37 protein-coding genes are annotated in these 41,165 nt (G+C 48.3%); 32 read left to right on the plus strand and 5 right to left on the minus strand.

The features are described 5' to 3' along the window. Nucleotides 1–88 precede the first annotated feature (88 nt). Nucleotides 89–628 carry a GrpB family protein gene (locus tag J7E85_RS29950; protein ID WP_215163635.1) on the plus strand — a complete coding sequence of 180 codons (540 nt, stop codon included), beginning with the start codon at nucleotides 89–91 and terminating at the stop codon, nucleotides 626–628. Nucleotides 629–732: 104 nt separating this feature from the next. On the opposite strand, the gene J7E85_RS29955 is transcribed toward J7E85_RS29950, so the two are convergent. Continuing rightward, nucleotides 733–1,539: a phytanoyl-CoA dioxygenase family protein gene (locus tag J7E85_RS29955; RefSeq protein ID WP_215163637.1), complete on the minus strand. Its 807-nt coding sequence runs from the start codon at nucleotides 1,537–1,539 to the stop codon at nucleotides 733–735. A gap of 134 nt (nucleotides 1,540–1,673) precedes the next feature. On the opposite strand from J7E85_RS29955, the gene J7E85_RS29960 reads away from it, so the two are divergent. The 23 genes from J7E85_RS29960 to J7E85_RS34375 all read left to right on the plus strand — a co-directional run bounded on the left by J7E85_RS29960 (nucleotide 1,674) and on the right by J7E85_RS34375 (nucleotide 28,607). Further along, nucleotides 1,674–2,480, plus strand: a complete 807-nt coding sequence (locus J7E85_RS29960; protein ID WP_215163638.1) for a helix-turn-helix domain-containing protein — start codon at nucleotides 1,674–1,676, stop codon at nucleotides 2,478–2,480. Nucleotides 2,481–2,627: 147 nt separating this feature from the next. Then, on the plus strand, nucleotides 2,628–3,533 hold the full coding sequence (locus tag J7E85_RS29965; RefSeq protein ID WP_215163640.1) for a DMT family transporter: 906 nt from the start codon (nucleotides 2,628–2,630) through the stop codon (nucleotides 3,531–3,533). A 550-nt stretch (nucleotides 3,534–4,083) separates the two neighbouring features. Further along, a complete protein-coding gene (locus J7E85_RS29970) occupies nucleotides 4,084–7,326 on the plus strand; it encodes a PQQ-binding-like beta-propeller repeat protein (protein ID WP_215163642.1) in 3,243 nt (1,080 codons plus the stop codon). Nucleotides 7,327–7,740: 414 nt separating this feature from the next. Continuing rightward, entirely contained in the window at nucleotides 7,741–8,700 is a 960-nt protein-coding gene (locus J7E85_RS29975; RefSeq protein WP_215163644.1) for an ABC transporter permease, read from the plus strand. 38 nt (nucleotides 8,701–8,738) lie between these two features. Beyond that, nucleotides 8,739–9,635 (plus strand): carbohydrate ABC transporter permease, encoded by an 897-nt coding sequence (locus J7E85_RS29980; RefSeq protein ID WP_215163646.1) that lies wholly within the window; start codon nucleotides 8,739–8,741, stop codon nucleotides 9,633–9,635. A gap of 65 nt (nucleotides 9,636–9,700) precedes the next feature. Further along, a complete protein-coding gene (locus tag J7E85_RS29985; RefSeq protein WP_215163648.1) occupies nucleotides 9,701–11,293 on the plus strand; it encodes an extracellular solute-binding protein in 1,593 nt (530 codons plus the stop codon). Between the two features lie 119 nt (nucleotides 11,294–11,412). Next, nucleotides 11,413–12,543 (plus strand): GntR family transcriptional regulator, encoded by a 1,131-nt coding sequence (locus tag J7E85_RS29990; RefSeq protein ID WP_215163650.1) that lies wholly within the window; start codon nucleotides 11,413–11,415, stop codon nucleotides 12,541–12,543. A gap of 153 nt (nucleotides 12,544–12,696) precedes the next feature. Further along, a complete protein-coding gene (locus tag J7E85_RS29995; RefSeq protein WP_215163652.1) occupies nucleotides 12,697–13,656 on the plus strand; it encodes an AAA family ATPase in 960 nt (319 codons plus the stop codon). A gap of 14 nt (nucleotides 13,657–13,670) precedes the next feature. Then, entirely contained in the window at nucleotides 13,671–14,318 is a 648-nt protein-coding gene (locus J7E85_RS30000) for an RNA ligase family protein (protein WP_215163654.1), read from the plus strand. Between the two features lie 283 nt (nucleotides 14,319–14,601). Next, nucleotides 14,602–15,012: a hypothetical protein gene (locus J7E85_RS30005; RefSeq protein WP_251036150.1), complete on the plus strand. Its 411-nt coding sequence runs from the start codon at nucleotides 14,602–14,604 to the stop codon at nucleotides 15,010–15,012. 157 nt (nucleotides 15,013–15,169) lie between these two features. Then, nucleotides 15,170–15,619, plus strand: a complete 450-nt coding sequence (locus J7E85_RS30010; RefSeq protein WP_215163658.1) for a DUF1569 domain-containing protein — start codon at nucleotides 15,170–15,172, stop codon at nucleotides 15,617–15,619. A gap of 198 nt (nucleotides 15,620–15,817) precedes the next feature. Then, the gene (locus J7E85_RS30015; protein ID WP_215163660.1) at nucleotides 15,818–17,581 is read left to right on the plus strand and encodes a sensor histidine kinase; all 1,764 of its coding nucleotides are present in this window, start codon (nucleotides 15,818–15,820) and stop codon (nucleotides 17,579–17,581) included. Further along, nucleotides 17,566–18,909 carry a response regulator gene (locus J7E85_RS30020; RefSeq protein WP_215163662.1) on the plus strand — a complete coding sequence of 448 codons (1,344 nt, stop codon included), beginning with the start codon at nucleotides 17,566–17,568 and terminating at the stop codon, nucleotides 18,907–18,909. Before J7E85_RS30015 ends, J7E85_RS30020 begins: the two co-directional genes overlap by 16 nt. A gap of 119 nt (nucleotides 18,910–19,028) precedes the next feature. After that, nucleotides 19,029–20,753 carry an extracellular solute-binding protein gene (locus J7E85_RS30025; protein WP_215163664.1) on the plus strand — a complete coding sequence of 575 codons (1,725 nt, stop codon included), beginning with the start codon at nucleotides 19,029–19,031 and terminating at the stop codon, nucleotides 20,751–20,753. An 82-nt stretch (nucleotides 20,754–20,835) separates the two neighbouring features. Beyond that, nucleotides 20,836–21,726 carry an ABC transporter permease gene (locus J7E85_RS30030; RefSeq protein WP_215163666.1) on the plus strand — a complete coding sequence of 297 codons (891 nt, stop codon included), beginning with the start codon at nucleotides 20,836–20,838 and terminating at the stop codon, nucleotides 21,724–21,726. Between the two features lie 20 nt (nucleotides 21,727–21,746). Next, nucleotides 21,747–22,634 carry a carbohydrate ABC transporter permease gene (locus tag J7E85_RS30035; protein WP_076323292.1) on the plus strand — a complete coding sequence of 296 codons (888 nt, stop codon included), beginning with the start codon at nucleotides 21,747–21,749 and terminating at the stop codon, nucleotides 22,632–22,634. Nucleotides 22,635–22,662: 28 nt separating this feature from the next. Continuing rightward, a complete protein-coding gene (locus tag J7E85_RS30040; protein ID WP_215163668.1) occupies nucleotides 22,663–23,949 on the plus strand; it encodes a Gfo/Idh/MocA family protein in 1,287 nt (428 codons plus the stop codon). A gap of 231 nt (nucleotides 23,950–24,180) precedes the next feature. Continuing rightward, nucleotides 24,181–24,714 (plus strand): hypothetical protein, encoded by a 534-nt coding sequence (locus J7E85_RS30045; protein ID WP_215163670.1) that lies wholly within the window; start codon nucleotides 24,181–24,183, stop codon nucleotides 24,712–24,714. 199 nt (nucleotides 24,715–24,913) lie between these two features. Continuing rightward, a complete protein-coding gene (locus J7E85_RS30050) occupies nucleotides 24,914–26,071 on the plus strand; it encodes a type III polyketide synthase (RefSeq protein ID WP_215163672.1) in 1,158 nt (385 codons plus the stop codon). Beyond that, a complete protein-coding gene (locus tag J7E85_RS30055; protein WP_215163674.1) occupies nucleotides 26,058–26,780 on the plus strand; it encodes a methyltransferase domain-containing protein in 723 nt (240 codons plus the stop codon). Before J7E85_RS30050 ends, J7E85_RS30055 begins: the two co-directional genes overlap by 14 nt. 58 nt (nucleotides 26,781–26,838) lie before the next feature. Further along, complete coding sequence (locus tag J7E85_RS30060) at nucleotides 26,839–27,990, plus strand: NAD(P)/FAD-dependent oxidoreductase (RefSeq protein WP_215163676.1); 1,152 nt, start codon at nucleotides 26,839–26,841, stop codon at nucleotides 27,988–27,990. Between the two features lie 138 nt (nucleotides 27,991–28,128). Further along, complete coding sequence (locus J7E85_RS34370) at nucleotides 28,129–28,413, plus strand: DinB family protein (RefSeq protein WP_251036151.1); 285 nt, start codon at nucleotides 28,129–28,131, stop codon at nucleotides 28,411–28,413. Between the two features lie 5 nt (nucleotides 28,414–28,418). Continuing rightward, complete coding sequence (locus J7E85_RS34375; RefSeq protein WP_251036152.1) at nucleotides 28,419–28,607, plus strand: hypothetical protein; 189 nt, start codon at nucleotides 28,419–28,421, stop codon at nucleotides 28,605–28,607. Nucleotides 28,608–28,723: 116 nt separating this feature from the next. Here J7E85_RS34375 and J7E85_RS30070 read toward each other — a convergent pair whose 3' ends face one another. After that, nucleotides 28,724–29,185 carry an OsmC family protein gene (locus J7E85_RS30070; RefSeq protein WP_215163678.1) on the minus strand — a complete coding sequence of 154 codons (462 nt, stop codon included), beginning with the start codon at nucleotides 29,183–29,185 and terminating at the stop codon, nucleotides 28,724–28,726. Between the two features lie 243 nt (nucleotides 29,186–29,428). Further along, nucleotides 29,429–29,827, minus strand: coding sequence for a large conductance mechanosensitive channel protein MscL (mscL, locus tag J7E85_RS30075; RefSeq protein WP_285228861.1), 399 nt, complete (start codon nucleotides 29,825–29,827; stop codon nucleotides 29,429–29,431). Nucleotides 29,828–30,054: 227 nt separating this feature from the next. Between mscL and J7E85_RS30080 the strand changes: the two genes are divergently transcribed. The 6 genes from J7E85_RS30080 (at nucleotide 30,055) to J7E85_RS30105 (ending at nucleotide 37,985) form a co-directional block, all read left to right on the plus strand. Continuing rightward, nucleotides 30,055–30,195: a hypothetical protein gene (locus J7E85_RS30080; protein WP_215163679.1), complete on the plus strand. Its 141-nt coding sequence runs from the start codon at nucleotides 30,055–30,057 to the stop codon at nucleotides 30,193–30,195. Nucleotides 30,196–30,310: 115 nt separating this feature from the next. Beyond that, nucleotides 30,311–31,807 (plus strand): Lsa family ABC-F type ribosomal protection protein, encoded by a 1,497-nt coding sequence (locus tag J7E85_RS30085; protein WP_215163680.1) that lies wholly within the window; start codon nucleotides 30,311–30,313, stop codon nucleotides 31,805–31,807. 293 nt (nucleotides 31,808–32,100) lie between these two features. Continuing rightward, nucleotides 32,101–32,475, plus strand: coding sequence for a VOC family protein (locus tag J7E85_RS30090; protein ID WP_215163681.1), 375 nt, complete (start codon nucleotides 32,101–32,103; stop codon nucleotides 32,473–32,475). Nucleotides 32,476–32,636: 161 nt separating this feature from the next. After that, a complete protein-coding gene (locus tag J7E85_RS30095; RefSeq protein ID WP_215163683.1) occupies nucleotides 32,637–33,764 on the plus strand; it encodes an NAD(P)/FAD-dependent oxidoreductase in 1,128 nt (375 codons plus the stop codon). 545 nt (nucleotides 33,765–34,309) lie between these two features. Further along, nucleotides 34,310–37,498 carry a bifunctional cytochrome P450/NADPH--P450 reductase gene (locus tag J7E85_RS30100; protein WP_215163685.1) on the plus strand — a complete coding sequence of 1,063 codons (3,189 nt, stop codon included), beginning with the start codon at nucleotides 34,310–34,312 and terminating at the stop codon, nucleotides 37,496–37,498. 115 nt (nucleotides 37,499–37,613) lie between these two features. Next, nucleotides 37,614–37,985, plus strand: coding sequence for a winged helix-turn-helix transcriptional regulator (locus J7E85_RS30105; protein ID WP_215163687.1), 372 nt, complete (start codon nucleotides 37,614–37,616; stop codon nucleotides 37,983–37,985). Nucleotides 37,986–38,061: 76 nt separating this feature from the next. Here the strand turns inward: J7E85_RS30105 and J7E85_RS30110 are convergent, their stop codons facing one another. Next, nucleotides 38,062–38,625 (minus strand): NAD(P)H-dependent oxidoreductase, encoded by a 564-nt coding sequence (locus tag J7E85_RS30110; RefSeq protein WP_215163688.1) that lies wholly within the window; start codon nucleotides 38,623–38,625, stop codon nucleotides 38,062–38,064. A gap of 328 nt (nucleotides 38,626–38,953) precedes the next feature. Here J7E85_RS30110 and J7E85_RS30115 point away from each other — a divergent pair, with 328 nt between their 5' ends. Together J7E85_RS30115 and J7E85_RS30120 are read left to right on the plus strand one after the other, a co-directional pair. Then, on the plus strand, nucleotides 38,954–39,769 hold the full coding sequence (locus J7E85_RS30115; protein ID WP_076323311.1) for a ZIP family metal transporter: 816 nt from the start codon (nucleotides 38,954–38,956) through the stop codon (nucleotides 39,767–39,769). A 202-nt stretch (nucleotides 39,770–39,971) separates the two neighbouring features. Then, the gene (locus J7E85_RS30120) at nucleotides 39,972–40,931 is read left to right on the plus strand and encodes a DUF4097 family beta strand repeat-containing protein (RefSeq protein WP_215163690.1); all 960 of its coding nucleotides are present in this window, start codon (nucleotides 39,972–39,974) and stop codon (nucleotides 40,929–40,931) included. Between the two features lie 17 nt (nucleotides 40,932–40,948). Here J7E85_RS30120 and J7E85_RS30125 read toward each other — a convergent pair. Then, nucleotides 40,949–41,165 (minus strand): hypothetical protein (locus J7E85_RS30125; protein WP_215163691.1); only part of this gene is annotated, 217 nt, incomplete at its 5' end.

Below are 41,165 nucleotides of genomic sequence, written 5' to 3' on the forward strand. Positions count from 1 at the left end.
CTTCATATTACAATCCGTCATATATAATTGAATCTCACATATTTTCATGAACTATTCAGATTATTAAAAGCAGAGTGAGGTGAGCGTGATGGAGGATACCATCACCATTGTAGAATATGACCAAAGCTGGCCTGGAGCTTTTCAAGCCGAAAAAGAAGCGCTGATATCGAGCCTTGGTACCGAAGCGGTAGCAATCGAGCATGTGGGGAGTACCGCGATTCCCGGACAGGCATCCAAGCCGGTGATCGATATCTTTGTCGGCCTGACGCTGCTACAGCCAGTCGCTTATTACGAATCACGGTTCGATCCCTTAAGCTATAAGCATATTTCAACTGGGATGCATGGAAGATATTTATTCGCCAAGCATACGGAAGGAAGTTGGACCCATAATGTCCACCTTATGAAGCATGATGAATTATTCCATACGAGAAATGAAATTTTATTGCGAGATTATTTGCGAAATCATCCGGAGCTTGTCGAGCAGCACGGCGAAATAAAAAGGAAGGTTGCCCAGGACGCAAACTCCATGGAAGCATACACAAGAGAGAAAACCGCTTTTATTCAGATGATTGTGGACATGGCCAGAACGGAGCTGGGCCTTCCGCTGCAAAATGTGTGGGAGGACTAGGATTTCATGTTCGTTTGACATTTCATCACGTGCCAGTCACGCTATTCTATTCATGGAAAATCAGGCGGCCAGCGTCTCTAAGATGTACGCTGGCCGCCTTTATCTCAATGGGGATAAGCCGTTTCGAATTCGATGCCGCACGGACCGCCATTTGGATTGATGTCCAGATTGACCTCCGTACCGTCTTCCCGGAAAAGCGGCCGGTAGAATGCACCGATCTTGGCTGCTGATGCGTTCGCGTAGTGGCAGATGAAGGCCCGACGAAAACGGTGGGATTTGTTGCGGTAAGAGCCGTGGATCAGGTTGCCGTTAAAGAACAGCACATCGCCTTTATCCATGATCGCGGGAAGGACCTTTCTATCCTTGGGAGGCTTCACAAAGTGAGTGGTAAATGACTCGTTCGAATCGGCTTCCTCCGGGCACACCAGGTCATAATCACTTGTTTTCGGAACAACGAGCAGACCGCCGTTCTGTTCATCAGCCGCGTCGATTGCGGTCCATGCCGCGATACAGTTGCCCGGCTCGACCTGCAGGTAGAAGTTGTCCTGGTGCAGCGCCTGACCGCGGGAACCCGGGGGTTTGTAATAGAACATACTTTGAGCCGCAAGTGCTGGTTCGCCATACAAATCGGCCAGTACCTCCATAACGGGCTTATGCAGCATGTATTTTTTGGCGGTTGCATTAAAGCGGTGAGGATGCATCACACGAGGATAACGTTTGAGCGGTTCGGCAGCTTCATCATCCAACACCGGTTCAAAGTGGCCGGGCACGGTTGTGTGGCTGATCTCCTCGAACGTCGCTTCGATTTCCGACAGCTCCTCCTGGTGGAAGAGCCCTTTTACAATTAAATATCCCTCCGTTTCGAACTTGTGCAGCTGCTCTACCGTCAGTACGTTTAACCTCTCTCGCATAGGAATTCCTCCCGTAAGATTATTGTTTCTTCCTGTTGACAATAGAATAAGGTCTGCTTATCTTGAGAGGAAGTATGATATCTGCTTATTACTACCGGAATTCTGCTATTCGAGGTACAGAGGAGGAGAGGCTTGTGCGGACGCCTGACGGACAGGAAGGCATATCCTTAGAAAGTACCGGAACCATATTCGGCGACCATTTCGATCAAGACGATGCTTATCGCCTGCGTCGTCCTCACGGGATGCAGGACTGGCTGCTTGTCTACACGCTGCATGGAGAGGGCTATGTCCGGACGCCTGCCGGGGAGAAACGATGTGGGCCCGGGCAGCTTGGCCTGCTGCGCGCCAACATCGCACATGAGTATGGGACAGTCCAAAGGAAGCGCTGGAACTTCCTATGGATTCACTACCCCGGACTTCCGGAAAACAGGATGCTGCGTCATGAGGAGTTCCTGGTCGAAACGCTGCCCGATGAACGCGTCCGAGGGCGTGTCGAGCTAGCGTTTCGGAATGTGCTGCAAGATTCGCTGGACCGGTTAGACCTATGGGAGGCACTGTGCGAGAACGCGCTGCGTGAGATTTTACTTCTGCTTGCACAGCGCACGAACAAAAAACTCGATCCCAGGGTCGAACAAACCCTCGGCCTGTTGTCCCGTTCGTTAAAAGAAGATATTCGAATTGACGCCATATCGCGAGAGATCGGAATATCGGGGTCAAGGCTGGCCCACTTGTTCAAGCAAGAAACGGGGTACACCATCGTGGAGCATCTGAATCAGATGAGGGTTCGCCATGCCGCCTTATTGATGATCCATTCCGGCCGTACAGCGAACGAAGCTGCGCAGGATGTCGGGTTTAACAGTTACAATCATTTTGCCGATCAATTTCGTAGACAGTACGGGGTTTCACCGAGGCAGTACCGCCAGGCGTGTAAGCCTACATGAATGCTGCCAGTCTTTTAAGTATTATGCATGAATCATTCTAAGGGAAGAAGCTGCCTGCAAGGGTGCCGTGAAGAATGGCTCTGTACAACTTCCCTGATGAGATGTTAACTTATAAGGATGTCCCACATATAGAAAGAAGGTATTAAGTTGGCACGATCCTTATATATTGCACTCATCCTCCTAAGCCTCATATGGGGAGGTTCGTTCTTTTTCATTAAAAATCTGCTGCACGATTTCGGCCCTTGGGGGATCGCCTTCCTGCGGTCGACCTTTGGATTTCTCTTCATTACGATTATCATGCTCATCATGCGGAAGCCGTTTGCCCTGCGTGAAATTCGTTGGCTGCCGACCGTCGTGATTGCGATGATCAATATGGCCCTGCCATGGACCTTAATCGGGTTTAGCGAAACCAGGCTGGCGAGCAGCATGGCTTCGGTATTAAATGCAACAACGCCGATTTGGACCATGCTCGTTGGTTTAGTGTTCTTCGGCTCCGTGTTTAGGCGGATTCAATGGATGGGCATGGGGGTCGCGCTTGTCGGTCTGATCATTCTGCTCGGCATTCGCCCCGGATCATTTATTACTGTCGATTTCATTGGCTTTGCAGCGATGATAGGTGCTACTTTGTGTTATGCCGTGGGTTCACAGTTATCCAAACGCTTATTGGGCGGACTGAGTATGTATCAGCTAACGTTCGGAACGCTGCTTGGGGCGATGGTAGGGAGCGGTATCATCGCTTTTACTACGGAAAAGATTGATCTTTCGAAGATCGCGGAGCCTACCAATATAGGTTCTCTTGTTGGCCTGGGCATCTTCGGTTCTGGCGTGGCGTATATTCTGTTCAATTATATGGTCTTGAAAGGGAGCCCCGAGTTCGCCACATCCGTCACTTATCTCGTCCCTGCAACGGCGATGATCTGGGGATATACACTGCTGGATGAACCGATTGGATGGAGCCTCATCATCGGCTTGATTCTTATTTTATCCGGGGTATTTATCACAAATCGTGGCGGACGAACACGAAATGAAAGAGTTGCTGCTGTACCTAAGTAACACTCATTAGTAACAAGATGGACTGCTGAGAGGCAGTCTTTTTTTTATCCCCTTGTTTTTCTTTATATGTAGCAATCAAGTTATTCAGAAATTTCGCTATAAATGAAATTGAAGAAATTTATAAAGAGTTTCCTAAAGAGGGAATAATACCGCGAGTGATACGATTCTTTATTTTACGCCGGGCCGCAAAAATTGCGGCTTTTTTGCCGTTATCCCTTTGCGTTTTGTTATTTTCCTCTTAGGTTTAAAAGCTTGAAAATACGATGAAGACTCTGCGATTATTCTACTTCTTTTGCAAAATCCACTTTGGCCCATAACGGGACAAATGTAATGAAGCATGATAAATATCGATTGACACCTTCTTGGCATTTGCCTAATATACGGGCCAGACGGCCCCCATCATGTTCTATATTTTACTTACAAGGGGCTCATCAATCCATCGGTAAAGGAGGTCCGTTTACAAAAACAGTGACTGAACGCCCGCTTGCGATCCGCCTGCATGTGGAACGATCCTTCGGGAAGACAACGATTGAATCTAAGGAGGCTATTTATGAGGTTTAGAAAGGGTGGTAAGTACCAAGTCTTGATGCTTGTAATTTGTTTTATATTGGCATGCTCAGGAGGCGGTGGTGTCGCAGCTGCTTCCGGGAAGAGCAGGCTGGCTCAAAAAACGTATGGGACACCGGAAGAAATTCTGGTCCCTAACAACTATACGGTGGCCGTGTTCAACGGTACCACCGGTAAGGAAGAGGGCCGGAACGTGCTTTACGCGACCAGTAAAGGAAAACCGGGGCATCTTAACGTCATTGATCTGGAGGACTATAAACTGCTGCGGAGCATTCCGATCGGACCTTCCGAAAGCTCCTGGGCACATACCACGGCACCGGACGGAACATTGTTCCTTGCGGCTGACGGCGGCGGAGCAAGGCTGTGGAGTTACTCTCCGGTTACTCATGTCCCTGTGCAGGTTGCACAGTTCGACGGACAGTCGGTCCCTAACAGCATCACCACGGATGAACAGGGCCGTGTGTATGTCGGAACCTATCCCGGCGGCAAAGTGTACCAGTACGACCCGGCTACAAAGCAGACAAAAGATTATGGCCGCGTCATCGGATTGCTTGATCAGGAATATGTGCGCTCCATCGCATACCAGGGCGGCAATATATATGCCGGTACCGCACATAAGCAGATCGTACGCGTGAATTTGGCGACCGGTGAGAAGACGAATATCGCTGCTTCCTTGCCGGTTAAGGAAGACACCGTGTATGACTTGAGCACGATTGATAACCGTTATTTGTTTGCCAGATATACGGACGGAAGCGGCATTCCTGGAGAGGCGTTTATCTACGATACGCAGACGGAAAGCTGGCTGGATGTTGTGCTGGAGAACGTAACGGGGCTGCATGCAACGGACTCGCTTGACGGAAAACTGTATTATATGTCCGACAAGAAGCTGAAAACGTTAGATCTTGCCACGCATGAAGTCGAGTTGACCGGAATGGAGTACAACAGCGGATTTCGTGGTGTAGATTGGGTGGAATTTCCGAACAATCCGGAATACCCGGGCAAAAATCTGGTTACCGTCCGTTATGACGGCGGTGTTACGATCATGAACATCGAAACCAAACAAGTACACCTGATGCCGCCGGTCATTCCCGGTCTGCCCGGCGTTGTAAACCGATTGAAAAGCGTATCCGATACAGAGTTGATCACCACCGGCTCGCAGGCGCGTTCTTCGCTCGTTGATCTGACGGATAAAACGACGACGCCGTTCAGCATCGGCCAGGCCGATAGCGTTCATGCCGTGGGCAATAAGGTGTATATGGGCGTGTATCCGGAGGGCGGACTGTACGAGTTCGATTTATCGACGGAGCCTGGAATGAACAATCCGAAGAGATTGGCCGTGCTGGGCAATGATCAGGAGAGGCTGGTGGATATCTCCAGTTCAAAAGGCAAATTGTACATTTCAACGATTTCCGGTTACGGAACTTTGGGCGGCTCACTGACCGTATATGACACCGCTACCGGTGAAATTAACGTTCACCGCAATGTCGTCCAGAATCAGAGCGTGCTTAGCACCACGGTTCATGACGGCAAGGTGTTCGGCTCCACGACGATTAGGGGCGGACTCGGCTCCGAGCCGACCGAGGCGGAAGCGAAAATCTTTGTATGGGATGAGGAGAAGCAGCAAAAAATCACCGAGTTCCCGCTCAGGGTTCCGGGATTGGATAAACCGATATTCATCGGCGATCTTTCCGCCGGTCCGGACGGTTTGATCTGGGGGGCATCCTATGAGTACATTTTTGCAATTGATCCCGATACCTATGAAATAGTAAAAAGCAAAAAGGTGTATCCAAGCTTGAACTTCAGCCAATGGGCGCATCACCCGCTGCGCTGGTCGGAGGATGGGCTGCTCTACGTACTGTTTAACAACAAACTGACGGTCATTGACCCAGAAACGCTGGAGCATCGGACATTGGCCGACACCTCCAGATTCGATTTACATGCGGATGGGAACCTCTATTTCACGGATATGCAGACCAATACGATCCTGTATCGGATGGAAATTGACGGAGAGGTTGTCGAAGAACCGCCGCATACGGCAGTTCCCGTCACCAATCCGGGCTTCGAAGAGGAATTAAAGGGATGGAGCCCGTTATTCGCTCCCGGTAACGGTTACCGCTATGATCTCAGCACAGAACGCAGTTTCACGGGAACGCACAGCCTGAAGATTACGGACACGCTGAGAACGGCATCCGTTGCCGTTCAGAGTGATCCGATTCCCGTTATCCCGGGAGAGGAATATACGGCGGGCATGAATCTTTATATTGAATCCGGCCAGCCGGGCTTTATGTTCCGATTCTTTGATAGCAATAACGCGACCATCTCCACCTTGGAAACCCATTTGGATGAATCGCGATTGGCCCAGTGGCAGAAAGTGACGCTCAGAGGCAAGGCTCCAGCCAATGCTGCCTACGCTAAACTGATTGCAGTAACTTCCAGATACAATGTGGCAACCGCATATTATGACGATTTCTTTGTTACGGTAAAAGACAGTGCGCCACCAGTCTCAACGGTAAGTCAATCGCCTTCTCCCAACGAGAACGGCTGGTTGAATTCCGATGTGTCGTTGTCTATCTCTGCGGACCGTGCCTATTCTATCGAATACTCCGCAGAAGGGGCACAGCCGATAGAAAAGAGCAAAGTAAAAGGGAATACGGCTCAGCTTGAAATCACGAAGGAGGGCGTAACGACGGTCACCTATTCCGCTACCAACTTCTCAGGCGTACCTGAGGTTCCCGGGACACTGAAGGTGCAAATCGACAAGACAGCACCGGTCGTTGAATTCACCGGTGAGCGTACGTACACGGTAACCGACTCCGTATACGTTTCGTGCAGCGTCGAAGACAGCCTATCCGGGCTAGCTGACAATCCTTGTCTTCGTCCATTGATTGAACGTCCTGCCTATTTCTTCGAGCCGGGATCCCATGATATTTCCGTAACGGCAATCGATCTGGCGGGAAATCAAACGGAAGCGGTCTTTCGTTTCGAGGTGGTCGTGACGTATGATAGCTTGTCCGCGCTTGCAGAGCATTTTGCCGCGAGCGATCCGGGGCTCGCACAATCGCTGTCAAGTAAACTCCTTAGTGCCCAAGAGGCCGAGAATAGGGGTAACACCTCTGCTAAGGAAGGCATGCTGAACGCCTTTTCCAATGAAGTCAGCGCACAATCCGGCAAAATGCTGACGGGTGAACAAGCAGAATTGCTTGTCAAACTGGCAGGTTATCTGTAAGCAGGCGAAAGCGTTAGTCAAAAACACGATACTTTGCTTCTAAATCATTGTCCATATTTTAGAAACAGACAGCCGCGTGAATCACGCGGCTGTTTTTGTTTTTCACAAAGGCAAGAAGCTTCATCTAACACGCATGGAGTGGATTATTTCGTAAATAAATGAGGTACCGTCGAAATTTGTCATAACAAATGTACGGTTTATACATCTAAAGTAGCAATTTTTCGATGTCATATTGACTGGAAAATAAAACCTAACTAGAATGTGTTATAACAAATAACTGAATACATCAAAAATGTTAATACAAGTAGTTGAGAAGGAGGTGGTGCGTTGCCAAAGCAAGCAGATATTAGTCGCCTAACATAGCTAATATTTGCTTACGCAATTTGATCGAGAAAAGGGAGGTCATGACAAAGTATGGACGCCCGATTAAACTCGGCATCCCCACAGCCCGCTCCAAAGTCCAACAAATGGACGCATATTAAAAGGCAGCTTAAGCGAAATATCGGGCTGTACATCATTATCTCGCCGGCGGTGCTTTATTTTTTGATCTGGCATTATTGGCCGATGTACGGCGTTCAGATCGCGTTCAAAGATTTTATGCCTGGCCTTGGCATTTGGAACAGTCCATGGGTCGGATTTGAGCACTTCGAGCGGTTTTTTGACGCTTATTATTTTTGGACGATTCTGAAGAATACCATCTGGATCAGTTTATACGGACTGCTGGTTGGCATTCCCGCTCCAGTCTTGCTTGCGCTTTTGTTCAACGAGATTCGAAATCGTAAATTCCGCTCATTCGCCCAAAGCATCTCCTACGCCCCGCACTTCATTTCGGTTGTGGTCGCGGTCGGTATTTTGTTCTTCTTCATCTCGCCAACGAATGGCGTTTTCAACTCCATCCTTGTTTCCCTGGGGAGAGAACCGGTCGATTATCTGGCAGAGCCATCGAAATTCTGGCACCTGTACGTCTGGTCGGGCGTATGGCAAGGAGTTGGCTGGTCTTCACTTATCTATAGCGCTGCCATCTCGGGCATCTCGCCTGACCTGTACGAGGCGGCTTATATGGACGGGGCCAGCAAATTTCGGCGAATTTGGCATATTACGATTCCCGGTATCGTTCCAACCATCGTGATCCTGTCCATTCTGAGCGCTGGCGGCATCATGAGTGTCGGCTTTGAGAAAATACTGTTGATGCAAAACCCGATGAACCTGGAAACATCCGAGGTGATCTCCACTTACATGTACAAGAGCGGGCTGCTTAACACCCAGTACAGCTTTTCCGCGGCCGTGGGCTTGTTCAATAATGTGATCAACTTTATCATCCTGATTATCGTCAATGCGGTTGCACGCAAGGCGGGGGAGACCAGCTTATGGTAAAGGCTCGTCCGTGCAGGATTAAGGAGGGAACGTAAGAAGTGCTGCTGAACATCAAACGAACGCCTGGAGAAAAGTTGGCCGATATCATCATTTTAGTGCTATCCGTCCTCGTGATCATCGCCATTTTGTACCCGCTTCTCTTTGTCTTGTTTGCTTCATTTTCCGATCCGCGCCAAATATGGGACAAGCCGCTGCTGCTGTTCCCGGCTGGCTTCAACCTGGACAGTTATGCCAAAGTGTTCGAGAACAGCGAGATCTGGAGAGGGTATGCCAATACGCTCCTGTACGCATTCATCGGGACGGCAATCAATATTATGATGACGGTATTTGGCGCTTATCCGCTCTCCAGAAAGCGCTTTTACGGCAAGGGACTGTTTACGCTGCTGTTTGCTTTTACAATGTTTTTCGGCGGTGGGCTGATCCCTCTTTATTTGGTAAACAAGGAGCTTAGTTTGCTGAATACGATGTGGGCCTTGGTTCTGCCTGGTGCGATCAGCGCCTACAACATGATTATCATGCGAACCTACTTCCAGACCCGGATTCCGGTGGAACTTGAAGAGAGCGCCTATGTCGATGGCTGCAACGATTTTCATATGCTGTACCGAATCGTCCTGCCTTTGTCCATGCCGATCATTGCCGTCATGATCCTGTTCTACGGGGTCGGCCACTGGAACTCTTATTTTGACGCCATGATTTATTTGACGGATCGGAATAAATTTCCGCTGCAGCTGATTTTAAGAGAAATACTGGTTCAGAACGACTTCAAGGAAATGGCCGGAATATCGGTCGGCGCCGAATATGCGGATCAGATGATGGTCAAGGAAGGCCTGAAATATGCGATCGTCGTATTATCCGCGATGCCGCTGCTGCTGTTGTATCCGCTGCTGTCGCGTTTCTTTGAGAAAGGCATCATGGTGGGAGCTATCAAAGGATAAAGCCGATATAGGAAGCGGTCATTACCGCTTGGAACTCATAACTCATGGAAAGAGGGGATATGGAAATGAGAAAAGGAATGAAGCTTCTGCTTGCCTTAACGATGACGTTCTCGCTTACGCTTTCCGCCTGCAGCGGTTCGGGAGGAAAGGCGGAGCCGGAACCAGCCGGAACGGACGGAGATCCCGGCAGTATCAAGTTAAGGATCGTTAAGCGCGGATATACCGATGTGCATCCTCCGGCCGATCAATTATGGATGTGGCAAAAATACGAAGAAATGTCCGGCATTCAAGTCGAATTTGAGGAGCTGGCGGGCTCCGCCGTGACCGAAAGGAAAAATGTCATGCTCGGCTCCAACGACCTGCCGGACGCATTCTATCGCATTGCTTTCGGCACCGATGAGCTGATGAAATACGGCAAACAGGGCTTGTTTGTTCCGCTCGAGGACCTGATTGAACAGCATGCGCCGAATTTGAACAAACTCCTGAAGGACAATCCGGATATTAAGGGAGCCATCACGATGTCGGACGGACATATTTATGCCCTGCCTTACGTCGATTTCTCGAAAGCGTTCAATTCCGTTCGCCTGTATATCCACAAGGGTTGGCTCGATGAAGCGGGGCTTGATGTTCCGAAGACGACCGAGGAGTTTCGCCAGGCGCTGAAAAAGGTGCGTGAGAAGGACAGCTCGCGTCTGGGCTGGGTGCTCGAATCTTCCTATTGGACCTTCCTGGAGAGCTTCCTGGCTGGCAGCTTCGGTATGGGAGAAGGCGGTGCCAAGGCATTCGGTCAATATCTATATAAAGACGCGGACGGACAGGTCAAGACGACGTTTAATGATCCGAAGTACAGAGAGCTGCTCCGCTACATGAGCGATCTGTATAAGGACGGGTCGCTGGCCCAGCAAAATTTCACGACAGGCTACGATTATGTGAAGTGGTCTACGGACGGTTCCAACAATCTGATTAGTTCGTTTGTATGGGAAGGTCCGGGATATATCGGGAAGGATGCAGCGGAGAACTATGTGGGCATTCATGCCCTGGAAGGGCCGAACGGGGATAAGGTCGCAGGGGTGTTGGGGCCGCCGGCTAAAGGAATCTTCGGTTTCGTGATAACTAACAAAAACAAATACCCGGTTGAAACCATCAAGTGGATCGATTACTTCTATGGGGAGGAAGGGATTAACTTTGCCACCTTTGGACTTGAGGGCGAAATCTACGACTTGGTCGACGGCAAACCGAAATACAAGGACGAGATTTTAAACTACAAGGGCGGTGTACAGCTGGGCGCTTTCCAGTATGTCGATAACGTGTATGGTGCTTATTATCCATATGTTGAGCCTGACGACGATTTGCGGATGGCGGCGCGCGGGACGACGGTGGCTGACGAAATCAAAGCGGATCCTGCAGAGCTTGATGAGCTTGCGCCCAAAGAGCTTTGGCCGGATTTTGTTCCCACGGATGACGAAGCCAATCAAACCAGCGCGATCCTGACCGACATTAATAAGTATATCGAGGAGATGCGGGTGAAATTCGTTACGGGGAAAGCGAACCTGGACACCGACTGGGATAACTACGTAAAGACCCTGGACAAAATGGGCGCCCAGCGCTATCTGGAAATCAAAAAAGCGCAGTATGAACGTTATTCAAATGTAAAGTAATCGAAATGGTGCAAAGAACGGATGAAAGGAGCGGTTTACATGCCAATGATGCAAACGCTATAATTTTAGTACGACAAGATTAACACTGGAAAATAGATAAAGATGGGATGAGAACCAAGTTGACCAAAGACAATAAACCTCCGCTGTACCGCGTGATTATGGATGAGCTGAAATCGCAAATTTCTTCGGGCCACTATCCTCCTGAAGCCCAGCTTCCTACGGAGGCCGAGCTGAGCTCCACCTTCGGCGTGAGCCGTATTACAACAAGAAGAGCACTCGAGGAGCTGGAGCGGGACGGGTTTATCTACCGCGTCAAGGGAAGCGGCAGCTTTGTCAAACCTCGGCAACGTGGACAGGAGCAGCGGTTGGTTGGAACAGAAAAAATGATATCGCTTATCCTGCCTTCCGAAGACGACCGCGGTACGATGGGATATATTCGCGGAGCTTCGGACTGGCTCAACGCGAACGGCTACTATTTGAGCATTCACCAAAGTGATTATGATTCCCAGAAAGAACGGGATTTGCTGGAAATGCTGACCCGAAAGGGCATCGCGGCCATCATATTGTATCCGCGGAACGATCAGACGAACTACGACATTCTGCATCGACTATGCCTTGAAGATTATCCGATCGTGACCATCGATAAATATTTTGATAGCCTGCCGCTAGGGGCGGTGGTTTCCGACAATTTGGGCGGTTCCTATCAAGCCGTATCCAGGCTGATTGAGCTCGGTCATCGAAAGATTGCGTTTCTGACAGCGGTCAGCATTGAATCGACCTCTTCGGTGCGTAATCGTTATTTCGGATACTGCCAAGCGCTGAAGGACCATAGGCTTCCCGTCGATAGCCGTTATATCAGGCTGAATATGAAGGACTATCGGGAGAAGGTTGGCTTTGAGCGATTTTATAATGAACTGCTGAACTCTTACCAGGCGGAGGGAGTAACGGCTGTTCAGACGGAAAATGATCTGATCGCTGCCAACTTGCTGAACCGGTGTTTGGAACGAGGGATCCGCATTCCGGAGGATATATCGATCATAGGCTTTGATAATAACCCTGTCACAGAGCATGTCATGATCCCGCTGACTACCGTTGAGCAGAATTTTTACGAGATTGGACGCCAAGCAGCCGAACATGTTGTAAACTGGCTGGAGAGAGGGAAACAGACACCGGACCGGACACTGATCCCGGTCAAGCTGGTGGAGCGTGATACAACCGCTCCTGCTCCAAAAGGGAAACTCACTGAGTAGATTTTGATATGAAGGCTGATTGCCGGGTAGGGCTCTTTACCTGCGCGCAATCAGCCTTTTTAGAGGCATGTAAAAGTTGAGTATAAAAATTCTCTACTTACTCAAATACTCCGCAAGAATGGTACATTATTTAGAGGAAAGGAGGTGATCAACATGTGTACGATTCATATGCTGGTCGGGATACCCGGCAGCGGAAAAAGCTATGATGCCAAACAATTATGCAAAAGCGAGCAGGCCGTCATCGTTGCGACGGACTCGATCCGTGAAAGATTGTTCGGCAGCGAATCCAAACAGAAAAATACGTATCTGGTATTTGACGAAGCTTTCGCCGAGATCGAACAGGTGCTTGCGTCCGGACGAAATGTCGTATTTGATGCCACCAATGTCAGCCGGGAGCGGAGACAGAAGTTCCTGAAGCGATTTGGCGATAGATCAGTGGAGTGCCATATCTGCACAACCCCATATGAAGTGGCTCTGAAAAGAGTCAAGGGACGAAAACGCCGGCTCGATGAGAAGATCATGATGAAATTTGCCAAGAATCTTGAATTTCCTGTCAGGGGCGAAGGATTCAGCGAACTGCATCTCGTTCATGAGCAGGGCGAAACTCAGTTTACAAGAGAAGAACTGGAAGTGCTGCTAACACGCAAACCGGGTCATGATGAGTTATTTGGCTACTTGTCCCAATCTCCCTATTTCAACGTGATGCTGGGATATGATCAGGAGAATCCGTTTCATTCCAAAACGTTGTCGGAGCACACGTTTGCCGTGCTGGAATATATCAATGCTTTCTATGAAGGCGAGCATTTGCTTGCTATGCAATTAGCAGCGTTGTTCCATGACGCGGGCAAGCCGTTTTGCAAAGTATGGAAGCAGGCAAGAGGGTACTATTCCTACTATGGGCACGAGCATGTATCGGCAAGCATAACCTGCCATACATTGAAGGACCTCGGTTATGATGATGCATTTATTCAGCACGTCGTTCAACTTGTGAGCTTTCATATGGAAATTTTGCATGGAGGAGATGGCGGGGCATCCAAAATCTATCATTTGTTAGGCGAAGATGTGCTGGCCGAGCTGTATTTCTTCGTGGAAGCCGATACCTTCGGCAAATAAGGAGGTGAACAACGATGAAAATGAAATATCCCAAAACGATGCATTTGCCATGGTCCAGAGGTTATACGGATGACGATAAGATTTTACGGAGTACTGACCATTTTACGGGGCAGGAAGTTGTTATTACCGAGAAAATGGACGGGGAGAACACCACGATGTACCCCAATTTCATCCATGCCAGATCTCTGGACAGCAAGGATCATCCTTCCCGTCATTATGTGAAGACGCTGCATGGTGGCATCCAGTTTTTGATTCCGGAAGGATATCGTCTCTGCGGGGAAAACGTATACGCCAAGCATTCACTTTCGTATTCGGCGCTGCCTGCCTATTACATGCTGTTTTCGGTGTGGAATGAGTATAATGTCTGCCTGTCATGGGACGAGACGGAGGCTTGGGCGGAACGTCTGGGGCTTGTAACGGTTCCTGTCTTGTACCGGGGAATCTGGAACGAGACTGCTGCCAAAGCATGTTACACGAAGCAGTCAAACTGTGGAGGGGAACAGGAAGGTTATGTGGTTCGGCTGGCTTCCTCATTCGCTTATGGCGATTTTAAGCGCAGCGTTGCCAAGTTTGTGCGCAAGAATCACGTACAGACCGACGAGCATTGGCTAAGCAAACCGATCGAACCGAATCGTTTGGCTTCTGGGGAGTCAAACAGTTAGAATGAATAATTCTTAATAATTTTTAGAAAGAAAATGAGGTGTTGATCATGTAATTCCAGATTGCTTTTTATATGAGATGATGTGAAACCTTAGACACGAGCTGCCGCTGAAATCGGGGCTTTTTTTATTGTTTTTGTACATATTGGTTACCATATTTTGTTAGTTCAAGTATAATGAACCTATACATAAGGATGAAAAATAGAACCATCATGATTCCAAGATAGGAGATAAGATGAATAAGAAGAGGATGTTTCGAGTTTCTGCTCCGTCAGGGGGCAGATTGATGATTTCGATGTTGATTTTAATCGCTATTCTTCTTGGGAACATAATAAGAGGCCATGAAGAAAAGGACATCTTTTATTATGTATGGATTGTATGGTTGGTTCTTTTCTCCGCCATATTCGTCATCACCGTATATAGAACCTACGTGAAGAAGCTAAGTGTGATGGAAATGCATCAAGATGGAATTGTTATAAACGGTACAGAAATAAACGCTGAAGCTGTAGCATGTTTATTGATCAATGATGACAAGAAGCGGGTAATCGGGATCAAGCCGAAAGGGCGTAAAATCGTACCCCTAAAGCTATGTTTTGCGTTCGCGGAGGAGCAGGCGGAAGGGATCAGGCAGCTGGAAACATGGGCACAAGAACGTCATGTGAAGATATCAAAGGGATTTTTTATGAGGTGGATGTAGCGGAACGCTGTATGAGAGGTTTATCTAATGATATTAATTCTTCTTTTAAAATATTAAATCAAGAAAGCAATCAAGAAGAAATGTCCCGAAGATGGGCCGGCTATAATGTAATCAGGTGTTTAGACATGGATTTTATTATAGGGAGAGGCAATCAATCATGAATAGTATGTTCAATCAATTGGATATGACCCAAATATTAAACCGAATCGACACATTAAACTCTCAATTACAACCGTTATGGGGAAAAATGGATGTTGCCCAAATGCTGGCTCACTGCTCTGCGTTCCAAGACATAGCCATGGGCATCACAAACCCGCCAAGAGGCTGGTTAGGTGTATTGGTAGGGAATTTCGCGAAGCCCGTTTTTTATAATGACAAACCGTTACCCCGCAATATGTCTACCATTCCGGATATTATGATTGCGGATCCAAGAGAATTTGAAACGGAAAGAGCACGATTGAAGGAAAAAATCATAGCGTTCCAAAAGAACGGACCTGAGAGATGTACCACGCATCCCCATTCATTCTTCGGTAAACTGACCCCGGAGCAATGGGGAAAAGGGTTATACAAGCATCTGGACCATCATTTGAAACAGTTCGGCGTGTAAGAAACCTATGCAGTAATGATGCAAAAATACCCCGTATTTCTCGACAATCTAAAGCCCCTCAGCGGGGCTTTTTTCTATGCCTGGAACTCATGCCTGTCATGTTCACACCTAAAAATGTAAAAATAATTCGTTGTAATGTCGGCTGGCCCCCCTATACTAGATGATGATAGATCGGTTGATACCAAATGGGGGGAAAGCATGAAACTTCAAGCTCCGGGCAAAGCATCGAAATGGTTTGTGTACCAGAAAATCGTCATTGTTTTTATTCTACTATTACTTCCTCTCATCTCGATGAATATTTGGTTGAATTATAAGGGGATGTCCGTTACGAAGGAGTCCCTCTTGAACTCCGCTACGGCCGGCGCATCCTTCTATTCCAAGCAGCTCGATAAAGAGATGTATTTTATTCGGAATTTGCAGCTGCAGCTGCTAAATGACAAGGATCTGCAGAAGCTGAGCTTTCGGGGCAGTATGCTTGAGGACTATGGCGAGGTGGAGCTGATTGATCAGGTCAGGGATCGGCTGGCAACCCTCATGGTATCCAGTGAGTACATCGTGAACGCGGGGGTTTACGTGAAGGATATAGGAAAAACGATCTCGACCACAACGGGCGTGACCAATACGCCGAATAAGGAAATGGAACTGATCTCCTCCATGATGACGGTTATGCCCAAGCCTTCTTTTTATAGAAGCGGCGACCGGATTTTTCTGATTGAAACCGAAAACAACGGCGGCATCTGGTCCTACATCGAAATTTCCCGATCCAAGCTGCTGGGGGCTTTAAGCGAAATCGCCAAGCTGTATCCGGAATCCGAAGTATTACTCGGGAGTAAAGAAGGGGGGACCATATTAACGACAGCTCTGCGGGCCGATGAGTCATCCGAGATTTTGAGCCATATTCTGGACAATCCCAGCCCGGAGCAAAGTGTGCCGGGGACGGGGGAGCTGAATGGTGTAGACTATTTTATCATCGAGAATGAAGTTAGCGCGCTGGATCTGTCCTTGGTCATGTATGTGAACCAGAATGAAATCACGCGGCCTTTAAGCCAATTCATTACATGGTTTTATACGTTGTTTATTCTGGCGGTGATCGTCATGGTGCTTTATTCGTTCTCGGTCAATCTGATGATCCACAGGCCACTGTCAAAGCTTGTTAAAGCCTTTCATATGATCGAAACCGATAATTTGAATATCATGATCGAGTCCAGAAGCAAAGATGAGTTTCATTACGTATTTAACGGGTTCAACAGGATGGCGTTTAAGCTCAAACATTCGATTGAGGAAAACTATGAGCAAAAAATAGCACTTCAGCACTCGCAGCTGAAGCAGCTGCAGTCTCAGATCAATCCGCATTTTCTATATAACAGCTTTTTTAATATTTATATGATGTGCAAGGTTGGAGACGCGGATAGCGCGGCGGAGCTCTCGCAAAAGCTGGGAAGCTACTATCAATACATCACGAGAAGCGGCTCCGACGAGGTGCCTTTCTATAAGGAATACAAGCATGCACTGGATTACTGCGACATTCAAGGTATCCGCTTCTCGAACCGGATTGCATATGAGCATAAGGAAATTTCGGACATCCCGCCGTCCATAACCGTTCCGAGACTCATCATACAGCCTATCGTGGAGAATGCGTTTGAGCACGCGTTCGAAGACGGTATGGAGGAGGGGAAATTATATATTAGCAGCGATTACCGGGAAGGCAAATTGCGTGTCACGGTGGAGGATAACGGGAAGCTGCTAACGAATGAGATGCTGCAGTGTTTGCAGGACAGGCTGGCTATGGATTCGAAGCATATTGAAAAAACAGGATTGATCAACGTGAACAACCGGCTTCAGCTTAAATATGGGCTTGGAAGCGGATTATTCATCTCACGCAGCGCCTATGGCGGATTAAAGGTGGATCTGATCATTATCATCGATGGGATAGAGGAGGCATCATCATGTACAGACTGTTGATCGTGGACGACGAACCTGTCATCGTTAACGGCTTGGTTCAGCTTTTTCAGGAGCAAACGCAATTGGAACTGGATGTATGCAAAGCTTATTCCGCCAAAGAAGCGCTAGAGATTGCCAGGAGAGTGAAGCTGGACATCCTGGTCAGCGATATACGAATGCCCCAAAAGAACGGGCTGCAGCTGATTGATGAAATTACATACTATTGGCCGCATTGCCGAATCATTTTCCTGACCGGCTATAGTGAATTTGATTATGTGTATGAAGCACTGCGCAAAAACGTGGATAACTACATCCTGAAGACCGAAGGGATCGATCCGATTTTCCAAGCTGTCCAAGTGGCGTCATCTAAACTTGATGAGGAAAACCGTCGCAGAATCCAGGCGGAAAAGGCAAAGGTGCATTTTCAAATCGCCGAACCTTTGCTGAAACGGGAGCTGATACGAAAGGTATTGAATGGAGAAGCCGCCCGTTCTCTGCTGTCCGAGTCCCGTTATGAAGAAGTGGAGTTCAGCATCGATGTAGACCAGCCGGCATTCTTTATCTTGGGAAGGATCGACGGTGCGTCGGAGACGAAAACAAAGGATGTGGCGCAAGCTGTTCAGATGACGTTTATCAACGATTTGCCCAATTCATTTGCATGTGAGCATGCTATTCTGGACGATGCCTTACAGGTATGGCTGCTGCAGCCGGACGTGGAGCTTCGGGATCGTTTTCGCGGTGATGCGCAGGAAAATGAGCTTCATTGGCATGGGGTTATGTCTTATATGAGAGGCATTCTGGAGCTGGTTCAGAATGAATGTGAAGAACTGCTTGGCGTTTATGTTTCTTTCGGGATCTCGGGCAATCTGCATGATAAGTGGTATACCTCGGGGCAGCAGCTTGATATTTTACGATCCATGCTGCAGAGCAGGGCTGCGCTTGGTCAAAATATGGTCATTGTGAACATCGAAAAGGCTAAAGAACTTGAGGAAACGAACCAAGATTATGACCGCTTCAGGCAGGATGACATGAAATTCGACGTGATCGATCGGATCCATAAATATATCATGGAGCATTTATCCGGGGATGTCTCCTTGACCGCCATTGCGGAGGAGGTCCATTTTAACCCTTCCTATCTTTCGCGCTACTACAAGCAGCTGACAGGACACAACCTGCTGGAGTATATCCAGGCGAAGAAGCTGGAGGGGGCGCTCCATCTGATGTTGCATACGAATATGAAATTGCAGGAGATTGCCACTCGGCTCGGATTCGAATCTCCTTCGTATTTCGCTACATTTTTCAAAAAAAAGATGGGGGTTTCCCCTCAGGAATACCGAAATACCCAATAAGTAAAAAAAGTAAAAGCGATGTAAAAAACTTAAAATTGATAGCGCTTTCGGGCGGCATCTATAATGAGACGTAAGCAGCACAGATATGAAGATTATGCCAGATAAAGGGGGACGCAATCATGAGATGGATCAAGCTAGCGAAGATGATGTTGATTAGCACGATGACGCTTTCGGTAATGGCTGCATGCTCGAATCAGGTAAAAGAATCTGAAGGGACGCCGGCTAAATCCTCTACCGAGGATGCAAAAAACAATACCGCACCACCTGAACCTCTCGGTAAATATCCTGAAACGGTAACGGTCACGCAAGTGCTCGGCTACAATCCGCCGGAAGACCCGCGGACGCCTCAGGGGATTACACCTGAACAGAATGCTTACTTTAAAGATCTCAAAGACATGCTGAACATTGAGGTTCAGTACAAATGGACGGTGCCTTCCAGCCAGTTCGAGCAAAAGTTTTCATTAGCCATGGCTTCGGCGGACCTGCCGGATATTATGGAACTGGATCAGAAGAACTTCGAGAAGCTGAAGAAGCAGGGTATGCTTGCCGATCTTACCCAAGCTTACAACGACTACGCTTCGCCAGCACTGAAAAAATACATGGAGTCTGACGGCGGCTTTGCGATGAAGACGTTTACGTCAGAAGGAAAACTGCTCGCGATTCCCGGATTTGAGGATCCGTTCCTGTCGACCCAACTGCTCTGGATCCGCAAGGACTGGCTCGACAACCTGAATTTGCAGCCGCCGCAAACCATGGATGAGCTGGAACAGGTTGCAAAGGCCTTTGTACAGCAGGATCCCGACCAAAACGGTGAAAATGACACATACGGTATCGCGATGCAGAAGAATCTGTTCTTCTGGGGCTTTGACCTGAGAGGTTTCTTCAATGGATTTGGCGCATACCCGTCCATCGGGGACAACCAATCGGCCTGGATTAAGAACGACAGCGGCAAGCTTATACCTGGACTCATTCAACCGGAAGTAAAGACCGCGCTTGGCAAGCTGCAGTCCTGGTACAAGGAGGGGATTCTGGATAAAGAATTTGCCTTGAAGGACGAGAACAAGTCCGTTGAAGATATTACCGCAGGCAAGGTCGGCATTTCCTACGGGGAATGGTGGTATCCGAACTGGCCATTGAATCTCAATGTCGATAAAGATCCTAAGGCAGAATGGATTGCCCTTCAGATTCCTGGACTGGATGGACCCGGCAAATCCATGGTTCCCAAGATCCGCAGCAACAAGCTCGTGGTCGTGAACAATAAAATGAAGAATCCGGAAGCCGCCATTAAGATGATCAACTTCTACATCGAGGTGGGCAACAAGAAGTACATGGATCAGAATAAAGCAGAAAAAGGATATGTATACAATTGGTTCGTTCCACGAATTTATAATCCGGCCCAAATCGATACGATCTATACGGAAGTTAACAAAGCGCTTGACGCGAACCAATCGGAAATTACGCTGGATGACGAGAACTACAAAAATGTGGCGGACGTCTTCAAAGCAACGAAGGATTACCTTGCAGGTAATACCGCAGATGCCTCGAAAGGCGTAAATTGGGGCCAGTATTTCAGTCGGGCGGCAAAAGACGGCGGCTGGGGAAAGACGCGGCAAATCAAAGAGAGTCAGGCTTATGTGATTAATGAATTCTACGGCCTTCCCACGGCAACGCAAGTGGAGAAGGGATCCCAACTCGATAAACTGATGCAGGAAACCTTCACCAAGATCGTCATGGGGGCTTCGCTGGATGAATTCGATAAATTCGTTCAGAGCTGGAAGTCGCTTGGCGGCGATCAGATTACGCAAGAGGTCAACGATTGGTACGGCCAGCAGAGTGCCAAATAATCTTTGAATGATGGAACGGGAGGATGTGCCTTTAGGAAGTTGGCAGATTCCTCCCGTTTTAAATGGACGGGGAGGTTCATCTGTGAGAACGCTAAAAAAAGAATACCTGCTGCATTTGATGCTGCTGCCTGGAGTTATCGTCACGTTGATTTATGCTTATGGACCTATGGCCGGCCTAGTGATGGCTTTTCAACAGTTTGAGCCGCTGGCCGGGTTCTTCCGCTCGGATTTTGTGGGCTTTGATAATTTCCGATATGTATTTGAGCTGCCCGATTTCAAGCAGGTACTGTGGAACACCATTGTCATTTCCGTATTTAAAATGATTTTATTTTTACTGGTGCCTCTGATTCTGGCACTGCTTCTCAACGAAGTCACCCGAAGATGGTTCTCGCGTTTTATCCAATCCGCCATCTTCCTGCCATTCTTTCTGTCCTGGACGGTGCTTGGCGGCGTCATCATCGAATTGTTTTCCTTGAATGGTCCGGTGAACGGGTTGCTGGGCTCACTGGATATGGAACCGATCATGTTCATGCTGGATAACCACTGGTTCCGTGGGATTATCATCGGTTCGGACGTATGGAAAGGCATGGGCTATAACATGATTGTTATGCTCGCAGCCATTACCGGAATCCATGCAACGCTGTATGAAGCTGCTGAAGTAGACGGAGCGGGAAGATGGAAGCAGATGATTCATATCACGCTCCCGGGCATGGCACCGATTCTCATCCTGCTGGGTGTATTAAGTCTTGGCGGCATTCTCAACGCCGGTTTCGAACAGATTCTGATTATGTACAACCCGACGGTTTATGAGGGGGCGGATATTATCGATACCTTCGTCTATAGGCTCGGAATGTTCAGTCAGCAATTCGGACCTGCCGCCGCGGTCGGCTTCTTTAAATCCGTCATCTCTCTGGCTCTCGTGGCTGTGACGTACTATGCGGCTTATAAATATAACAATTATCGGATCTTTTAGGCTGGAGTGGAGGTAGGAAAATGCACAAACCAACGATCAGCAGAAGGCTGTTTGTAATCGTGAATACGCTGGTTCTATCCGCAATCACCTTGCTCGGTATCATTCCGTTCATTCATTTGCTCTCGATTTCGTTAAGCTCGAATACAGCAGCGATGGCGGGGGAAGTGAGGCTCTGGCCGGTCGGCTTTAACCTGGATGCTTACCGTTACTTAGGCGAAAAGGTCGAGTTTTTTCGATCGTTCCGGGTTTCGCTAACGCGGGTGGTGTTAGGAACGGCAGTGAATATGTTTTTGGTATTTATCACCGCGTATCCCTTATCAAAATCAAATCATCAATTTAAGTTCCGAACACCGTACGTGTGGTTTTTTGCCATTACGATGTTTTTCGGCGGGGGCTTGATTCCCACTTACATGATCGTGAAGAATACCGGCTTGATTGACTCCGTATGGGCTCTGATTCTGCCTGGGGCACTCAATGTATGGAACATGGTGCTGATGTTGAACTTCTTCAGAACGATTCCGAAGGAGCTGGAGGAGGCGGCAACGATTGACGGCGCCGGACACTGGCGAATATTATGGCGTATCTACCTGCCGGTTTCGCTGCCGTCCATTGCAACGATCGGCCTGTTTACCATCGTGGGACACTGGAATGCTTGGTTCGACGGAATTCTATACTTGAATTCGCCGGATAAATATCCGCTGCAAACCTATTTGTCTACACTCATCATGTCAATCAACTCCCAAATGACTTCGATATCGATCGAGCAGATCAAGGCGATGGAAAATTTGAGTGAGAAAACGCTCCGGACTGCCCAAATATTCATGGGCGCGCTGCCGATCATGGTCGTGTATCCGTTCCTGCAGAAGTATTTTGTCAAAGGGATGACGGTCGGAAGCGTCAAAGAATAAGTGCTTACAAAAAAAGGAGAAGAGTCGGATGAATAAGGTTAAGGTTGCCCTTATCGGAGCAGGACTGCGAGGCATCAATTATATGGAATATGCCCTGCTGCACCCTCATGAGCTTGAGGTGGTTGCCGTCGCGGAACCGAATCAGCAGCGGAGGGAACAGTTTAAAACTAGGCATGGCATTGAAGATGCAGCGTGCTTCGAGAATTGGAATGATTTCTTTGCAGGGCCCAAGCTCGCGGACGCGGTACTGATATGCACCCAGGATAAGCAGCATTTCGAACCAACGATGCGGGCGCTTGAAGCCGGTTACCATGTGCTGCTGGAGAAGCCGATGTCACCGGATCCCGAAGAGTGCATCAAGATGGGTGAGATGGCTTCGCAGGCCGGACTGGTGTTTTCGATCTGTCACGTGCTGCGGTATACGCCGTTTTTCACGACTTTAAAGGAACTGCTGGAGCGTGAGACCATTGGCCAATTGATGTCCATCCAGCATAACGAGAACGTGGGCTATTGGCATCAGGCGCACAGCTTTGTGCGGGGGAATTGGCGTCGTAAGGAAGACTCTAGCGCGATGATTCTCGCCAAGTCCTGTCATGATCTCGATATTTTGCTCTGGCTTGCCGATTCCGAATGCCTTCGGGTATCCTCTTTCGGTTCGCTGAGCCATTTTACGGCTGCGCAAGCACCGGAAGGCGCACCCAAGCGCTGTCTGGACGGATGCCCGGTCTCGGACCAGTGCCTCTATTATGCGCCGGATCTATATTTGACAGAGGATACGAATTGGCCAACGTCGGCGATCAGTGATGATATGAGTTATGATGCCCGTTATAAGGCGTTGCTCGAGGGGCCGTATGGCCGCTGCGTATACCATTGCGATAATGACGTGGTGGACCATCAGGTCGTCAATCTGGAATTTGCCAATACCGTCACGGCCGCATTTACGATGAGTGCGTTTACGCGAGATGTCAGCCGCACGATTAAGCTGATGGGAACCCGCGGGGAGATCCGCGGAGCCATGGAGAAGAATGAAATTGAGATCATTCACTTTGGCAGCGGCAAGATCGAGCGAATATCTTTTGCGGATAGGGGCGGGCATGTCGGGCACGGCGGCGGTGATATGGGCCTGATCAAGGATTTTCTGAGGCTGGTGCGGACAGGGGGAAGCCATCAAGGGCTGACTTCGGCTAGCCGTTCCGTTCAAAGTCATCTGATGGCGTTTGCCGCTGAGCAGTCGAGAGTAGATGGAAGCATCATCTCGATAAAGGAATTTGAGCAGCAGTTCAGCACGCAAGTAAGAACGATGTCCGGAAAATAATGTGTAGATCGCAAGCCTGATTGCTGTGCAATCGGGCTTGTTTTGTATTCTAAGGCACAACGCCAAGTGGCTGGCTATGATAAAATAAACCTAGTGCTTGATAATGGAACAAATAGATCGGCAGGAATATGAATCATGAAGGAGCACTCCGTAAAGGACACAACCCGAGCCGCTTCCGAAATGTAGCCGAATTTTTTGAAAGCTTGCTCTATCCGATAGGAGTTGACGATTTTGAGATATCTAAAAGATATTCAGGAGCCGGGGATGGGAACCTGGTATTTTGAAATTGATAACAACGGCACGGCTTATAGACAGATCGTGGTTTATGAGGATGGCAGCTGTATTACATCCAACCGGAAGCACGATTCCTATCATTTCATGCTGGCGGAGCACCCTCTTGATCCGGAGGAACCTTATTATACAGAAATCAGTCAAGCGGCATTCGAGGAGCTTTGGATGGAACAGCTGCAAGCTGGCCTGGAGGACTGGCATCGGACCCAACGTTTATTTCAAGTCGGCGCTAAAGTGGAAGGATTCATCGAGGCCTTTTTTCCGCAAGGCACGTTGATTAACTTGTTGGAGCCGCGGGCCGTTGGCTTGACGGACACGTCCGTTCTGAAAGCAGGCGTCCCTGCTAAATGGTTGTACCCTCGTTATCGGGTCATTGCCGAGGTATTCAGTTACGATGAAGTAAACCAATGGGTCCTTCTTGCCGATGCAGAAATTCCGGGAAGTCAGTTTAATGAAGGTGAACTTGGCGAGTAGGAAGGAGTATGGCCCAGGAAACCACGTTCATCGTGGTTTTTTTTGCGACTACGGACATGCGGATTAAGCCTTCGTTGTGAATTGGATATAATTTGCTAAGTTCGGGTTATCCTAATCTCAAAAGTAAGTCTTAGGACGAATTCAAAATACCCAGGAAAGGGTAATCACGTATAATTCCAAGACGATACAGGAGGTTAGCATGAAACATACAAACGGTATGTCCGATGTTGCGATTCTCGGGATGGGGACGGCATTGCCGGCACATTCGGTGGCACAGTCGGATATCGCGGAATTAATTGCCTCTACGCTGCAGGATAAACCTGATCTGGCCCGCTTTGCTCGAAGAGTATTTAGATCCTGCGGTGTCGAAACTCGTTATACCTGCGAACCCAACTACCTTGGTCCATTGGAAGAGTGCCGCTATTTGCCTTCTCATGACGAGTCAGACATCCCTACAACCGAGGAACGAATGGATACATACAAGCGGGAGGGCCTCCCGCTTGGCATAGAAGCAGCCGAGCAGGCCTTGAAGGATGCAGGTATGTCGCCGGATCGAATCACGCATCTCATTACGGTCAGCTGCACGGGTCAATACCAGCCGGGTATGGATGTACTGTTGATCCGCCATTTGGGGCTTTCTCGACGGGTTAATCGCCTGCCATTGATATTCCAGGGATGTGCTGCCGGCCTTAAAGCGATTCAAATGGCGCGGGATGTTGTCATAGGGGCGCCGGGGTCGCAAGTATTGATTGTGTGCGTGGAGCTTTGCACCCTTCATTTTCAACCGGTCAAGGAGAGGGAGGCACTGTTTGCAGCCTCGTTTTTCGGTGATGGAGCCTCATCTTGTGTCATCGGTCATCCGGCAACGGATCATCGGCATTATTTGGAACTTGGCTCGGGTTATTCGGTGCTGCTGCCGGATTCCACGGAGGATATGACATGGGAGGTAGGCAACACAGGTTTTGATCTTTTTTTATCCCCGCGTATTCCCAAGCTGCTCGGTATTCACCTGGAGGAAGAACTGCGTGTTCTGCTGAAGGGCGATAAGCTGCCGGAATTGTGGGCCATCCATCCTGGCGGACGGGGCATCGTGGATTCGGTGCAGGAAGTCATGGGCCTGACCGATGAACAAACCAAATACAGCCGGGACATCTTAAGAACGGCAGGGAATCTCTCCTCCGTGACCATTTTGTTTGTGCTGAGTGCGATGCGCAAGGAGATGCAAGAGCTGAATAAAGCTTCCACGGAAGGGGTAGCCATGGCCTTCGGGCCGGGCCTGACAGCCGAGCTTATGCGCTTTACCTATGTGAAGGCTTATGCGTCATCGGTTAAGGAGCAGGACCATGTCCTTCTTTAGAACCCTGTCCATCCGGGCGGAGGAAGATGAGCTAATGGATGACTTCTCCATGGGAGGAGAAGAGCTGAGCGAAGCGCTAAAGCATTTGAGGCGGCTGAATCGGATCTTTGCTGCACCGGGACCTACCCTGGACGGCGTGGAGAAGCTTTGGAAATCGATTGACAGCCCGAGGACCCTTAGCATCATGGACGTAGGGGCTGGTTCAGGCGATGTAAACCAGAAGCTGCTGCAATGGTCGGATCAAAGAGGCATCCAGCTGAATATTACCTTGGTCGATATGACGGAAGAAGCATGCGATGAGGCTAGACGACTGTTTCGAAACGAGCCGAGGGTTCAAGTTCGACGTGCCGATGTTAAAGAGTTACCCGATGCATCGGCAGATATTGTGACCGGTTCCCAGTTCATCCATCATTTCCAGGGCGATCAACTGGTGGACATGGTGACGCATATGCTGCGAACCTCTATTCACGGGGTCGTCATCAATGATATCCATCGGCATCCGGTCCCCTACACGGCAGTTTGGATTACAACGCGCATCATTTCCCGCAATCGTTATATTCGCCATGATGGTCCGTTATCGGTTGCTAAGGGATTTAAAGGGAGAGATTGGAGAGAGCTGAAAAAGCAGCTCAAGCATGACACCATGACCTATGAATGGAAGCCGCTGTTCCGCTATTCCGTTGTTATCCCGAACCATCGGGCTCCCTAGTCCTCTACTCGTTATCAAGCCAATGTTCTTCAGGAAGCTATAAGGCAGGTGGTCATATATGTCAAGGCAAGCGGATGTTATTGTTATCGGAGCGGGTGTAGCCGGTACCAGCTGTGCACTACAGCTTGCAAAGCAAGGGCATCGTACGATATTGCTGGATCGGCAATCATTTCCGCGTCATAAAACCTGCGGTGAATTCATGTCTCCGGAGACCAAAGAGATGCTGGATTATTTGGGGGTCGATCTAGTGGGTCAAGAGATTAAGCTCAGCGCCATGGATCATGCCAAAATCGTGATGTCACACGGCGGTGAAATTACCGCGCCATTACCGGGACAGGCCACAGGCATCAGCCGCTATGAGCTGGATCGCCTCCTACATGAGAATGCAGTGGCCGCGGGTGCGGAAGTTGTTACGGGAACAACCGTGACCGATATTCAGAAGCTCGGTGATCATCGGTATGAAGTCGATGTAAGGCAAGGGAACGAGCGCGTTCGATATGAGGCAAGGGCCGTCATTGGTGCATACGGTACGAAAAGGCCACGCGGCGTTTCCCCTGCCGAGGAGTATCGGGATGATACCATATATGTGGGAGTAAAATCACATTTTAGCGGCATTACGATACCTTCCCGGGTAGAGCTGTACTTTTGCGCGGGGGGGTATGTCGGAATCTCGCCGATTGAAAATGGGACGGTTAATGTGGCTGCGTTGCTGACCTTGAATTCAGTGCAGGGCAGCGGCAAATCGGTGCCTGAAATTCTCCGAGCCGCTTCTCGCACGAACAAAAGGTTGGCCGAACGGATGGCTGAAGGGGAGCCTGTTTCGGGAACCCAGGTATCGATTGCTCCGCTTCGTTTATCCCATACGCCGCATCCATGGTCAGAATATCCACACATCGGCGATGCCATGCTGATGCTTCCGCCGCTGTGTGGGGACGGGATGTCGGTTGCTCTGCGGTCCTCGCTGATATGCGCTCGTTGGACCAATTCCTATTTAAAGGGAGAAATAAACTTCGAACAATGGCGAGATCAATATACACTTGAAGCTAATCGTACGTTTACGGAGCTCCTCAGAAGAGCAAGGAGAATTCAGAACCTGGCTTTTGCCAAAACCAATCGCTTCTATCCAGGCATCGCCCGGATGATTCCAGGATTGGCATCCTATATCGTAAAAGCTACCCGGTTATCCGCATCGGGTATAGGCTCCAGATAAAAGCCGCAGGATTGCGGCTTTTTTGTATTGTTATTTTACGGATTTGTGTTGACTTTGGATAGATTATAATTTATTATGTCTATTAATAAATAGACATATTTAAATAATGTTTGTTATTTTGTTGAATGGAGGGGCGATATGCAGGATGGACAGTATTCACCTAATCCGACCGGGGTCATCCGAAGTACTCTTGATTTTCAGTTCCAAATCGCTTGGCAGATGCTCGACTTGCATTTCATGGGGCTTCAAGATGAGGAGTTTCATTGGCGACCTGCTTCGAAGGGACTCCATGTTTACCGTGAATCTGGAAGCTGGCAGGCGGAATGGCCGGAATCCGAGGAGTATGAGATTGGCCCGCCGAATATATCCTGGCTGACCTGGCATATCACATACTGGTGGTCTATGGTACTAGACATAGGATAAATGAATTGAGCAGCGAGTGGAAACGTGAAATGTCGGCTGTGACGGACGAAGCATTCCTTTCTACTGAACGAACGTTATGGCCTTTCGCGGATAAGCCTTTTCATGAATTGGCAGCCTGGCTAAATCTGGAACTGATGAAAAATGCGGCTGAGATTGGTTATTGCCGTTTCCTTTATGGTGTTCACAAGAAATAATACATGTATCCATGTACACTACGTCGCTTAATGATATCCGAATGATAGGCTTTCATAACTAAGAAAAATGAAGGGCTCTAAGTTGTTGGTACAACTTGGCAGCCCTTATATGTAGATTAAGAATGAGTCACTTCGTTCTCAATGACGATGCGATTTAGCTTTACATTTACCGGCGCCGCTATCGTATCGCCAACAGGGCATTTACTCTCCAGAAATTCAACAAACTGCTCAACCTTCTCGGGGGACGAAGAGGTCTTGATGTAGAAGGTGTACCGAATATCGGAGTATCCAGGGCGTACGTCAGAGCGATTAAAGAATCCATCCAGGTCAAGGTCGCCTTCTACATCAACTCTGAAATCTTCAAGGATCACATCGAATTTTGGCGCATAAACACGGGCCACAATCGATTGGCATGCCCCCAGGGAGGCCAGCAGAGCTTCCACGGGGTTCATTCCGGTATCCGTACCTCCAAGGCTTTTCGGCTCATCGATGACGAACTCGAACTGCCTTACATTAGTAACAACTTTTACCCCTTCTTGCAAATGGGCCGTTGCTTTGAACGTTTGAACACTTGGCATATAGCACATCTCCCTTTTTCTGGACAGCCCCATACGGCGTGGGTGATCTGTCTCTATATTATAATCTATACTATTTTACTAGGTTTAGTGTGAATTATAATTCTATTTAGCATGATCTGTCAATAGAACATGAATAGAACGATATGGCGGGCGTTTGTCATTCCCATGGGAGAGACCTGAGGAAGTAGAAAAAAAGAGAGTGTGTTTTCATATCGAAAACACACTCTCTAGATCGGTACCCTATTATTTTTCGGTGGCCTGACTTTGTTGCTTCAGCAAATCGCGAATTTCAGTCAACAATAGTTCTTCCTTCGATGGAGCCGGTGGTTCTTCTGCCTTAGTTTCTTCTTTGCGTTTGAAGCGGTTCAGCGTACGGATGAATATGAAGATCGAGAAGGAGACGATAAGGAAATCTACGACCGTCTGCAGAAAAACTCCATACGTCAGCGTTGCATCTCCGATTGTCGCATCTAGTCCTGATAAATTGACTCCGCCAAGGAGCAAGCCAATTACCGGCATAATGATATCGCTCACTAAGGAGGAGACGATTTTACCGAAAGCAGCACCAATGATAACCCCAATGGCTAAATCGAGCACATTACCCTTAAGCGCAAAAGTTTTAAATTCTTTTAACAAATTCATAATAAGTCACCTGCTTTTCAATCCGAAATGTATGGCGGCATTTAATCTACCACTCGAAATATCCTATCAGCAACTAGTGAATTGCGCAAGATCGTTAAGTTGTATCTTTTTTACGGAAACGTAGGCTAGCCGCCGCTTGCCCTATACAGGTTGACCAATAGGTGGCATTCATGTTAAGTTTATAATATTCGCACAATAACGGGATCGAATGAAGGAGGGATAAAGCGATGACTGAATTAGATGTTGTAGATGTTCATGTGAACCTGTCGATACTAGGAAGCATTAGACAAGGTTCACACCATAACCAATCAGATACCGGAACTTTATCCTTCTATACTTATATGCAGGCAAATTTAGCGATAGCTTGATCGTCGCTTGTTTCTTTATGGTATAGTTGGTTAACGTAAGCGTAGAAAGCACCGGATTTCTGGTGTTTTCGCGCTTTTTTTCGTTCTGAAATTTTGCCATAGAGGGATGAAGAAAATGTCATTAATCAATGTTTCTAACCTTTCGTTTGCTTATGATAGCAGCTATGATCCGATATTCGAACAGGTGAGCTTTCAAATCGATACCGATTGGAAATTGGGGTTTACCGGAAGAAACGGCAGGGGGAAAACCACGTTTCTGAATCTGCTGCAAGGCAAGTACGAATACAGCGGGAATATTTCGGCCACCGTGAGCTTCGAATATTTCCCTTATCATGTCGAGAACAAAGACTATCTGACCATGGATGTTATCGCAGAGATCTATCCGGAGTATGTGCATTGGCAAATCGTGCGCGAGTTTAACTTGTTAAAGGTTTCGGAAGATGTATTATACCGGCCTTTTGCATCATTATCCAGCGGAGAACAGACCAAAGTGATGCTGGCTGCGCTGTTTACCAAGGAGAACCGCTTCCTTTTGATTGACGAACCAACCAATCATCTGGACATGCATGCGAGAAAATTGGTCAGCGACTATCTCAGCAAGAAAAGCGGATTTATTCTGGTGTCTCACGATAGATCATTCTTGGATGACTGCGTAGACCACATCCTGTCCATCAATAAAACCAATATCGAGATCCAAAAAGGCAATTTTTCCGCATGGTGGGAAAATAAAAAGAGACAGGATCAATTTGAGCTTGCGAGTGACGAGAAGCTGAGGAAAGATATTAAACGTTTAACCGATTCTGCAAGAAGGACGGGGAATTGGTCGGATCAGGTGGAGAAATCGAAGAACGGTACCAGAAATTCAGGCTCCAAAGTAGATAAAGGCTATATTGGCCACAAGGCAGCTAAGATGATGAAGCGCTCCAAAAACTTGGAGCAGCGACAGCAGTCCGCCATTGAGGAAAAATCGAAGCTCCTTAAAAATATCGAGAGCTCCGAGAATTTGCAGATGTTCCAACTGGATTATCACAAAAAACAACTGGTCGAGCTGGAACATGTCTCCATTTCATATGGCCCCAAGACGGTGTGTGAAAACTTAAGTTTTACGATTGAAAAAGGGGACCGAATTGCCCTTTCGGGTAAAAACGGTTCTGGAAAATCCAGTATCCTTAAATTGATTTGCGGAGAAGAGATGCAATACACGGGTCATTTCAGCAGGGATAGCCAGCTTAAGATCTCCTATGTATCTCAGGACACGTCCCACCTACAAGGCAGTTTGACGGATTATGCCATAAGCAGCGGGATTGATGAAAGCCTGTTTAAATCCATATTGCGAAAGCTCGATTTCTCCAGACTTCAATTTGAAAAGGATATTTCGACTTATAGCGGGGGACAGAAGAAGAAGGTGCTGATCGCTAAAAGTCTTAGTGAGCCTGCTCATTTGCATGTTTGGGATGAACCGCTTAATTTTATCGATGTTATCTCTCGCATGCAAATCGAAGAGCTATTGCTTGAGCATGCGCCGACGATTCTGTTCGTGGAGCATGATCGTGCATTTTGCGAGAATGTGGCAACGAAGTTCGTTGAACTTGATGGCCATCAAGAAACATAAGAAATAATAAGATCGTCATTCCGAGAAGGAATAAGAGTATCAATTAGCTAGAATAAGTTCCTTAATAGGAAATCATAAAAAAAGCTGTTAGTTAGCGGCAGCTTTTTTTACATTTCGTTTGATATCAACTAAGACGATAAGTGGTGTATAGTATAGAAGTAAACCGTAAATTAATAAAAATCGCAATTGATAAATAATATAAGCGCATCTGGCATGTTATGATCTGAAGAGAAAAGGAAATCATAGAAACATGCTGGTTTTAACATTGAATTAGACGAGGAGTGTAACAATCGATGATTAGTAAAGTTGGTCAAATTATGGTGTATGTAAATAATCAGGATCAAGCCGTGAAGTTTTGGACTGAAATAGTAGGATTTCAAGTCATAGCTGAAGAGAATAACGGTGAAATGAGATGGATTGAAATTGCACCAACGAAGGAAGCCGAAACAAGTATCATTCTGCATGACAAGGAGCTCGTAGCCAAAATGTCGCCAGGAATGAATTTGGGCATACCATCTTTAATGTTTTTCACGGAAAATTTCGATGCGTTGCACAGCCATTTAACCAGCCATAATATCACCGTCGGCGAAGTGGTGAATTTGCCTTCCGGCAGAGTTTTCAACTTTGCGGATCATGAAGAAAACTATTTTGCTGTCATGGAAAAATAATAACCGGTCCATCAGATCAACCATAGATCGGATGATGTGAAGTCGCCTATTTGGCGGCTTTTTTGTATATTCTTTGGTATAACGCTTAGATGGTGGGCGTTATACTTTTTTCCTGCATTCGCTATAATGGATACAGTAATTGAAGGAAAGGGATGTCATGCATGAAGAAAGTGATCGTCATTGGATCGGGAATACTGGGGGCATCGACTGCTTATCAGTTAGCAAAAATGGGAGCGGAAGTTCATATTATAGACCGCAAAGACAAAGGACAGGCTACGGATGCAGCGGCAGGCATTATCTGCCCCTGGCTATCGCAAAGGCGGAATCAGGCGTGGTACCAATTAGCCAAGGCGGGCGCACGTTTTTACCCTGAGTTAGTGAAAGAACTCATCAGCGAAGGCGAGACAGAAACAGGCTACGCCCAAGTCGGCGCTCTTAGCATTCATGAGGATTTGGATAAAATCCGCAAGATGGAGGAACGGGCTCATATTCGGAAAACAGATGCTCCGGAAATCGGTGAGATTACCCGGCTGAATGAGGAAGAAACCCATGAGCATTTTCCTCTGCTTGGTGAAGGTTATCATTCCGTCCATATTAGCGGTGCCGCCCGTATCGATGGTCGTGCGCTGCGCGATGCGCTGATCCGGTCCGCACAGAGGAACGGGGCCCAGCTTATAAACGGGGATGCCGCTTTGGTATATCAAACAAATCGTGTAACCGGAGCAGTTGTCGGAGCTGATAGCTTCGAGGCTGATGAAGTCATTGTTTGTGCCGGTGCATGGGCTAATCAACTGCTTCAGCCATTAGGCATTGACTTTCAGGTTCGTTTTCAAAAAGCGCAAATCATGCATGTGCAGGCGGCTGACCAGCAAGATACAGGTGCCTGGCCGGTCGTCATGCCGCCTTCGGATCAATATTTGCTCTCTTTTGATAACCAGAAGATTGTGATCGGAGCGACTCACGAAAATGAAGTCAAGGGCTACGATACAAGAGTAACACCCGGCGGTATACAGGAAATCCTGAATAAAGGATTGGCCTTAGCGCCTGGTTTGGCTGACAGCACATTTGAGGAGGTACGAGTCGGGTTTCGTCCGTTCACACCCGGATTTCTTCCGGTTATAGGTGCTGTCCCTGGCTGGGAAGGCCTTAATACGGCAAACGGGCTGGGCGCGTCCGGATTAACGACGGGGCCATTTATCGGAAGCCAACTTGCAAAGATGGCACTTGGAATGCCGCTGGATATCGACATTCATCAATATGATGTTCGTACAGCGATCGTAGAGAGTTGAGGCATGGCGGTCAACTGAGCAAGCATTTGTGGGGGGCAAACTCCCCTTACGGGATAATATGTAATATGCGGACAAAGTGAAACCGGATATTGAATATAATGAAAGCCGCGAAATTCGCGGCTTTTTATTGTTGAGGAGATTGTGGTCAAAGCCTGTTATACGGAATGGAAAAGTAATTCGCAATCAACGAGTGATCGGGGAAAGCCTCTCGTAAGGGAAAATTCTGTGAACATCTACTGAAAATTTTCCTTGGCACAGAAAATCAACGACTAAATATATTGCTTTTCATGATAGGAGATACCTTATTTGGTTTTATAGTCCTAAAGGACCTACGGCTGATATACCGGAGATTCATATCGTGATAGGGTTTAGGCTAGGATAAGACAGCCAAGTTAAGTAGAAACTAACGAAGCAGCCGTCAATCCTCCTTTTTTATTGCGAAATGACCGCATTACGACATTGGTCAGTCAGTACTGTATAGGAATTCACCCGTCCAAACAAAGGGACGCATTCTAAAGAAACAATGGATCATGGAGGGAGATCGAATGTCAGATACGAAGCAAGTACCACAACCTAAAACTTACGGACCGCTGGGCAATCTGCCTCTGCTGGATTCCGCAGCTCCGGTCCAATCGCTTGTGAAGGTCGCCTCGGAACTCGGGCCGATATTTCAATTTCAGTATCCCGGCGGGCGCAGGGAGCTGTATGTCTCGGGTCACGAATATGTCAAGGACGCGTGTGACGAGAAGCGTTTTGATAAACGAATCTGGGCGCCGCTTCAGAATGTCCGTACTTTTGCAGGTGATGGATTGTTTACGAGCGCTACACATGAGCCCAACTGGAAAAAAGCACATAACATCCTGCTCTCCAGCTTTAGCCAGCGTGCGATGCAAGGCTACCATACGAAAATGGTCGATATCGCCATGCAACTTATCCAGAAATGGGCTCGGCTCAATCCCGACGAAACCGTGGACGTTCCTGCCGACATGACGCGCCTGACGCTGGATACCATCGGCTTGTGCGGATTTAATTACCGGTTTAACAGCTTCTACCGGGAAGACAATCATCCGTTTATCGACAGCATGGTGCGGGCTCTCGATGAAGGCATGAACCAGTTGCACCGTCTGGGCATACAAGACATGTTTATGATTAAAAAGAAGCGGCAGTTTCAGGAAGATGTTCAGGACATGTTCTCGCTCGTTGATGAGCTCATTCAAGATCGCAAGAAGTATGGCGGCGAAGAAGGGGATTTGCTTGCGCATATGCTGGAAGGTGTCGATCCGGATACAGGCGAGCGCCTGGATCCTGAGAATATCCGATATCAGATGATTACGTTTCTTATCGCGGGGCATGAGACGACAAGCGGATTGCTGTCCTTTGCCATTTATTTTTTGCTGAAAAATCCGGATACATTGCAAAAAGCGGTAAGCGAGGTGGACCGCGTTCTGAAAGATCCCGTGCCAACTTACAATCAGGTTCGGGAGCTCAAATACGTCCGCATGGTTCTCAGCGAGTCGCTGCGCTTATGGCCAACGGCACCTGCCTTCTCGTTATATGCCAAGGAAGATACGGCGATCGGAGGAACCTATCCGATCAAGAAGGGGGATAGCGTAACGGTTCTGATTCCGGGACTGCATCGAGACACCCGCGTGTGGGGAGACGACGTGGAGACGTTCAGACCGGAGCGTTTCGAAGATCCCAGCAAGGTGCCGCATGACGCTTATAAACCGTTTGGCAACGGACAACGCGCATGTATCGGGCAGCAGTTTGCGCTGCAGGAGGCAACCTTGGTGCTTGGTTTGGTGCTCAAATATTTTAAATTGATCGAAAACCAGTCGTATGAGTTGAAGGTTAAGGAAACCCTCACTTTGAAGCCGGAAGGGTTTCATATTCAAGTTCGAAGCCGTCAAGAGGGGGCTGCACTCTTGGTTCCGGGAGCAGGTAAGGCGGTGTCACCCGAGTTGGAGAAGCGGGAATTCGCCAAGTCGCCAGATAAAACGGCGACCAATGCCCATCATACACCGCTGCTCGCTTTATACGGGTCTAACTTGGGCACGGCAGAGGGAATTGCCCGAGAGGTGGCGGATGCTGCGAAGCACCAAGGGTTCGACAGCCAGGTAGGTACGTTGGACGATTATGCCGGAAGGCTTCCGAAGGAAGGTGCCGTCATCATTGTAACCGCCTCGTACAACGGACAGCCGCCTTCCAATGCAAAAGCATTTACGGAATGGCTGGAGAATGCCGCTGAATCAGAAATCCAGGGTGTGCGATATGCCGTATTCGGCTGCGGGGATCACAACTGGGCAAGCACCTATCAGCGGATTCCTCGTTTGATAGACGAACAGCTTGCCGTCAAAGGGGCGCAGCGATTGCTCACGCGCGGTGAGAGTGATGCCAGCGGCGACTTTGAGCGTGAAGTCGATGAATGGACAGAGCATTTATGGCCGGATCTGATGCAATCGCTAGGTCTACCTCTGATGTCCGTCAATGAGCTGAAGCGCAGTACCTTGTCTGTCCAGTTCGTGCAGGGAGCGGCCGCCGTGCCTCTGGCAGAAACCTACCAGGCTGTAACCGGGCGCGTTGCTCACACCCGCAATCTGCAGCATGCGGATAGCGGAAGGATCACGCAGCATATCGAAATCTCGCTGCCGGCGGGAACGGATTATCGTGAAGGAGATCATCTGGGAGTGCTTCCGGTCAATCCAAAGACGCTGGTTCAGCGAGTTCTCCGAAGATTCAAACTGGACGCGGGTGCACATCTTATTTTGTCTGCTGAAGGAAGAAGCGGTGCGCATTTGCCGACAGGCATTCCTGTCCGTCTGGACGACCTGCTGACCCGCAGCGTGGAGCTGCAGGAGCCGGCCACAAGAGCGCAGATTCGGGAGATGGCCGCTAGTACGGTATGTCCGCCGCATGTGAAAGAGCTTCAAGAGCTGCTTTCGGAAGATACCTATCAGGCTGAAGTGCGGGCCAAACGGATCACCATGCTCGATCTGCTGGAGCGGTATGAAGCCTGCGAGCTGCCGTTTGAACGGTTTCTTGAGCTCCTGCCTCCATTAAAGCCGAGATATTATTCGATTTCCAGCTCTCCGAAGATTAGCCCGAATACGGCAAGCATTACGGTCAGTGTCGTCCGGGGCAGTGCTTGGAGCGGCCAAGGGGAATACAGAGGCGTGGCTTCCAACTATCTGGAACAATTGGAGACGGGTGCGGAGGTTCTGATGTTTATTCGTTCTCCCGAGTCGGGCTTTGCCCTGCCGGAGGATCCGGCAACGCCAATTATCATGATCGGACCGGGCACGGGTGTGGCTCCGTTCAGGGGATTCATCCAGGCAAGACAAGCGCTTCGAGAGGCTGGGCAGAAGCTGGGCGCTGCGCATCTGTACTTCGGCTGTCGGAATCCGGAGCAAGACTATCTTTACCGCGAGGAGTTTGAGCAGGCGGAGAGAGAAGGTTTGGTCACCCTGCATACGGCCTTTTCGAGGGTAGACGGCGTGGAGAAATGCTATGTCCAGCATTTAATGACACAAGACGGAGCGTTATTGCTGTCACTGCTTGAGGCAGGAGCGCAAATGTACATTTGCGGCGACGGCTCCCGGATGGCGCCGGAGGTGGAACAAACGCTGACCCGTTCCTATCAGGACCGACATGGCGTGAATGCAGAAGAAGCTGCCGCCTGGCTATCCGGGCTGGAAGCGTCGGGACAATACGTAAAAGACGTTTGGGCCGGATAATCACCATGACAGCGGGATTCGTCGTTCTATACATCTCCTTGCGATCCAGTACTGTTTTTATGTTAAGATGATCAGTACATGATAAATGGAACAGATTAGAAGGAGAGTGTGACTTATGCGCGAAACTGATACCTGTGTTCCGACTGGCGTGAAGCCCCAAGACACCGGCTTTGGTTATACGTTATCCTTGATCGGCGGTAAATATAAAATGATCATCTTGTATTGGCTGTCTGAAAATAAGGTTATGCGGCATAATGAGCTGAAGCGAAGCATTGGTTCCATATCCTTTAAGACGCTAAGCGTCATGTTAAAGGAGCTGGAGGCAGATGAGCTAATCGTTCGCACGGAATATCCCCAGGTCCCTCCCAAAGTCGAATACACCTTGTCGGAACGCGGACTCTCCCTCATTCCTGTGTTACATATGATGTGCGAGTGGGGAGAGCAAAACAGTCCGTCGGCGGTGGAAGCTGTGCAGCTGGAAGCATGAGGTTTTGTTATATTCAAAGAAGTATTTCCTGAACAAGGAAATACTTCTTTTTTTAACGGCTTCATCAGTTAACGCATCACAGGTTATCTATGAACTTTAAGTAATCTTGTGCACTTGTATCCAATGCGCTATGAAGAGGCGATAGGTCCATGTCAGGCGCATTACCGCCAGGAGCAGCTTCTTGTCCGTAAAACGCAAAGAACGAACGATAATCTGCCTCGCAGTAGCGGAAGGTCGTTTCAAAAGGGGTTAATATCTGTGCAAGCGTGTGGCGATACCTTCCGTCTTCCTGATAATCTTCTTTTTTTATGCCAGCCGAAACCGCTAATCCAACTTTGCGTTTCTTTAATTTATCGCCTCCGTTTGAACCGTAAGCCCACCCGTAAGCGAAAACCTCGTCAAGCCATTTTTTGAGGAGTGGCGGGCAATTAAACCAATAGATTGGAAATTGTAAAATAAGATTGCTATGCGATTCAATGAGCTGCTGTTCTTTTTGTACATCAATGTTTCCATCAGGATAAACCTTATATAATTCGTGAATAGTATACTTCTCCGGATATTGCTTTAGTTCCTCGATCCAGCGCTTATTGATGACCGAGGTTTCCAGACTTGGATGCGTTACGATAACAAGAGTTTTCAATGACTTTTCCTCCTTGAGGGTGATTTATTTTCTTAGTATAAAGTGATCGCTGCAAGGATGTAAGTATGCACTTTTAGTACAGGTACTTACCAAAAGGTAAGTGTTGCGGAGGAAATAGTAGATTGTAAATTGTAGAGTTACAGAAAATAAATAACAACCATAATTGCATTTTATGATATATAATAATTTGCACTGACTGCATTAGAACGATCTCCCGCGGGTACATAAACTCTAGATCACTCTCTGGATAATCGCTAAATGTATGTAAGGCCTATATTAGGAGATATTATCTGTATCATATTATTTTCGTAAAAGGAGTCCTTGTTTAATGGTAGATTTTTTTATGAATTTCAATCCCATTATCCAAGCATTACTAGCCACCTTGTTTACTTGGGGAATGACGGCGTTAGGGGCGGCTGTTGTTTTTTTTACAAAAACATTGAACCAGCGCCTGCTGGATAGTATGTTGGGTTTTGCTGGCGGTGTCATGATTGCGGCCAGTTACTGGTCCTTATTGGCTCCAGCCATCGAGATGTCGGAAGGCAATCCGATCGGGAACTGGTTTCCGGCTGCCTTCGGATTTTTATTAGGCGGAATCTTTATATGGGGAATCGATAAGGTATTACCCCATCTACATCCCAATTCTCCGATTGGAGGAGCGGAAGGATATAATCCAAAAGTCAGAAAACGGAGTACTCTGCTGGTACTCGCAATTACCCTTCACAACATTCCGGAAGGGTTAGCGGTCGGGATCGCATTTGGCGCGCTTGCTAATGGAGGGACTGAAGCATCACTGGTAGGCGCTCTGACGCTGGCTCTGGGAATCGGCATTCAAAACTTCCCGGAGGGCGTTGCAGTTTCCATGCCCCTACGAGGAGACGGAATGTCTCAGCGAAAAAGCTTTTTCTATGGACAGTTCTCAGGTATGGTGGAACCGGTTGCCGCGGTAATCGGCGCGGTAGCCGTCGCCTTTATAGAACCCATGCTGCCTTACGCATTGAGTTTTGCGGCCGGTGCTATGATTTTCGTTGTAGCCGAAGAGGTCATTCCAAGCTCGCAAGAAAAAGGCAACAAGGATTTAGCGTCCATGAGTTTAATGTTCGGTTTCGTATTGATGATGATTCTTGATGTGGCGTTGGGGTAGAGACGAGAACAGCCAGCCGGGTACGGACTGGCTGTTTTTGCGCTCCAATCCGCAGGTAAGCGAGACTGGACTTAGGTCGAGGTTTCCATCTCATTCGCGGGACCAATGCTCAAGTCTCTAAATGGATGTTATACTGAATAAGACTTCAGGATTCGGCGAAGAGAGGGACAAAAAGGGACGACGGAAGGAATGGGAACACGTTATGCAAAAGAAAACAGGTATATTGATCGTAGTGGCCGGCGTACTGCTGCTCCTCTTTACGATGAACCCGATGAACATTTTTTCGGATATTCAATTCGGATTTTCCTTTGACACCAAGAAAATTAATGAAGAGAAAATAGTGGCCGCTGATGATTATCGGGATTTGACCCTACAGACTGGAAGCACTGACATCGAAGTCACTAAGGGAAATTCAGACGAGATTAAGGTTCGACTGAACGGAAAGGTAAGCTCGAAAAATGTAGACCAAGTGAAATTGAAGGTCGAGCCAAACGGCGATACGCTGGTGATCGGGGTCGATGTTCCTGACGGTATTCAGTTTGGCATACGTATACTGGATATCGATTTATCGGTGGAGTTACCGGAAAAGCAATGGACAGCTGCAAAAATTGAAAGTGGAAGCGGCAATCTCGAGATCGGTAGTATGCATGGAGATGAGGTCACGATCAAGGCAAGCAGCGGAAATGTTAATGTTCAGGATGTGAAGGCAGGCTCGCTGACGGTGCATACGGGCAGCGGTAATCTCAAAGCTGAGGAGATTGAAGCCGAGTCGTTAGCGTTAGAGTCAGGATCTGGCAATATATCGGCGGAACGCTATCATGCCACAACGCTAAACTTCAAAAATGGAAGCGGCTATGTTGAACTGAAGGACGGGGAGTCGGCCGTCCAAGGAAAGTCCGGCTCTGGAAACATACGCCTGGAGTCGGAGCGGTTGATCTATGAAACCGACCTGCAAGCTGGAAGCGGAAACGTGACCATTGATCTGGTTCAAGAGCCTTCCTCTCTGGAAGTTGATTATCAAGGAAAGTCCGGTAATGGGAAAATACAGTGGGACGGAATACGATATGAGGTAAAAGACGAAGGCAGGGTGAAGGGAACGTTCGGCAGCGGCGACGCAGTGCTGAAGGTTCGCACAGGCTCTGGAAACTTCACGCTGAAATAAAGCAGATCACAATAGATTTAATGAAATGACGTGAAGGGGCCGTCCCAAAAGATCTTAGATCTTGCGGGAGGCCCCCTTCTTGCTGTTAGAAGACGCTCCATGTACGTATCGTTCCTCCCATCGCTGATATGAACGAGACCTGTCAAATAGCAGTTTGTAACTCCCTTGTTTTTCCCAATCCCCCTTATACAAGAGAGGGTGTAAAAACTGAACTTTGGGGGAACGGGATCACCT

The organism is Paenibacillus sp. ISL-20 (assembly GCF_018613005.1).
In the GTDB taxonomy this organism is placed as follows: Bacteria; Bacillota; Bacilli; order Paenibacillales; family Paenibacillaceae; genus Paenibacillus_AQ.

Excerpts from the sequence above, each read along its gene's own strand:
- J7E85_RS30005 (WP_251036150.1), top strand. The coding sequence starts at position 14,602 with ATGATTTCGATGTTGATTTTAATCGCTATTCTTCTTGGGAACATAATA.
- J7E85_RS30090 (WP_215163681.1), top strand. The coding sequence starts at position 32,101 with ATGATTAGTAAAGTTGGTCAAATTATGGTGTATGTAAATAATCAGGAT.
- J7E85_RS30085 (WP_215163680.1), top strand. The coding sequence starts at position 30,311 with ATGTCATTAATCAATGTTTCTAACCTTTCGTTTGCTTATGATAGCAGC.
- J7E85_RS30025 (WP_215163664.1), top strand. The coding sequence starts at position 19,029 with ATGAGATGGATCAAGCTAGCGAAGATGATGTTGATTAGCACGATGACG.
- mscL (WP_285228861.1), bottom strand. The coding sequence starts at position 29,827 with ATGAATTTGTTAAAAGAATTTAAAACTTTTGCGCTTAAGGGTAATGTG.
- J7E85_RS30115 (WP_076323311.1), top strand. The coding sequence starts at position 38,954 with ATGGTAGATTTTTTTATGAATTTCAATCCCATTATCCAAGCATTACTA.
- J7E85_RS29970 (WP_215163642.1), top strand. The coding sequence starts at position 4,084 with ATGAGGTTTAGAAAGGGTGGTAAGTACCAAGTCTTGATGCTTGTAATT.
- J7E85_RS30055 (WP_215163674.1), top strand. The coding sequence starts at position 26,058 with ATGTCCTTCTTTAGAACCCTGTCCATCCGGGCGGAGGAAGATGAGCTA.
- J7E85_RS30040 (WP_215163668.1), top strand. The coding sequence starts at position 22,663 with ATGAATAAGGTTAAGGTTGCCCTTATCGGAGCAGGACTGCGAGGCATC.
- J7E85_RS29995 (WP_215163652.1), top strand. The coding sequence starts at position 12,697 with ATGTGTACGATTCATATGCTGGTCGGGATACCCGGCAGCGGAAAAAGC.
- J7E85_RS30120 (WP_215163690.1), top strand. The coding sequence starts at position 39,972 with ATGCAAAAGAAAACAGGTATATTGATCGTAGTGGCCGGCGTACTGCTG.
- J7E85_RS30050 (WP_215163672.1), top strand. The coding sequence starts at position 24,914 with ATGAAACATACAAACGGTATGTCCGATGTTGCGATTCTCGGGATGGGG.
- J7E85_RS34370 (WP_251036151.1), top strand. The coding sequence starts at position 28,129 with ATGCAGGATGGACAGTATTCACCTAATCCGACCGGGGTCATCCGAAGT.
- J7E85_RS30105 (WP_215163687.1), top strand. The coding sequence starts at position 37,614 with ATGCGCGAAACTGATACCTGTGTTCCGACTGGCGTGAAGCCCCAAGAC.
- J7E85_RS30015 (WP_215163660.1), top strand. The coding sequence starts at position 15,818 with ATGAAACTTCAAGCTCCGGGCAAAGCATCGAAATGGTTTGTGTACCAG.
- J7E85_RS30010 (WP_215163658.1), top strand. The coding sequence starts at position 15,170 with ATGAATAGTATGTTCAATCAATTGGATATGACCCAAATATTAAACCGA.
- J7E85_RS30020 (WP_215163662.1), top strand. The coding sequence starts at position 17,566 with ATGTACAGACTGTTGATCGTGGACGACGAACCTGTCATCGTTAACGGC.
- J7E85_RS29955 (WP_215163637.1), bottom strand. The coding sequence starts at position 1,539 with ATGCGAGAGAGGTTAAACGTACTGACGGTAGAGCAGCTGCACAAGTTC.
- J7E85_RS30095 (WP_215163683.1), top strand. The coding sequence starts at position 32,637 with ATGAAGAAAGTGATCGTCATTGGATCGGGAATACTGGGGGCATCGACT.
- J7E85_RS29985 (WP_215163648.1), top strand. The coding sequence starts at position 9,701 with ATGAGAAAAGGAATGAAGCTTCTGCTTGCCTTAACGATGACGTTCTCG.
- J7E85_RS30000 (WP_215163654.1), top strand. The coding sequence starts at position 13,671 with ATGAAAATGAAATATCCCAAAACGATGCATTTGCCATGGTCCAGAGGT.
- J7E85_RS30070 (WP_215163678.1), bottom strand. The coding sequence starts at position 29,185 with ATGCCAAGTGTTCAAACGTTCAAAGCAACGGCCCATTTGCAAGAAGGG.
- J7E85_RS30080 (WP_215163679.1), top strand. The coding sequence starts at position 30,055 with ATGACTGAATTAGATGTTGTAGATGTTCATGTGAACCTGTCGATACTA.
- J7E85_RS29950 (WP_215163635.1), top strand. The coding sequence starts at position 89 with ATGGAGGATACCATCACCATTGTAGAATATGACCAAAGCTGGCCTGGA.
- J7E85_RS30035 (WP_076323292.1), top strand. The coding sequence starts at position 21,747 with ATGCACAAACCAACGATCAGCAGAAGGCTGTTTGTAATCGTGAATACG.
- J7E85_RS30060 (WP_215163676.1), top strand. The coding sequence starts at position 26,839 with ATGTCAAGGCAAGCGGATGTTATTGTTATCGGAGCGGGTGTAGCCGGT.
- J7E85_RS30100 (WP_215163685.1), top strand. The coding sequence starts at position 34,310 with ATGTCAGATACGAAGCAAGTACCACAACCTAAAACTTACGGACCGCTG.
- J7E85_RS29975 (WP_215163644.1), top strand. The coding sequence starts at position 7,741 with ATGGACGCCCGATTAAACTCGGCATCCCCACAGCCCGCTCCAAAGTCC.